Genomic DNA, 57125 nt, shown 5'->3' on the forward strand with positions numbered 1-57125 from the left:
ATCTCGTCGGTCGGTGCCGTCGTGGGACGACCGTCAGGTCCGGGGACGAGCAGCAGTCCGCCGATCGCGAGGCCGGAGCTGAAAGCCGAGAGCACCGCAGCGAGAGCAATTGCCTGCCAGAGAACCAAAGCGGCGCGCGGTGACCGGTACGGCCAGCTCGCGCGAGCGAGCACTGCCGGAACCGGCCCAGCCAGGATCAGCGCGAGTACTGCGAATACCAGCGCAGTCGTCGAGTTCATGTCCTCACCTACTGCCGCGAGCGTCAGTCCGTCGGACGGCGATCTCCAGCCGAAGGGGACTTCGATGTCGATTGTGCCACTTCCAACGCGGCAAGCGCCTCACGGAGGGCGTCGGCTTCGTCGGCCCCCACCTGACCGACGAAGTGCACGAGTGCCGCTGCGCGTCCACCCGACGCCGGTGCCTGCGACAGCGCATCGACCATAAGGCTTGCGACCAGCTCGTCGCGACCGTGCAACGGTGCGTAGCGGTGCGCTCTGTCGTCGCGTTGCTGGACGACCAACTTCTTCTTGGCCAGCCGCTGCAGCACCGTCATCACCGTCGTGTACGCGAGTTCGCGATGCGTCGCAAGTGCCTCGTGGACCTGTCGAACGGTCTGGGGATCGGACGACTCCCACAGATGGTCCATCACTGCGCGCTCTAGTTCACCAAGACCAGCCATTCGTCCGAGTCTACGGCTACTCCGACGTGGATGCGTACTACTCGTGGTAGTACCGACCGTTCAACTGATGTGGGATCGGTCATAGTCGCAGTCGCGACGAATCGGCGGGTCTCGACCGCAGGACTCCCGGGGCGAATAATCTGTGCTGTGATCGTGCCGCCTTTCGGCCCGACTTTCGAGAAGTGAGCGGAGACGAAAGCGTGGAGTGGTTCGATTCCCTGTCGTTGATCGATGGTCCGGTACCGGTGATCGTGTCCGTCCTCGGTGCCCTCGGTGGTCTGTGGCTGCTCGTCTCGAGGTCGCGGCGATACGCCACACGTGCAGTGCCGATCGTCGTCACGGCAGCGATCGTCGTCACGGCGATCGGCTACGTGGTGGTCGAGAAGGTGTGGCGACCGTTCCCGGATCCGATAGAGACCTCGATCTACGTGTGGATCGGAGTGGGCCTCGCTGCGCTGTTCGCGGTGATTCCCAGGGCGGTGACCGCCCGAGGGGTGCTGGGCACGCTGGCGTCGGTGCTGGCGATGGTGTTCGTGGTGGCGGCGTCGGCCCTGCACGTCAATCTCGAGTTCGACGCGTATCCCACCGTGGGCAATGCTCTCGGCGCCGAGTCGGCGGCGCGCATTCAGTTCTCGGATGTGCCCGCTGCGGTGGAACAGACCGTTACGGGAACACCTCTGGACTCGGTGTGGACAGCACCGGCAGATCTGGCAACCGCCGGAAAGATCACCTCGGCATCCATTCCGGCCACCGCGTCGAACTTCACCGCACGAGATGCGGAGATCTACCTGCCGCCCGCCTACTTCGCCGATCCTCGCCCGCTCCTTCCGGTTCTCGTGCTGCTCGCCGGCCAGCCGGGAGCACCCGAGGACTGGCTCAACGGCGGAAAACTCGCCGAGACGATGGACGATTTCGCTCGCGATCATGCCGGTCTCGCGCCGGTTGTCGTCGTCGCGGACGGAACCGGGTCGTCGATGGCGAATCCGCTCTGTGTCGACTCGCCGCTGGGCAACGTGGACACGTATCTCTCCCGCGACGTTCCCGACTGGATCGACTCGGCGCTGCAGGTGGACCGCAATCGCGCACACTGGGCGATCGGCGGATTGTCCTACGGCGGTACGTGCTCGATTCAGATGGCGACCAATCACCCCGATGTCTATCCCACGTTCCTCGACCTCTCCGGCCAGCGCGAGCCGACTCTCGGCGATCGAGACCGCACGGTGCAGCAGGCCTTCGGAGGAAACTCCGCGGCGTTCACCGCCATCAACCCACTCGACCTGCTGAAATCACGTCAGTACCCCGACTCCGCCGGTATTTTCGTCGTGGGGTCCGACGACAACGACTACAAACCGGGCCAACAGGAGATGTACGACGTGGCGAAGGCCGCCGGAATGGATGTGCAGTACGTGGAAGTACCGGGCGGACACAGCTTCGCGGTGTGGTCGGAAGGCCTCCGGCGCGAGCTGCCATGGTTGGCAACGAGAACAGGGTTGATTTCGTGAACGTGACCGATCCGGAACGACCGTCCGCGGCGGACTCCGAAGTATCGACACCCGCCGAACCGTCGTGGATGTCCGCGCGCACCGAATCCCTGAGGTCCGGTGCGTCTGCAGTGATGCGCCAGCTTCGGCGGGTGTGGGCGCTCATCGTGTTCGGTGCCGTGGGAGCACCGGTCAGTTTCACTTTGCTCGCCGTCGTCTGGGTGATGGGCATCGTCGCCGCGGTCGTGGACAACCGCGGCGAGATGGACAAGTACTTCGCCGTGGGCATCATGCCGTTCGAGCACTGGCACCTGTGGACCCCGCTCACCTCGGGTCTGGCGGCACCCAACATCGCCGGTTGTGTGGTGGCCACGGTCGGGGTGCTGCTGGCCGCCGCACCGATCGAGCGCCGTATCGGATCCCGTCGCTTCGCCGTCGCGGCGTTCGTGACGCAGGTGGCCGGTTCGTTGTTCGGCCTCGGTCTCGCGGTTCTGGCCAAGACCTTCGACGCGGACTGGGGATTCCGGTTGCACGTCGGAACAGCTGTGGGCCCGACGACCTGGATCTTCGGTGTGGTCCTGGTCGCGACCTCGCGAATGGATACGTTGTGGCGCAGGCGAATCCGCGTCGGCGTGCTGGCCTTGCTGGTGACGTTGGCATTGTTCGGCGGACACCTGCAGGACGTCGTTCGGCTCGCCGCGGCGGTGATCGGCCTGGTCGTGGGCCCGTGGATCGTCGGTCGATCGGCACGTGGCCCTCGATTGGCGGGTACCCGACGCGAAGGCCGGGTGCTGGTTGCGCTGATCGTCGCTGCGAGCGCCCTCGGCCCGGTACTGGCGGCCCTGAGCCCCAACGCTGTCGGGCCGTTCGCGGTACTTCGTGATGTGGTGCGGGGGGTTCCGTACACGGCGGCGGAGGTGCGCGAAATCTGCGCCGACGCGACCACCGACCCGGTCGAATGCCGTCGTGGTCTGCTCGATCTCAGACTCGGGGGGGTCGGTCCGACGATCCTGAGCATCATGCCGTCGTTGTTCCTGCTGGTGGTCAGTGACGGCCTGCGTCGAGGCAGGCGTTTCGCGTGGGCCATGGCGGTGGTCTCGCAGGGAATTCTGCTCGCACTGTCGGTGGCCAACTTCGCGATTCGATTCCTCGAGTCCGGTGACGACCAGTCCCTGTTCTACGGCTTGGAATCGCCGACGGCGTACCGCACTGCGGTGCCGTTCCTGCTGCCCCTGATCGTGTTGCTCGTTCTGATCGTCACGCGCAAGTTCTTCGACGTGTCGGCGCCTTCGGGTACCTACCGTCGATGGGCGGCCTCGGTGGTCGGGGTGGCGGCAGGACTCGCCCTGATCTACTCGCTCGGTGGGTATCTGGCCCGCGGTGGCTTCGCCGATTCGCCGTCCTTCGGCGGACTGCTGGTGGACTTCCCGCAACGATTGGTTCCCCCGGTCTACCTGCAATGGCTCGAACCTGCCCTGCTCCCGCAGAGCACGCCGACGACCCTGCTCTTCGAGTGGACCGGGGTGGTGTTCTGGGTGGTGGTCTGCGTGCTCGCTGCGAGTACTTTCCTCACCCCGGTGTACGGCACCGAGACCGACGCCGCCGAACGGGCGCGCGGATTGCTGATGTCGAGCAGCGGATCCGCTCTGTCGTGGATGACGACCTGGCGCGGCAACAAGTACTGGTTCGGTTCCGACGGTCGCAGCTACGTCGCCTACCGGGTCATCTCCGGCGTGGCACTGACCACCGGGGATCCCGTCGGTCCGCGGGAGTCCCTGCGGGACAACGTCGTCGAGTTCGCCGAGTTCGCGTCCGAGAACGGGTGGATCCCGTGCTTCTACTCCGTCACTCCCGACGTCCGCCGCATCACCGACTCCCTCGGTTGGGGAGGAATCCAGGTCGGTGAGGAAACGGTTCTGGACCTCGACGGCATTGCGTTCACCGGCAAGCGATTCCAGGACGTGCGGACTGCGCTGAACAGAGCGAAGAAAGCCGGCGTCGTCGCCGAGTGGATCCGCTTTCCTTCTGCCCCGCTGGCGATCACGGACCAGATCACTGCGATCTCGGAGGAATGGGTCGCGGACAAGGGTATGCCCGAGATGGGCTTCACCCTCGGCGGTCTCGAGGAGGTCGACGACGAGAACGTGCGGTGCCTGATCGCCGTCGACGAGAACCGGACCGTGCACGGCGTGACCTCGTGGATGCCGGTGTACGAGGACGGCGTCATCGTCGGATGGACGCTCGACTTCATGAGACGCCGGTCCGAGGGCTTTCGGCCCACGATGGAATTCCTCATCGCATCGGCGGCCCTGCTGCTCGAACAGGAAGGTGCCCGATTCCTCAGCCTCTCGGGCGCACCCCTGGCCAAGGTCGACGAGAAGCAACCCGAACACGTCTCCAGTGCCGAGCAGTCCACGCTGTCTGGGCTGCTCGAGCGATTGCTCGACGTCCTCGGACGCACCCTCGAACCCGTCTACGGATTCCGTTCCCTACTGGCGTTCAAGTCGAAGTTCCAGCCTCGCTACGAACCGATGCACATGACCTTCGCGGATCCGGCCGCACTGCCCAGCATCGGAAATGCGATCGGCCGGGCATATCTGCCCGACGTGTCGATCGGCCAGGGCGTCAAGCTGGTACGCACGATGATCGAGCGGTGAGACCCCGCGCTACCGCTCGGTGGAAGCACCTGCGGCGGCGTGACTCTCGGACCGGACGGGTCCACCGACCGACCCGTACACGTGGCGGGTGCCGATCGGAACGATGAGCGGACGGTCGGACATCGGATCGTCTATCACGGCGGCTTCGAGGCCGAACACGTCGAGCAGCAGCTGCTCGGAGATGACGTCCTGTGGCCTGCCCGAGGTGACGATCCGGCCCTGCTTCATCACGATCAACCGGTCGCTGTACCTGATTGCCAGGTTCAGATCGTGCAGGACCATGACGATGGTGCGGCCGAGTTCGTCGTGCAGGCGGTCGACGAGATCCAGGACCTCGATGGAGTGCGCCAGATCGAGATAGGTGGTCGGCTCGTCGAGCAGCAGGATATCGGTGCCCTGGGCCAGTGCCATCGAGATCCAGGCGCGTTGCCGTTGGCCACCTGACAATTCGTCGACGGGTCTGTCGGCGAGGTCGCTGATTCCGGTCAGTTCGAGTGCGTTCGCGACCTCTGCCTCGTCGTCCGAGCTCCACTGCCGGATCCACGATTGGTGGGGGTGACGACCGCGTGACACGAGATCTGCGACGGTCAGTCCTTCGGGAGCAGTGGGCGCCTGAGGCAGCATCCCGAGGGTGCGGGCCACCTCTTTGGTCTTCATCGACGAGATCGCCCGACCGTCGAGCATCACGCTGCCGGCCTTGGGCTTGAGCAGGCGGCCGAGCGAACGCAGCAGCGTCGACTTTCCGCAGCCGTTGGGTCCGATGACCGTGGTGATGACACCGGTGTGAATCTCGAGATCGAGGTGTTCGACGATGGTGCGGTCGCCGTACCCGAGGCTCAGATCGTTCGCGATCAGACGCGAGGTGTGGCTGGTGGTCATACGGAGGCCTTTCGGTTACTGCGAACGAGTAGGTAGAGCAGGAACGGTCCACCGAGGGCCGAGGTGACGATGCCGACCGGGAGTTCCACCGGCAGAATCGTGCGCGCGATCAGATCGCTTGCCACGACCAGCAATCCACCGAGAAGTGCCGACGCGATGATCGGCGGGCCGGGCGTTCGCAGCACCCTCAGCGCTATTTGGGGAGCGGCGAGCGCCACGAATCCGATGGGTCCCGCGGCGGCGGTGGCGATCGCGGCGAGTGCGACGGCCGCGAGCAGCATCATGGCCTGACTGTGTTGCAGACGGACCCCGAGCGATCGTGCGTTGTCGTCGCCGAGTCGCAGGGCACCCAGAGTGAACGTCGCGACGACTGTGCCGCCACCGACGAGGACGACCGCGATGGCGACCGGCCAGACCGCGGACCAGTCCGCTCCGTTGAGTGACCCGTTGAGCCAGACCTGAGCGCGGGAGACGTCGTTGATGTCGGCGCTGATCAGCAGCCAGCCGATCACCGCGGTGAGCATGGCGTTGACGGCGATGCCGACCAGAATGAGCCGGAATCCGTCGACGCCCTTGCGCCAGGCGAGGGTATAGATCGCGATGGCGGTGAGCAGGCCGCCGATCAAGGCCGCCAGAGGAAGGCCGAGGGTGGCGAGCAGCCCGCTGAAGCTGCTGCCACCGCCGAGCACGATCAACGCGACGGCCGCGGCACTGGAACCGGCCGTGATGCCCAGTATGTCGGGGCTGGCGAGGGCGTTGCGGGAGATCGACTGCGTGATCGCGCCGGATATACCGAGGGCGGCCCCGACCAGGAGCCCGGTCAGTGATCGGGGCAGCCGCAGGTCCATCACGATGAATCGTTCGATCCTCGAACCGCCGCCGAGCAGCACGTCGAGGACCTGCACGATCGACAGCGGGAAGTCGCCTCGGCCGATGTTCACACACATGACCAGCACCAGCGCCGCAGCCAGTAGGACGGTCGTCAGTACCATCAGTGGCCGTCGGACCATCGAGATCGGACCGAGGCGGAACGCAGGCCGGGTGCGAACGCCGCCGTGGCCGGGCGTCGGTGTGGGGGACTGCAGGTCGGCGGTCACAGGCCGACCAACTTCCGGCGTCGGACGAGAGCGATGAAGAACGGCGCTCCGATCAGTGCCAGAACGATGCCCACCTGAAGCTCGCCCGGGCGCACCACGACTCGGCCGATGACGTCGGCGATCATGAGCATCACTCCGCCCATGAGGCCTGCATACGGGACGAGCCAGCGGTAGTCGGGTCCGGTCACCGCGCGGGCGATGTGCGGGACGACGAGGCCGACGAACGCGATAGGCCCGCATGCTGCGGTCGCTGCACCGGTGAGCAGCGTGATGGCGAGGATGCCGACGGTTCGGGTGATCGCGATGTTGGTCCCGAGGGATCGTGCGACGTCCTCGCCGAGGCTCATGACGTTCAGGCCGGGGGTGCTCGCCAGTGCGATGAGGACGCCGATCACCAGGAACGGCAGGACCTGCCACAGTACGTCGAGGCCGCGTCCGGCAACGGATCCGACCACCCAGAAGCGGTAGCCGTCCAAGCTGGTCTGATCGAGCAACACAACGGCGTTGGTCATCGCCGAGAGAAAGAATGCGACGCCGGCTCCGGCCAGGGCGAGATTGACCGGACTCGATCTGCCCGACCCGATCGACGACAGTCCGAAGACGACGATGCTCGCCACCGCCGAACCGGCGAACGCGAACCACAGGTACTGACTCGGCGAGGTGAACCGAAACAGATAGATGGCCATGACGACGAAGAACGCCGCCCCGGAATTGAGGCCGAGCAGGCTGGCGTCTGCCAACGGGTTACGGGTGTGCCCCTGGATGAGAGCGCCTGCGATGCCGAGTGCGATGCCGACGACCAGTGCGAGCACCGTGCGTGGGATCCGCAACGTGCGCACGATGATGTCGGTGTCGGTGCCCGTCGAATTCAGCAGCGCATGGGCAATTTCGGCGAACGTCAGTGGCCGCGCGCCGATGGCGATACTGGCGAGGATGCCCGCCACGAGCGCGACGACCAAGACTGCCAGGCCGAGCAACCTGCGCTTTCGGATCGCCGCGACCGAGCCGTCCTTGGGAATGGGCTCGAATCCGTCTGCTGCCGCGGTCTTGTCGCGGACCACTTCCGACGACGACGTGTCGATCCGGAACTGACGACGCAGAGCCCGGCGTGCGCCGAGGGGGCCATGGGTCGAGGTGTCTCGCAGCGTGAGCCCCAGCCAGCGCTTGCCGGTGCTCTGGCCCTCGTTGCCGTCGCGGTATCCGCGGTTCCAGACGAACAGAGCCGCCGTGACGCACACCGCGATGGTGCCGAACACGAATCGGTCCGCTTGGCCGCCACCGTTGTCGTCACGAAGCGCGTCGACGATCGACCAGCCGACGAACAGGGGGATCAGCACGATCAGTGCGTCGATCGCGGCTGCAGCGAGGCGAGAGCTACGCGGCGGCGGCCCGGTGGGCACGTCCTCGGTCCCGTACGGCTCGTCGGAAGACCGGCGTGCGCCGTGGGGGCCGAGTAGCGGAGCTGTTGTCACAGTGCTCGTGACTCCTCGCTGTTTCGAAGGGACACGGTTTAGGTTACGGAACCCTTCCTCGGCGCGTGAGGTGAGGTAAGGGTAGCGGTGCCTGACCGCTTTACGATCTGGTTAGGCTAACCTACATTAAGTGGGTAGGGGTGCGACGCGTGCACCCGCCGGGAAACTGAGGAGCGATCAGGTGTCAGTTGCAGCAGCGTCGTATACGGGTTGGGCCGATGTGCATCGATTCTCGAGTCGATCCGGCGGGGCGGCGCTGTTGGCCGACTCGTGTGCGACCCTGCGTGCACTCAACTCCGATTACCCGCGGATGTACGCGGTGGCAGCGATGGCGAACGAGGGCAAGCGCCGTTGGTGGCAGTTGGCGGTGGGTCTCGACGACGGTCGCGTCGAGCAGATGTACCGGCGATCGCTCGAGGATCTCGACGTTCCCGAAGCTGCGGCAGTGCAGGTCGCTACGGCTCTGATCCATGCCGTCGTCGGGCGCGTGGCCGCGCTGCTGGTGTTGGAGGCACGAGCTTGGGATCCGGGCATCGAGAATCTGTGGATCCACATGGACAGTGATGGCGGGATCGATTGGGCGGGAGTGACATCGCCGATCCTGCGCGTGCTACCCGAGGATCCCGCTGCGGGTGAGCCCGGCACCGTCACACTTCCGTGCGAACAGGCTCTGTTGGTCTGGACTGCACACCGATGCACGACGTCGCTCGGCGCGGTGTTCCGCGCGATCGCCGAGCGCGCACCGCTGGATGCCCGGGTCTTCTGGGCTCTGGTCGGCGACGCCATCCTGGGGGCCTCGACGTATGTACCGATTCTGGCTGGGGCGAGCGCATCGGCAGGTGCGCGCCGGGGTCAGATGCTGCTCGACGCCATGGTCGCGGCCGGGGCACCCGTGCGGTCACGCGTCGGCGTTCCTGGCCGCGCGAGACTGCGGGCATCATGAAGGCCTTGCGCCGGAACTAAGGTTTGCCTATGCTGACTTCGTACCAACGGACCGCGCCGGAGTCCTGAGGGCTGCAGTGACTCCCGGTCCTTGCCACGGTGGGCCTCTCGTTCTTCGCGAACGAGAGGCCCACCGATTTTTGTGGGTCCATCGTCGTGTATCTCTGAACGGGAGCCGACTGCCGAGTCGGCCACCCTCTCGACGCAACCGGAAGGCACAGCAATGACGGACTCGAACGGCACCACGGGGGAGACCTCCTTCGACACCATGACGCCGGAACAGCTCACCGAATTGTGTGCACGGGGATTCGACGGGGTCGTGGGCCTGCGGTACCTCGAGGTGTCCGGCGACGAGGTGCGCGCGGAATGGACCGTCACTCCGCAGCTCCATCAGCCGGCCGGAATCATGCACGGTGGGGTTTTGTGCTCGGTGGTCGAGTCGGTGGCGAGTATCGGCGGATCGGCCTGGTTCGGCTCCCGGGGGCACGTGGTCGGAACCAACAACAACACCGACTTCCTGCGCGCGACTCGATCGGGAACCTTGGCCGCGCACGGACATCCGATTCATCGGGGCCGCACCCAGCAGCTCTGGCAGGTCGACATGACGGACGAGAGTGGACGCCTGGTTGCTCAGGGCAAGGTCCGGCTGGCGAATATCGAAAACACGGCGCATCTGGGACAGTGATGCCCATGACGGGACACAGCGACAGCGCCGACTCTTCCATCCGGCCGGGCGCAACTTCACTGACTGCCGACGCCTTCGATCGCCTCGAATCACTGTTCGGTCCCATCGACGACGAACTCGCGCAGCATTATCCGGGTGACCGAGTCGGTGGCCAGCCCTCTCACACCGTCTACGTATCGGCCTCGGATGCGTCGGCGGCTGTGCCCGCCGAATGGGGTGCTGCCGCTCTGGCAATCCTGGACGCCCACCCCGAGGCGTTCGCCGGACTCGACACCCAGAACGCCTTACCTCTCGTACGCGACCGACTCGGAAGTGCGCCCATCCAGGACCTCAGATTCGATTTCGAGGACGGTTACGGATGGCGATCCGACGCCGCCGAGGACCGCCACGCGACCGCAGTCGGGGCAGCACTGTCCACTTTGGCCGAAGATCCGGCCGGACCGACGTGGCTCGGGATCCGTGCCAAAGGGCTTGCCGCACATGAGCGTCGGCGTGGGATTCGAACCCTGGAGCTGGTCCTGGACGGAGCCGGGGGAGTGCCCGACGGCTTCGTGTTCACCGTACCCAAGCTCCGCGCCGTCGAGCAGGTAGCCGCCGTGGTCGCCCTGTGCGAGGAACTCGAACGTGCGCACGGCCTGACCGAGCGCGCCCTTCGCTTCGAGCTGCAGATCGAGAGCCCACAGGCGGTGATCGGTGCCGACGGAACGGCGACCCTCGCGAGGGCGATCACCAGGGCGGACGGCCGCTGCACCGCCCTGCACTACGGGACCTACGACTACAGCGCCGCCTGCGGAATCACCTCTGCACAGCAGTCACTGGCCCATCCGGTGGCGGACCATGCGAAGAACGTCATGCTGGCGGCAGCGGCGCAAACCGGGGTATGGGTGTGCGACGGTTCGACTCAGGTGGTGCCGACGGGCGATTCCGCGCAGGTGGCTGCGTCCGCGCGTCGACATTTCGAGCTGGTGACCAGATCCCTCGAGCGTGGTTTTTATCAGGGTTGGGACATGCATCCCGGCCACCTGGTGACGCGGTGGTCGGCGACATTCGGCTTCTTCCGTCAGGCCATGCCGGTCGCTGCTGCTCGGCTGGGCAGCTACCTCGATCGCCAGGGTGGTGAAGTGATGGACGAGCCGGCGACAGCGCAGGCGTTGGCAGGCGTTCTGGTGCGTGGCCTGGATTCGGGTGCGTTCGGCATCGCCGAGTTGCAGAACGTGGCTGCCGGCATCGACCGAAACGTGCTGCGGGGACTGCTCGATCGATCGGTGACCGTGCCGCTCGGATGAGGTGCGTCGGCGCGCTCCGCTGCCGGCGGGTCGTAAGCGTGTCAGAATTGCCGGGCACCATCACCGATCGGGACGGAGAACTCCAATGCGGTTGTCTCCGCACGAGCAGGACCGACTGCTCGTCAGCTACGCGGCCGAGCTCGCTCGGCGTCGCCAGGCACGCGGCCTCAAACTCAATCACCCCGAGGCGATCGCGGTCATCACCGATCATCTCCTCGAGGGTGCCCGCGACGGCCGGTCGGTCGCAGACCTGATGTCCTCGGGTCGCGAGATTCTCGGGGCCGACGACGTCATCGACGGCGTGCCCGAGTTGCTCCCCGAGGTGATGGTCGAAGCGACCTTCCCGGACGGCACGAAACTGATCACGGTGCACGAGCCGATCTCGCCGAAGCGGGGTGACGGTCACCTGATTCCGGGCGAGATCATCACCGTCGCAGGCGACATCGAGATCAACGACGGCGCCGAGGTGATCTCTATGGCCGTCGTCAACGCGGGAGATCGACCGGTACAGGTGGGTAGCCACGTGCATTTCCCGCAGTCGAACGCAGCTCTGCAGTTCGACCGCGAACGGGCGCACGGCTGCCGCCTCGACATCCCCGCGGGCACGGCGGTGCGTTTCGAGCCCGGCATAGAACAGACGATTCGGCTCGTGCCCCTCGGCGGCACGCGCGAGGTACACGGATTGAGCATGACACCTCCCGGAAAGTTGGACAGCTGATGGCGCGTATGAGTCGCAGTCGATACGCCCAGTTGTTCGGTCCCACCACGGGTGATCGAATCCGCTTGGCAGACACCGATCTTCTGATCGAGGTCACCGAGGACCGCAGTGGTGGCCCCGGCAACGCCGGTGAGGAGGCCGTGTTCGGCGGTGGCAAGGTGATCCGTGAATCGATGGGTCAGTCCAGGGCAACCCGCGCCGACGGCGCTCCCGATACGGTCATCACCGGGGTTGTCGTCGTCGACTACTGGGGAATCATCAAGGCCGATCTCGGTATTCGCGACGGACGCATCGTGGCGCTGGGCAAGGCGGGCAATCCCGACACCATGACCGGGGTGCATCCCGATCTCGTCATCGGCCCGTCCACCGAGATCATCGCGGGCAACGGAAAGATCGTCACCGCAGGCGGTATCGACTGCCACGTCCACCTGATCTGCCCGCAGATCAAGGAGGAGGCTCTCGGTGGCGGCATCACCACGGTGATCGCAGGCGGTACCGGTCCCGCCGAAGGGAGCAAGGCCACCACAGTCACCCCGGGCGCATGGCACCTGTCTCGGATGCTCGAGTCGCTGGACGACTGGCCGATGAACATCGTGCTCCTCGGCAAGGGCAACACGGTCAATCCCGACTCGATGTGGGAGCAATTGCGCGCAGGCGCATCGGGTTTCAAACTGCACGAGGACTGGGGATCGACCCCGGCCGCGATCGACGCGTGCCTGCGAGTGTGCGAGGACGCAGGCGTTCAGGCAGCGTTGCACTCGGACACTCTCAACGAGGCCGGATTCGTCGAGACCACCCTCGATGCGATCAGGGGACGCGGAATCCACGCGTATCACACCGAGGGTGCGGGCGGCGGGCACGCACCCGACATCATCACCGTGGCGGCGCAGCCGCACGTCCTCCCCAGCTCGACCAACCCGACGCGGCCCCACACCGTCAACACCCTGGACGAGCATCTCGACATGCTGATGGTGTGCCACCACCTCAGTCCATCGATTCCGGAGGATCTGGCCTTCGCCGAGAGCCGAATCCGGCCGTCGACGATCGCAGCCGAGGACCTGTTGCACGACATGGGTGCGATCTCGATGATCGGAAGCGACGCTCAGGCCATGGGCCGCATAGGGGAGGTGGTTCTGCGCACCTGGCAGACGGCCCACGTGATGAAGTCTCGTCGAGGCTTCCTGGCCGGCGACAACGGAGCCGACAACAACCGAGTGATGCGCTACGTCGCGAAATACACCATCTGCCCGGCCGTCGCACACGGCCTGGACGACGAGATCGGTTCGATCGAACCGGGGAAGCTCGCTGACCTCGTGCTGTGGGATCCGGCGTTCTTCGGCGTACGTCCCCACATGGTGATCAAAGGCGGCATGATCGCCTGGGCTGCCATGGGCGATGCCAACGCGTCCATCCCGACCCCGCAGCCCGAACTGCCGCGTCCGATGTTCGGGGCATCGCCGAAGGCGGCCGCTGCGACCTCACTGCATTTCGTTGCCCCACAGGCGATCGAGGACGGACTCGCTGGACGTCTGAACTGTGATCGACGGCTGGTTCCGGTCAAGAACGTGCGCGGTGTCAGGAAGTCGGACATGGCGCTCAACGACGCTCTGCCCGATATCCGAGTGGATCCCGACACCTTCACCGTGCGGATCGACGGTGACGTGTGGACGGAGCAGCCGGCAACCGAACTGCCGATGGCGCAGCGATACTTTCTGTTCTGATGCCCGATTCCCGATTGCAGGTGACGACGCTTCTCTCGCTTGCCGATTCCCGCCTGCCCACTGGTGGCCACGTGCACTCCGGCGGAGTGGAGGAAGCTATCGCCTCGGGCTTCGTTCGAGACATCACGACGCTCGAGGCCTTTCTACGACGACGCATCCGAACCTCCGGGGCCACAACGGCGTCCATTGCCGCATCGCTGGTGTACGGGTCGTCGAGCACGGACGAGGCAGATGCCGAATCCGACGCACGAACACCGTCCCCGGCCGCGAGGTCCGCTTCCCGTGCTCAGGGCCGCGGACTGCTTCGGCTGGCCAAATCTGCTTGGCCGCATCATGATTGGGCGGCCATCGGCCGCAAGCCGCATCTGGCCGTTGCCGCCGGACACGTCGGACTCGCGGCGGGCCTGTCGGTTACCGACACGGCCGCCGTGCAGGTGTACATCACCATGACCGGGTCGGCGATTGCCGCCCAGCGTCTGCTCGCGCTCGATCCGGCCGAGGTCGCGGCGTGCACCATCCGGTTGGGCGACTTCTGCGACGACGTGACCGCGGCGGTGTGCGAGTGCCTGCCCGAGCTGATGGAGTTGTCGGATCCGTTGCTGGACATGTTCGCCGAAGCCCACGCCGTCCGCGATCGGCCGTTGTTCGTATCCTGAGTACGGATCCATTTTTTCTCTAGCGACAAGGAGTTCGACATGCCCCCGCACCTGATCGACGGTGAGCCCCACGACCACGGTTTGGATCGGCCCAAGCGCGCACGGGTGGCAGGTGACGCGCTGCGCGTCGGCATCGGTGGACCCGTCGGTTCCGGGAAGACGGCGTTGGTTGCTGCACTGTGCCGCGAACTGCGCGACGAACTTTCGCTCGCCGTACTCACCAACGACATCTACACCACCGAGGATGCGGACTTCCTGCGTCGGCACGCCGTGTTGCCCGACGAGCGCATCACGGCGGTCCAGACCGGTGGATGCCCACACACCGCGATCCGAGACGACATCACGGCCAATCTCGACGCCATCGACGATCTGATCGAGAACAACCCGCCCCTGGATCTGATTCTCGTGGAATCCGGTGGCGACAATCTGACGGCGACGTTCTCGTCCGGTCTGATCGACGTGCAGATATTCGTCGTCGACGTTGCCGGGGGAGACAAGGTGCCGCGTAAGGGCGGTCCCGGTGTGACTTTCTCCGACCTGTTGGTCGTCAACAAGACCGACCTCGCTCCGTACGTCGGAGCTGATCTCGGTGTCATGGAACGGGACGCGGCTCAGGTACGCGAGGGGCGCCCGACTGCGCTGATCTCCCTCACCGACGATCCGGCGGCGACCATGGTGCTCGAGTGGGTGCGGGAGCAGCTGAAGGTGATCGCCGACGCCGACGCGCACGCCCACACACACTGAGCGTCGATGCACACAGAGCTCTGCATCGACGCGAGCCGCAGCCGCAGCCCACGCATCACCTCGGTGGGCGGACTCGCCGGCCGACAGACCGGACCGGACACGGTTCACCTGATCGGAACGGCGGCAACTCCTCTCGGCGGCGACACCATCGTGGTCAGAATCTCGGTGGCGGCCGGCGCGCACCTGGAGGTGCGTAGCGTCGCAGCCTCGTTGGCGATGCCCGGTGGGCTGCATCGTCACTCCTCCGCGCAGTGGCACTTCGAGGTCGGTGCAGGTGCGTCGCTGGTCTTCGACCCGGAACCGATGGTCGTCGTCTCCGACGCCTCGCACTCGGTGATCAACACCGTTGTGCTGGAACAGGATTCGACGTTGTGGTTGCGAGAGCGAACGCAGATCGGCCGCTTCGAGGAAGCGTCGGGACAGTGGAGCAGTGCGATGCGATGCGACGTCGGAGGCAGCCCGCTGCTGCGTCATCGAGTGGAACTGGGCGCGGGATCGGTTGCGTACGACGCATTGTCGACACCGCTGTCGATGTCCAGCACGCTGAGGTATCCCGATACCCGGGCGTCCGAGGTCGATCTCGCCGACGGGAGCGTCCGGCTGTCGCTGGCCGGAGGCGGTTCGCTGAGTACGTCGGTGGGGCGTCGTCTACAGCCCGTCGATTCGCTCGGCTGAGACAGAGCCCCGACAAACGAACGACGCACGGGCCGACGGTATGTCGTCGGCCCGTGCGTCGTAGTCGTAGCGACGGGTCAGCTGCTGATCAGCCTGCGGCCTTCTCGCGTTCCTGTTCCTGATCGGCTGCGTCCGTCTTGACGGCACCCGCACGTTCGAGAGAGTTGAGTTGCTCGATGGCCAATCGCGCGAACACCTGCTGTTCGGTCGACGCCATCTGCGCGCGGCCCTTGCCGAGGAACGTCACGAACCACGAGATGACAGTCGTGATGCGGCTGCGGTAGCCCACGAGGTAGTACAGGTGCAGAGCGAGCCACATGAGCCAGGCGATGAATCCACCGAACTCGAGCTTGCCGACCTTGGCGACGGCGTTGAATCGCGACACCGTCGCCATCGAACCCTTGTCGAAGTACTTGAACGGGGCCCGCTGCGCGGGATCGTCCTGGCCCTTGACCGATGCCTTGATCAGCTTGGCAGCGTAGGTCGCTCCCTGAATGGCACCCTGCGCCATGCCCGGAACGTCCTTGACCGACATCAGGTCGCCGACCACGAACACGTTCGGGTGACCCTTGACGGTGAGGTCCGGTTCGACCAGCACGCGTCCGGCGCGATCGGTCTCGGATCCGGACTGGTCGGCGAGCTGCTTGCCGAGTGGGCTGCCCTGCACGCCTGCGGACCAGACCTTGCACTGCGCCTCGATGCGACGCGTCGTGCCGTCCTTCTCCTTGACGGTCAGGCCGTCGTTGTCGACGTCGGTGACCATCGCGTTGAGCTGGATTTCCACGCCGAGCTTCTCGAGCCGCTCGGCGGCCTTGCGGCCGAGCTTCTCACCCATCGGCGGCAGCACGGCCGGCGCGGCGTCGAGCAGGATGACGCGGGCGTCACGCGGATCGATGTTGCGGAAAGCTCCGTCGAGGGTGCGATCGGCGAGCTCGGCGATCTGCCCGGCGAGCTCGACACCGGTGGGACCCGCGCCGACGACCACGAAGGTCATGAGGCGGTCCTTCTCCTCTTGATCGTCGGAGAGTTCGGCCTGCTCGAACGCTCCGAGGATGCGTCCGCGCAGTTCGAGTGCATCGTCGATGGTCTTCATGCCGGGCGCGAACTCGGCGAAGTGATCGTTGCCGAAGTAGGACTGCTGTGCGCCTGCCGCGACGATGAGGCTGTCGAACGGAGTGACGGTGATGCGTTCGAGGAGCTTGGACGTCACCGTCTTGGCCTCGAGATCGATGTTCAGCACGTCTCCGAGCAGCACCTCGGCGTTCTTCTGCTTGCGCAGGATGACGCGGGTGGTGGGAGCGATCTCGCCGACGGACAGGATGCCTGTCGCGACCTGATAGAGGAGAGGCTGGAAAAGGTGGTGTGTCGTCTTGGCGACGAGGGTGATGTCGACGTCGGCTTTCTTGAGCGCCTTGACGCCGAACAGACCTCCGAACCCGGAACCGATGACGACGACGCGGTGACGCTTCGATTCGAGCGGTTGGATGCTCATTACCTGCTCCCTAACGATTGCGGTGTGAGGTCAACGGTAGTCGCCATCGATCGCGACGTCTCGACAAGGTCGTCGTGTCTGTGGTGGCAGCGCGCACCTATCGGCCGGCTGCTGCGCGCTTCGCCAGTTCCACGGTCGCGGCTCGCAGTTCGGCAGCCGAGCCGATCGGAGTCGCATAACCGACCCTGGTGTACGCGATTCCGCGCGGCGTGTGCACCTTCAGATCCAGTCCGTAGCGGTCCGCTGCCGTGCACTCCGCGGACGTCGCATCGGGAAAGCCGCCCAGTTCGCGGGCCATCGCAGTCAGCGACGTCGAGTGGTCGGCGTTGAGGTGCTCGACCGCGTACGCGGAGGTCGGCGACACCGGATCGGGCGCGGCCTGGGAATACGCTTCGGCAGTTGCCGAATCCATCCGGCCGTATCCGCCGACCCACCGGACCCGATGCACGCGCATGACCCAGAGCGTGAAGTCGCTGTAGTCGAGGTAGTACTTCGCCGCCGGTACGCCGTCGAGGTGCGCCGCGCGTGCTGCGGCCAGCTCGTCGCCCTCCGGCCGCTCGACCACACCTGCCAGCGTGATTCGGCCCGACGCCAGCGGATCGGTCTGCGATTGCGGTGCCACGATCGACAGGCTCATCCGTTGATCGCCGGTGAGGTTGCGTCCATGTTCGGCCATTCGCGAGACACACAGAACGGGAGCGCCGTCGAGCAATCCGTACGTGACGAACGAAGCCCAGGGATCGCCGTCCGCGGTCAGGCTCGCAAGAGTTGCGGTGTTGGTGGACGCAGCGATCGTGCGTGCTTCCTCGGCCGCGGACGGCCGGCGGTCCTCGACGACGGGGGCCAGGGGAGGGGGAACGGACGGGGCGTCACCGGGATCGCCATGATCGAGTGCCATGCGCAGAAGCTTACGGCGACGACCTACAGGAGGTCTCGGGCATGAACGAGCGCGTCGGCGACGAGTGCGACACCGAGTACGACGAAGATGACGCGCACCGTCGGCGGGCCGTACCGCGTCAGAGCCCGCACGGTCGCGGTGAACGCCCGCCTGGAACGTCGACTCTTTCTCGAAGCCAGTATCAGAACGAGGATGGGCGGTAGCAGCCCGATCAGGCAGTACACGACGACGATGGCCGGCCACCACGGCGGACGGGGATCGTAGGTCGAGAGCATCGTCAACCCGGCGAGATACGGCACTGCCGTCGGGCCCTGCACCAGACCGATCGTCAGTCCGGTCAGGGCAACGACGGGAATGCTCGAGCCGGCTCGGGCTGCCCACGCCGGCGGGCGACGTTCGGTGGTGCGCAGTGCACCGAGACCGATCAGCACCAGCCCCACAACCAGTTCCGTGCGATACCGGAGCGTGGCAGTGATGGTGATGTCGAACAGATCGGTGAAGAAGTCGATGCCGAGAACGGTGAGGATGCCGAACGTGGTCGTGGCCGTGAACACTCCGCCGACGAACGCCAGCCCGGCTCGGAAAGGAGACCGGCGGGTGGTTCTCGAATGCACAGCGATGGCAGCGGTCACGCCGATCAGCAGCACGTCGAGTGAATCGAGTAGTGCAAATCCGACAAGCGCAAGCAGCAAGGTCACCATGGAGGGTCCAGGATATCGGTCAGTCGAAGGTGACCTTCTCGGTGACGACGGCCTCGGCGGTCCGGCCGGGAATCGGTTGCACGTCAGCTCCCCACGTACGCGGCCAAGTGCTTGCCCGTCAGGGTCGAACCGTCCGCCACCAGATCGGACGGCGTGCCCTCGAACACGACCAGTCCGCCGTCGTGTCCGGCACCGGGACCGAGATCGATGATCCAATCGGCGTGGGCCATGACGGCCTGATGATGCTCGATGACGATCACCGACTTGCCCGAGTCGACCAACCTGTCCAACAGCCCCAGGAGCTTGTCGACATCGGCGAGGTGCAGCCCGGTGGTGGGTTCGTCCAGCACGTAAATCCCGCCTTTGTCGGCCATGTGCGTCGCCAGCTTGAGGCGTTGGCGTTCTCCACCCGACAGCGTGGTCAACGGCTGGCCGATCTTCAGGTAGCCCAATCCGACGTCGTTCAAGCGTTGCAGAATCCTGTGTGCCGGGAGCAGTTTCGCCGGCCCGTCGGAGAAGAACTCCTCGGCCTCGGCGACCGACATCGACAGCACCTCGTCGATGTTGCGCCCGCCGTAGTGGTACTCGAGTACCGATGCCTGGAATCGCTTGCCCTCGCACTCCTCGCATACCGTGGCCACCCCGGCCATCATCGCGAGGTCGCTGTAGAGGACGCCAGCGCCGTTGCACGTCGGGCACGCGCCTTCGGAGTTCGAGCTGAACAACGCGGGTTTGACGGCGTTCTCCTTGGCGAACGCCTTGCGTATCGGTTCGAGCAACCCGGTGTACGTCGCGGGGTTGCTTCGCCGCGAGCCACGGATCGCCCCCTGATCGACCGACACCACATCGTCTGTCCCGGAAAGCGATCCGTGAATGAGCGAACTCTTGCCCGAGCCTGCGACGCCGGTGACGACGACCAGTACTCCGAGTGGAACGTCGACGTCCACGTCGCGCAGATTGTGGGAGTCCGCGCCGCGGATTTCGAGTACCTCGGAGAACTCGCGCACCGATTCCTTCAGTGATGCCCGATCGTCGAAATGCCGACCGGTGACGGTGTCGCTCTCTCGCAATCCGTCGACGGTGCCCTCGAAACAGACGTGCCCGCCCGCGCTTCCCGCACCGGGGCCCAGATCGACGACGTGGTCTGCGATGGAGATCGTCTCGGGCTTGTGCTCGACCACGAGTACGGTGTTTCCCTTGTCGCGCAACTGAAGCAGCAGGTTGTTCATCCGCTCGATGTCGTGGGGATGCAGACCGGTGGTCGGCTCGTCGAACACGTACGTCACGTCGGTCAACGAGGATCCGAGGTGGCGAATCATTTTGGTGCGCTGGGCCTCTCCACCGGACAACGTTCCCGACGGACGATCCAGGCTCAGGTAGCCGAGCCCGATCTCGACGAACGAGTCGAGGGTCTCGCCCAGTGTGGTCAGCAGCGGTGCCACCGACGGTTCCTTCAGGCCGCTCACCCACTTCGCCAGGTCGCTGATCTGCATCGAACATGCGTCGGCGATGTTGATGCCCTTGATCTTCGACGACCGAGCACCTTCGTTGAGCCTGGTTCCGAGGCAGTCCGGGCAGGTGGTGAAAGTGATCGCGCGTTCGACGAAGGCGCGGATGTGGGGCTGCATGGCGTCGACGTCCTTGGACAGGAACGACTTCTGAATCTGCGGCACGAGCCCCGAGTAGGTCAGATTGATTCCGTCGACCTTGATCTTCGTCGGTTCGCGATAGAGCAGGTCGTCGAGTTCCTTCCTGGTGTACTTCGCGATGGGCTTGTCCGGGTCGAAATACCCGCAGCCGCGAAATATTCGGCCGTACCAGCCCTCCATGCTGTAGCCGGGGATCGTGATCGCGCTCTCGTTGAGCGACTTGCTCGCGTCGTAGAGAGCGGTGAGATCGAAGTCGCTGACGGAGCCTCTGCCCTCACAGCGTGGGCACATGCCACCGGTCACGGTGAAGGACTTCTTCTCTGTGGTCTGCCTGCCGCCCTTGTCCACCTTGTACGCGCCTGCGCCGGACACCGATGCGACGTTGAACGAAAAGGCCTGTGCGGAGCCGATGTACGGCTTTCCGATTCGGCTGAACAGAATCCGCAGCATGGCGTTGGCATCGGTTGCGGTGCCGACGGTGGAGTGAGGATTGGTGCCCATGCGCTGTTGATCGACAATGATGGCCGTTGTGAGTCCGTCCATGACGTCGACATCCGGGCGGCCGAGCGTGGGCATGAATCCTTGTACGAAGGCACTGTAGGTCTCGTTGATCATGCGTTGTGATTCGGCCGCAATCGTACTGAAGACCAGCGAGCTCTTTCCTGACCCGGAGACCCCGGTGAACACGGTCAGTCGCCGCTTGGGTAGCTCCACATCGATGTCCTGGAGATTGTTCTGCCGCGCCCCCTGAACACGAATCGAATCGTGACTGTCGGCAGCATGCCGTGCCGAGCCCTCCGAGACCTTCTTCGTCGCCATGAGCAGTCACGCTAGTCGTACCGAAACGTGCTCGCTTCTCGATTCCTGATCGAATCCGGTGGCCGACAGGGCCGCGTCGAGTCGGCTCAGGTCGGCCGCCGAGGATGCGAGAAGTGGGCGTCGCACGGTCGCGTCGGAGATGACGCCGATCCTGGCGAGCGCGGCCTTGGCCATGATGGCCCCCTGCGTCGTGCGCATGACGGCGTCGGTCAACGGCAGGAGCGATCGCTGTACTGCGTTCGCTCGGTCCAGGTCGCCGACGCGGATTGCCGCGATCAGCTCGGCGTAGCGGTCTGCCACGACGTTTCCGGTGACGCTGACCAATCCTGTTGCACCGGAGGCGAGGTAGGGCAGTGCGAGTTCGTCGATTCCGCAGTAGTAGGCGAGATCCGTCGAGGACATGACGGTCATGGCCTCGTACAGATCACCCTTGGCGTCCTTGACGGCAGCGATGAGGGAGTGGTGAGAGAGCTCGACGAGCGTCGACGCCTCGATCGCCACACCTGTGCGCGCCGGGACGTCATACACCATGACCGGTAGCCCACCTGCCTCGGCGATGGCGACGATGTGTTCCGCAATGCCGGCCTGGGTGGGGCGCGAATAGTAGGGAGCGGTGATCAGCAGGGCGTCGGCACCGGCTGCCGCTGCGGACCGAGCCATCTCCATCCCCGTGGAGGTGTCGTTGGTGCCTATTCCAGCGATCACGCGAAGAGCGTGATCGCGATGCCTGCAGGCGCGAGCGATCAGCTGCGAGATCTCGTGGCCCGTCAAGGTCGGTGCTTCACCGGTTGTTCCGGCGATCACGACGCCATCGCATCGCCTGGCCGACAGGTGCGTGAGAAGGGCATCGACGCCGGCTCGGTCGAGTGAACCATCGGGGTGCATAGGGGTCGCCATGGCGACGAGGTTCGTACCGAAGATCGTCGAGGCCGGCGACCGATTGGTGTTCATGGTCCGAGTGTGAACCGCCCGATACCTGAGGTCCAGCGATGCATTTTCGGCATTACTGCGTACTGTTCCTTCATGATCGATACCAGCGCCCTGCACGCACTGCGCGCTGTGGCTGCACTCGGCACTCTTGCGCGGGCCGCCGACGAGCTCGGATACACCTCCTCGGCGATCTCCCAGCAGATCAAACGACTCGAACGGCAGATCGGCACCCCGGTACTGGCGCCGGCCGGCAGAGGTGTGGTGCTCACCCCCGCAGGTCGGGCGGTGGTCGAGTCAGCGGGGGAGGTGTTCGACGCTCTGGAACGTTGCGTCGAGGCCGCTCGATCCGCCGACGGGGGCGTCGCTCGTGGGGTCGTTCGGTTGGTCGGCTTCTCGACCGCGGTGCGTGGATTGGTGGCTCCCGCGCTGATCGAGCTGGATCGACGGTATCCCGATCTGACGGTGCACATCAGCGAGGAGGATCCGGATCGTGCACTGCACAGCGTCCATGCCGGGACCGCAGATTTGGCGCTGGTGCACGATGCAGACGGGGTATCGGCACCCGCTCCTCCCTCGGTCGTTCGCCAACCGATTCACCTGGACTTCGGCGACGTGATCATGAAGCGAACCCACCCTCTCGCCCGACGCGAGACCGCGTTGACCCATGCCGAACTCGCTCGGTACCCGTGGGTGACGAGCCCGGCCGGGACGGTCTGTCACCAGTGGTTTCGGCGGCTGTTCGCCGAGTCATCCGCCGAGATCGATGTTCGCCATCTCGTCGACGATTTCTCCACGCAACTCGCGCTGGTCGACGCGGACGACGTGCTCGCTCTCGTGCCTCGCCTCGCGCGTCCGGTGCTCGGTGCCGGTCTCGTCGCGGTTCCGCTCGAGCGCGCTCCCGCTCGTGAGGTGCAGGCCGCGTGGCGGCGCAGCGCCGATGCCAGCCCGGCGATTCATGCCGTGCTGGGCGTCCTCGGTGCGGCCTCGCGCTGAGCGGTCAGAACGACCAGCTGGCCGGTCGCTCGCGTCATGGCCACGTACCTGTCGACGGCACCGGCGATTCCTGATCCGAACGAATCCGGGTCGATGAGCACGACCAGATCGAATTCGAGGCCCTTCGACGACTGCGGTGTCAGCGAGCGGATGCGCTCCGACGGGACAAACGTGGGATCGCCGATGATGCAGGCGATTCCGTCGATGTTCGATTGCAGCCAGCGATCGAGGATCGACGCCAGCTGTGCCGCGTCTCCGTACTCGACGGGCACTCCGGTACTGCGGATGGAGACCGGGACGTTCGCGTCCGGCAGCGCTGCACGGATCACCGGCTCGGCTTCGGCCATGACTTCCTGCGGGGTGCGGTAATTGACACCGAGGGTTGCGATCCTGACCCTGTCGAGACCGACCCGTCCAAGTCGTTCGCGCCAGGACTCGGCGAATCCCAGACGCGCTTGCGCGCGGTCTCCGACGATGGTGATGCTGCCCGACGGGCACCGGCGCAGGACCATGTGCCATTGCGCGTCGGTCAATTCTTGCGCCTCGTCGACGACGGTGTGTGCGAACGGCCCCGCGAAGGGGTCCGACGGGATCTCCTCGAAGCCCGCCGAATCGACGAGCGCATCGCGAATTCCGTCCTGCCGCAACTGCGCAGCCATCATCTCGTCGTCGTCGGCGGCCATGAGTTCATCGACGACGCGGTCCATTCGCGCGCGTTCGTGTACAGCTGCCAGATCCCGACGCCGAGTGCGCCGTGCATGTTCAGGATCTCCCAGCCGCATTCGTGCGGCGTCGAGCAGCGGGAGATCGGCCACCGTCCATCGCGTCGGATCGGGTCGTTGTAGTGCGTGGACGTCCTCGGGGGCGAGCCAGGGTGCGCACGAGCGAAGGTACGCCGACACGCTCCACAGGTCTGCGACGAGGTCGGGAGCATCGATGATCGTCCAGGATCTTTCCAGCTCCGCGCGTAGAGACTCGTTGTTCTGCAGTGACTTTCGTATGTCGGTCGGGGGCCTCGTCGCCGTCGTAGCGGTCCATCAGAATCGTCAGCAGCAATTCCCAAACTTGTTCACGAGCCTCGTTGTGTGGAGTGCCGGGGTCGGGTGCCTCGAAGGCCTCGGCCCAATCGGCCGCAGTCAATGTCAGATCGGCCCATTCGGTCTCCACGATCATGGTCCGAGTCGGTGGCTGCTCGTAGAACGCAACGGCCGCGTCGATCGCCACGCTCATGCTCTCGGTCGCCTTCAATTGCGCCACAGAAGGATTCGTCTCGTCGATCGCGTTCGTTCCTTCGGCGACGAGATCTCGAAGAGTACAGGTCTGCACACCGTCCTCGCCCAGACTCGGTAGGACGTCGGAAACGTAGGCGAGGTACGGCTCGTGTGGGCCGATGAACAGCACGCCGCCGCGGCTGTGTCCCAGACTCGTCTCCGCATACAGCAGATACGCGGTGCGATGCAGTGCGACCACGGTTTTCCCGGTTCCAGGACCACCGTCGACGACCAGCGCGCCGCGGGCGTCCGCTCGAATGATCGCGTCTTGATCTGCCTGAACGGTGCTCAGCACGTCACGCATTCGCGGTGAACGTGCCGTACCCAGACTGGCGATGAAGGCGGACTGATCGTCCAGCGCAGCTTCGGTGATCGGTTCGGTCAGATCGAACACCTCGTCCCAGTAGTCGGTGATGGTGCCGTTCGTCCACCTGTATCGACGACGACTTCGCAGCCCCATGGGATTGGCGTGAGTGGCGCCGAAGAAGGGTTCGGCTGCGGGGGAGCGCCAGTCGACGAGGAGTTGCTCGCCTGCAGTTCCCAGCAGTCCGAGTCGTCCGATGTATACCGGCTCCTCCGCGTCGGTGGTCACGACGCGACCCAGGCACAGATCGACTCCGTACCGACGCAGTGAACGGAGACGGCCGCCCAAGCGGTGTATCTCGAAGTCGCGTTCCATCACTTCTCGGCCCATACGGCCCGACGACTTCTGCGCTGCCTCCAACCGTGCCGACGTGTCGAGACGAGACTTCTCGATACTCGAGCGAATAGCTGAAAAGTGTTGCTCGTCTTGGCCGATCAATGCCGAGTCACGCTTGCGCGCGAGATTGTCGGGTAGGTCGAAAACACTCGGGTACGCATGTTTCACGGGACTCCGATCGATTGCTACGTGGCTGCAGCGTGCAATTCTGAGCCCTGTACGGGGTCTTGCCGCAAGCCCCTGGGTGCGCTATACATTGAAAGGGGAAAAGAAGTAACAGTCGCTCTCGATCCCGTCCCCAGACTCCAATGCCGACGAAACCGGCTGTGCATCAAATGATTCGAAGTCAGGATCAGGCCACAGGTGCGCGGCCGGCGAACTGCCCGTCGCGGTCGGGGTTCATCGATCGCCGAGAAGCAGATCGGCGATTGCTCCGGCACCGACCGGCCGACCCAAGAGGTATCCCTGCGCGAAGTCGCAGCCGGTGGCGGCCAGTGCGTCGAGTTGCTCCTCGGTTTCGACACCCTCGCCGACGACGGTGACGTCGAACGCGCGGGCGAGCGAGACGATTGCCGAGACGATCGCACGTGCCCGAGGGGCCGGCAGCCGGGCTATGTACGACTTGTCGATCTTGAAGCACTCGAACATGGGGTAGCGGTCGAGATACGACATGGAGCTGTGGCCTTTGCCCATGTCGTCGAGTAGGAGAGCCACCCCCATGGCGTGCAGTGCGGAGACGGTGTCGGCGACCCGTTCGGTGTCGGCGACCCACACGGTTTCGGTCACCTCGAGGCCGAGAGCGAAGGCGGGCAGTCCCGTCTCTTTCAGTACCGAGGCGACCTCGGTGGGAAAATCGGGATCGCGGAGTTGAAGCGCGCTGACGTTGACGCGGACCACGATGTCGGAGAACGTTCGCCACCGCGCCGCGGCCGTGCATGCGGTACGCAGCGCCCACGCGCCCAAAGGAGTTGCAAGACCAGTTCTTTCGGCGACTCCGACGAACTCGCTGGGGTCGATGGGCCCGAGTTCGCGGTGATCCCAGCGGGCGAGCGCCTCCACGGCAACGATCTTCCGTGTGGCGATGTCCACCAACGGTTGGTAGGCGAGAGTGAGTTCATCGGCGAGCAGGGCCGCTCGGAGATCGATCGACAGTGACCTGATGCGATCCGCGTCGTAGAGATCGGTGGGATCGAACACTGCATGCCCACCGGTACCACTGTCCTTTGCGCGGTACATGGCCAAGTCAGCGCGGTGGATCAGCTCGTGCCGACTCGAATTCGGTTCGGACACCGCGATACCGATGCTGGCGCTCAAGGGGATGGGCACGTCTTCGGCGGAGAAGGGAACGGCGATGGAACTCGAGATGTGTCGAGCGAGTTCCTCCGCGTGAGCAACGCTGTCGACGCCTTCGCAGACGATCAAGAATTCGTCTCCGCCCAGGCGCGCGATGGTGTCGGCGTCTCTGATGGCCGAGGCGAGCCGTTCGACGAACTTGACCAACGCTCTGTCCCCGGCGTCGTGTCCCAGGCTGTCGTTGATGATCTTGAAGTCGTCGATGTCGAGGAGAAGCAGTGCTACGGTGCCTGCCTGTTGTCTGGCGCGGTCCAATGCCGAATCTATGACCTCGTACGCGAGGGTGCGGTTCGGCAGGCCGGTCAGGGCGTCGTGCGTGCTACGTCGTCGCAGTTGGAGTTCGAGGTCGATGCGTCGTATCGCCGCGGATACGATGCCGGCCACCGAACTGAGAAACGACACTTCTTCGTCACGATAGAGGCGGGCCTCGGCGCTGTGGATGGAGAGAACTCCCCATGCTTTTCCGGCGGCGGTGAAGATGGGGACTCCGACGCCGCTGCGGAGGCCGAGAGAGATCATCGTGTCGGTACGGAAACGCTTCTCGGCGTGACTGTCGTTGCACACGACAGGCTCCGAGAGCGTCAGGACGAATCCCACCAACGAACCGTTCCCGGACGGAACGTTCTGACGCACTCCGAGTGCACCGCTGGCCGCGTCCATGGTCAAGTACGGATCGCTCGGGTGCTCGAGATGGGCGATGGCGGAGTTGCCCACGCCGATCAAGGTGGCGGCGGTGTCGGTTGCTGCGGTGAGCAACCTGGGTAGCTCGGCGATGACGGCGAATCGGCTCAGATCGGCGAGAGCCTTCTGCTCCAGCGCGTGACGACCGGCGATCACCGCGTCGGCCGCCATCCTGGCACTGCGTTGTTCCACCGTGTGTCGGTGCCTGATGGTGGATGCGACCACGTCGGGGCCACCGTCGTCACGACTAATCACGTAGGAAGACACCACGACCGGCATGCCGGTACCGGTCACGTGGTGGCGCAGCTCGCAGTAGCCCTCCCACTTGCCTTCGGCGAGTAGACCGGCGGCGATGTCGTCGGTGAGATCGAGTCCGTCGGAAGTCAGCAGATCCAAGGCCGACAGTTGGCCGATATCGGCCACGTCCGTGACCCCGATCAGCTCCGAACCCGCAGGATTGATGTACAGAATCTTCCCCGTGAAATCGGACAGCGCAACGAAATCAGGGGAGCGTTCCAGAAAGGATCGAAGACTCACCGGATCGCCCGGGAGATCGAACATCGGCCCTCCGATCCGTGTCGCCCGGGATACGTGCGGCTCCGGGTCCATGTTATTCGTCGTTCGTGGCCAGTGTGCCCGAACAGCCCGTGCCGGGTATCAGTCTGTCCATTGTCGTGCCTCGATGGGATGTCGAGCGGCGAAGAGCGCCATATTTCCCACCATCGTGACCTCTACCTGCTCGAATCTGTCGGCCAGGACTTCTCGTTAGCCAGGCAGGTCGTCGCGCCGTTCACCGCACGCCTTGTACGTCTGTTCGACGCCGATCGCTGGCGATCCGAACAACCCGGGCACCGCACAACCGTCTGCAGTCCGGCACCAACGCTGTCCGGCACGAACGCGACCGACGAATGGATGCGACGTCGTCCTCGAAAATGGTTGTCGCCGTTGATGATTACGGTCATCTGATGGACGTGAGCGCAGAGTGCAGGGGAGTGGGGTCGATTCGTCGTTGTGCGGCCGACCCCAGCTGATGGCTGTGTCGGTCGGACAACGGGCAGTCTGTTGTCGCCGATGGCGGTGATCGGATTCAGGCTCGGCGTCGCCGGTACAGCGGCGGTTCGTTCGGATGCTGGGTGGTGGAAATTGCACCCGATGACATGCAGTTCAGCCTAATTCGGGTGTGGCACCGAAGGTCGGACTCCACGTCATGAGGGGTGGTCGCGACGGCGATGGTTCCGGGTGGCCGTGGGCGATGACATTGAGTTCGGCGATATGGGAATCGAACGCTTCCCGTCCGGCACCTGTCAGCTTCACCCACGTCACTCTCCTCGAGTCCGAACGTGACAGCGATGCAGTCTTGTTCATCGAGACGTAGCCCGCGTCGGAGAGCGCTTTGAGATGTTTCGACAGCGACGCGTCGCTGATCTCGAGTGTGTCGCGTATGACCGCGAAGTCGATTTCGTCGATTCGCCGCAGAATTCCGCAGACGCGCAAGCGGATTGGAGCATGGATGACGGAATCGAATTTCGGCCCGAAACCGGGATCTTCGGTCACGATCAGTTACTCCTGGACCGGCGGCCGGTGAGCTGCCGGACGCCTCCAGCGTGCAGATGGGTTCGGTACACGCCGTCGAACAGACGACCGCCGAACAGCACGACGACGAAGCACGCGGCCTGCGGCAGAAGTACCCACCACGCAGACAGTGACGCCACCACACCGTAGGACACGCTCAACAGGCCGAGCACGCTCACCAGGAGCCCGATGAGTACACCCCATCCCACCATGCCTACTGCCGCCGGTCGCACCCCGGATATGCGGGGGTAGAGCAGAGCCAATGTCGCGGCTGCCGCTACCGGGAGGGCGGCGAGTGCGGCACCCACGTTGCTGTCCGGCAATACCGGCGTTCCTACGTGCAGAGCGGTCACGGTGGCGAAGACCGGGTAGAACCAGGACGGTGCAGCGAGACGATCTGCGAGGGAGACGCGATCGGCGTGGAGCGCACCCAGAAGATCGCGCACGTCGTCCGGCGACTGATTGCTTTCCATGTTGGCAACTCTAACACTTTCCGTCTAGGCAAGTGTTACGTTGAATCCTGAAAGTACACCGCGCACATCCATGGAGGGTCATGAAGAAGCATCCGGTCGTCACTCGTTCACTCGTCCTCGCCAGCGCGCTCACAGCCGTGATCGGTACCAGCGCCGCGCAAGCCGGTGCCCAGGAGAGATACTTCTCGCCGCAACAACGGATTTACACGCTCGCCGAGGTTCCCCAATGTCTCGGCGGTACCGTCGATGTGAATGTCCAGAGCGGTTACGCGCCCAACGAGATTCGTGCGAATTTCACCACCCACCTGTACAGCCCGGCATGGGCCGGATCAGCCGACTACGAGTGTTATCTGAGCATCTATGCGGATTGGCGTAACCACGACACAGGACTCAGCGGAACCGCCGAGCAGCGGGTGGCGAGCTGGCGGTTCCAGGGCCCCAATGTGGCAAACCCTTACGTGGACATCGAGACAGGGGAGGGGCCGCTTACGGTCACCTTCAGAACGAGTGCCGCGCATACACCGAGCCCCACCTTCGAGGTGCCGGCCCGCTGAACAGCGCCGAACCGGCTTCCGGCGGGCGAGAGCCGTGACGTCTTCATGTCGACTCGAAAGAGAAAAGAGGAAACGTGACAATTGCTCGGAAGTCAGTTGTTCTGGTCGCGACTGTGTGCGGATTGGCCCTAGGTGGTTGTGCGAGTGGCGATTCGGACACCAGTGCCGCGCCGGACACGACACGTGTGCCCGCTGGGACGACGACGTCGCCCGCGGGGACGAGCACCGAGTCGTCGGTTGTGGCCGAGCCGCCGACTCGGCTCGAGGCCGAATCCCCACAGAAATCTGCAGTCGCTCCGTCGACGCGAACGCCGGAGGAAGCAGCGGACCTGGTGCCGGGTGGTGGTGGTGCGATCTTGCAGCCGTCGGGAGACGAAGCAGGCAACGTCGATCCCGTGACGTTCCGGACGGGGAGTGACAAATACAACTTCACGTCGCCTACGGGCAACATTCACTGCGGCATCTGGGACGCCGACGGGCCCGAGGGGCGAGTGGGATGTCAGGCCGTGGACGGCAGAAATCCTTTCGACGGACCGCAATGCTCGAACGCCGAGAACGACAAGGTCGCTGTTCGCGTAACCGCGGCGGGCTCGGAAAGCATGTGCACGACACAGGGCATCTACGTGGATGCGAACGCCCCAATACTCGAGTTCGGCCAGGTGCTGTCGGTCGAGGACGTGGTGTGCCGGTCCGGGCCCGACGACATAATCGGGTGTACCGCACCCACGGGCGGATTCACGTTCTCCCGAGGTATCAACTACACCTACTGATTCGGACGTTGCGGGGTGTGAGTCGACAGTCCACACTTGGACCCACCATGACGAACTACGATCTGCGCGCCAACCCACGGAAATTGCGGCCGCGGCCAGCGGTCCCGCGCGAGGTGGCGGTCGAGCTGACGTCCAGCGGGGTGCCTGTTGCCGAGCGTGACTTCTTCGTCGAGGAGTTCCGCGGGGTCACGATCGTGATCGCCCTTCCCATGGTGAGCGTCGCGGCTCTGGAAGCAGTGGAACGGACGGTCGGTGAGTTCGGCACTGGCGACACGCGATTCATATTCGTGGTTCCGGCCGACCATGCTCCGGAAGTCACCGCTGCAGTCGGTGGTGTGGCCATGGCCGGTGCGACTGTCTGGAACGACGAGTCCGTCGCCCGTCTGTGGCTCGCAATCGCGGACTCGGAATGCGTCGTGATCGGGGCGGAGGCGGCCGCTGTCGCGCGCACTGCCGGCACCGTGTCTGCGAGCGTGCGGGCATCGAAAATGGTCCTGACCGATCCGGGCGGGGGTTGGGGTAATCCTCCTCGTAGCTTCGCCGACATCGACCTGCACCGCGAGCGCCTGGTCGCCCACCTGGCCGAACGGGGGCTCGACGATTTCCCCCCAGCCGCCGAGGCAGCACTTGCCGGTGGTGCATACAGCGTAAACCTCTGTCGTGCTGAGGATCTCGAATTCGAGCTGTTCACATTCGACGGCCGAGGGACCGTCCTGACCCAAGGCCGCTACCTGCACTTGGCCTCGCTACAGGTGGACGACTTCCCGGCGATAGAGGCTTTGGTGGCACAGGGAGTGCGAGAAGGGGTTCTCAAGCAGCGCAGTCGGATCGAGATTGCCAGGATGGCTGTCGGTGGGCTCGGTGCTCGGGTACTGCGCACGGGGCACCTCGCCGGCATCGTCGGACTCGAGGTGGACCGTTACGCCGGAACCGGATTCGGCGAAGTGTCCGGCTTGATCACCGTTGCCGAGTTCTCCGGACTGGGAGCAGGCGGCTTGTTGATGGACGGATTGTTGGAGGTCTGCCGCACGAAAGGCATCTCGACCCTGTTCGCGGTCACGGTCAGCGGTGAGGCCGCGGAGTTCTTCGCCAAACGCAGTTTCGTCGAGGTCGGGCATCAGGATGTGCCTGCAGCGAAGTGGGAGGACTACGACGCCGATCGGCTCGAGTCTGCTCGCTGTTTTCTACGATCCGTCTGAATATTTGCGAGGAGTGTTTTACCCGGGTGGACCTGGTGTTGACACTCCCCTTGGGGGAGGCATCACCGTGGGGTCATGACCACACAATGGGATGGACTCCCGGACAACGTGAAGAAGTTCATGACCGCACTCGACTCCAAGCAAGGCGCTCGCGGGCTCTCCGTATTCACCGCGGATGCCGTGGTAACCGATGAGGGCCACGACTACTCGGGCCGAGACGAGATCGAGGCCTGGCTGATCGCCTCGGTCAGTGAGAGTGAGTACACCTACACGAGCAAGTTCACCGGAGCGACCACGTCCGGCACAACTGTCGACGTCGAGCAGCATCTGGAAGGCAACTTCCCCGGGGGAGTCGTCGACCTGCACTACCGCTTCACGCTCGACGGCGCGCTGATTCAGCGGCTGGTGATCGAGCCATGAGCAAGCGATGGTTCATCACCGGTGGCACACCCGGCGGTTTCGGCATGGCGTACGCCGAGGTGGCGCTGGAGGCGGGGGACCGCGTGGTACTCACCGCCCGGCGTCCGGAGGAATTGGTGTCGTGGGCCGATCGTTACGGTGACCGCGTTCTCGTCGTGCCCATGGATGTCACCGACGCGGCGCAGGTGCTCCGCGCGGTACACACGGCCGAGGAGCATTTCGGCGGTATCGACGTGCTGGTCAACAACGCCGGTCGCGGCTGGTACGGATCGATCGAGGGAATGAACGAGTCCTCGATACGGGCGATGTTCGAGCTGAACTTCTTCGCCGTGCTGTCCGTCACGCGCGCAGTGCTACCAGGCATGCGCACTCGTGGAAGCGGGTGGATCGTCAACGTGTCCTCGGTGGCCGGGCTTCTGGCGGCGGTCGGGTTCGGCTACTACAGCGCCACGAAATACGCGATCGAGGCCGTCACCGACGCGCTGCGCCAGGAAGTCGCCGAGCACGGCATCTCCGTGTTGGCAGTCGAACCGGGCGCTTTCCGCACGAACGCTTACGCCGGATTCGCCGACGAGCCCATCGCGGAGGCCATTCCGGAATACCGCGAGATGCTGGAACAGGTGCGGGCCGACTTCGTCGACATGAACGGGGTGCAACCGGGAGACCCGCATCGCGGTGCCCGTGCAGTGGTCGCAGCGATGGCCCAGAACCCACCGCCACACCGGCTGATCCTGGGCAACAGCGGATACGACGCCGTGATCGACGCGCTGGAACAAAATCTGAGCGACATCCGGTCAAACGAAACACTGTCTCGCAGCGTGGATTTCCCCGCCTAGCCAGGCCCGCTGAAACAGAGAGGTATTGCGCTGCAACTGACGTAGAGCCGGGGGTTCCGACTAGTTGACATAATGTTGATTATCGGCAAAACGGAGCCGCAGTTCAGGGGGTGTCGATGGACGCTGCGGCGGTTCGGTTCCTGTAGTCGACGCATTGACGGCGCTTCAGCGTCGAACGCTGTGTGCACGTCCCACTCGAACGCAGCGGCGGACACTCGACGCTGTTGTCCAACGGGCAGCTCCTCGCGGCTGTTGACTGAAATGTGTGGATCCGGATGAAATGTGCGATTCCGATCGAGCTTGCGCCACTCTCTTGCATTCCCCTCGCCCAGCTCCACCCTTCCGAATCGTCACTGTGACGATTCGGAAGGGTGGAGCTGGGACGAGCAGGCCGCGGTCCAGTCGCCGATTCGGTGTCTCTCCCATGGCCCTCGAATATCCCACGCGAATCGGTCAGGGATGCTCGTCGAGCGGTACCGGTTTCGTGGTCGGCCGAGGGATCTTTTCGGACTGTGAGGTACCGAGGTCGGAGTCGCTTTCGTTGCCGACGGGATCGGGCGATGTCGTGGCGACCTGATCCGCCAATTCCAACCCCGCACCTGCATAGACATTGAACGCGATGTCCACGCCGTGCTCCTTGGCCCACTGCACTTCGTCGTCGTAGCGGGCCACTGCCGCAACTGTTCCACTGAATCCGGATTCGCGCAGACAGGCGAGTGCTGTGACATTGGCACCGTGACGCGGCATCGCGAGCACGGCAATGCGTACCGACTCGGAATGCCGTAGTTGATGCCAGAAATCGAGATCGGTTGCGTCCCCTTCGATGACTCGTAGTCCCTGATCGGCCAGGCGACGAATGCGAGGCCCGTCGTAGTCGACTCCTACGGCATCGAGGCCGTAGTGATCGGTGAGCCGCTGATATGCCGCGAACCCGACACGCCCCATTCCGATCACGACCACCTCGGCGTCGCCGGCATCGCCGGAGCGTTCCTCGGGATGCAGGCTCGACTCGTCCTGCTCGGGTAGACGTGTCGCGATCTTCTCGACCATCAGGTGGCCACGGCCGTTCACCAGAGCCGACGCGACGAAACTCAAAGCCACGGCGATCGACATCTCGACCAGCCAGGCCGGTGCGAGTAGGCCGGTCGTCACTCCTACCGACACGACGATCAAGCCGAATTCGGAGTAGTTCATCAGGCTCAGTCCGGCCAGGAGCGCGGTCCGATACCGCAACTTCATCAGGGCGAACAGCGCCAGGTACAGGACGGATTTGAGTGGCAGCAGAAGCACCATGAGGAGGGCGACACCGAGACTGGGTAGGTCCGGCAGCCCGGACAAACCGATCGAGACGAAAAAGCCCACCAGGAGCAGTTCCTTGATGTGGAACAGCGATCGTGACAGTTCGGACGAGGCCGGATGCGATGCCAGCAACACGCCGATGACCAGTGCACCCAGATCCCCCTTGAGCCCCAGGGCGGAGAACAAGGCGTAACCCGGGACCAGCGCCATCACGATGCCGAAAAGTGACTGCATCTCGCCGTGGCCGAGTCCGCTCCAGATCCTCCGAAGGATCCGCGTCACCGGCCACAGCAGTACGAGCGTCACCGCCCATGGGCTCGGCAGCGAACCGCTGGTTATGGTGAGGAAAACCACGGCAACGATGTCCTGCATGACCAGGACGCCGATTGCCACCCGTCCGTAGAGGGCGTGCGACTCCCCTCGCTCTTCCAGAACCTTGACCACGAACACTGTGCTCGAGAACGACATCGCGAAGGCGAGCAACGCTATCGTCGTCAGGCTCTGGCCTGACAGCATGGCCAACCCGGCGACGGCGGCGAGCCACAGCAAGGTGGTACCGACCACGATGCTCGCCACCAGATGCACCGATGTCGTCAGCCACACTTCCCGGCGCAGAAGAATACGAACGTCGAGCTTGAGACCGATAGCGAACAACAGCAGTGTCACGCCCAGGTCGGCGATCAGCTCGAGCTGGGGCACCTCACCGACATCGAGCGCATTGATGACGAAACCGGCAGCGAGAAACCCGACCAAGGGAGGTAGCCGTACCACCATGGCAAGTCCGCCCAGACCGAAGGCGATGACGAGGTAGATCGCGGCAACTGTCATGCACGGTCCCTTTGCTGGTGGGCTGCAACCGGATCTCCAACGGATCGTTCGACGTCGGCACACGCCGTCGGAGTGCCCCTAGTATCCCGGCATTCGCCACATTTCACAGCGGACGACTGCCGACGAGAACGGCGATCGACGAAGTCGCCTGATGACTTCGTCGATCGCCGTCAGCACGATCGACTACCGCGGTCCTTCCGTACGGAAGGACTCAGAGCTCGAACTCGGCCGGATCGATTCCGACTGCGAAGCACGCATTGCGCACGGCAGCCTTCTCGTGATCGTCGAAGTGGCCGTCCGCGCCGCCGATGATGATGCCGATCTGGATGACGGCCCGTGCCTGGTCGGGCTTCGACTTCAGCTTGCCGATCGTGGCTGTCGCCTCGACCTTCCCGAAGTCGAAGTCTCCCTGCAGCTTGTCGCAGTACCAGTCGAACTTCTGCCGAAGCTCGTCGGGCTCGAACACTCTCAAAGCCTCGTTACCGGCGATCAGAGATGCCGTCTTCTGGCGCTCGGCAGGATCGATGGCGCCGTCCGCCGCCGCGATCAGGGCACACATGGCCATGCTGCCGTTGGCGAATTCCTTGTTCTTGAACTGGCTGGTCTTGGTCTGCAGCTGGCCGTTCAATTCCTGTGCCTTGGATTTGAGTTGATCCCAGAACGCCATGGAGCTCCTCACTAGGTCGTACCGCCTGCGCAGTCACGCGGGCGGTACGACCATTGTCCATGGAGTCGGTGAACGAGTAAGGAACCGCAGTTCAGCGCAGTCGCTCTGCGTCGTGAGCTTTGGCCAACAGCTCGGCGCACAGTCGGTGCAGTTCCGCAGCGTCGGCACCTTCCGCCACCGCCGTCCTGACGTCCTCGGCGGCACACCGAACCTCGAACGCTCTGTCTGCTACGGCCGACACTTCCTCCGCTGTCAGCACGACGGCGTCGTCGGGAATCGACGTCCCTTTCGTCGCGCTGCGCTGCTCGTAGGCTCGCTGACGGCACGATTGACGGCAGTACCGCCGCTTACGGCCGGTTCCTGTATCGGCGACCGGGCGCCCGCACCAGGCGCATGTCTGGTCGCGGCGGGTTCTGGCGGACATGGTCGTTCAGCCTACTGCGGCCGCGAGGTAAGATCGCCCGATAAGCTGCGCCGATGGGATCGCACCGGGACTCATCGGCCCGGGAACGAACCGACGCGCGGCGACGTTGTAGATCAGTGGGTAGACGGTGTAGTTCGATGTCGACGAATGGCTTCGACGCACGTACCTACTATCGATGGAGAGGACTTCACCATGGCAGATCGTGTACTTCGAGGTAGCCGACTGGGAGCGGTCAGCTACGAGACCGACCGTGATCACGACCTGGCACCCCGCCGCGTTGCGCGCTACCGGTGCGACAACGGCGAGGAGTTCGACGTACCGTTCGCCGACGATGCCGAGATTCCCGGAACCTGGGCTTGCCGCAACGGTCTGGAAGGGTCGCTGATCGAGGGAACCGCGCCGGAGGCCAAGAAAGTCAAGCCTCCCCGTACCCACTGGGACATGCTGCTCGAGCGTCGTTCGGTCGACGAGCTCGAAGAACTTCTCAAAGAGCGTTTGGACCTGCTGAAGGTCAAGCGCCGCGGCGCATGATGGTCGCCGTTCACTGCACCGCCTGATTGGAAACAATCCGGCGGTGCAGTTTTTTTATGTATATCGAACTTGTCGGATGTTTTCGCGGACCTTTGTTGCATTCATTGTCGCTTGACCAGGTATTCCAATACGATCGAGTGGCGAGGTGGCTGTCCGAGGTGCCATCATCGAGTATCGGTTGTCACACAAGTGGACGATTCGTGAACGGTCGCCGTAACAGTTGTCGGAGAATACCGATAAACAGCGGCATCGCACTCGAAAAATCAGGGGGCAATAACTCGTGAGCCAGGATTCTGATCAGCGCTCGACCGACGCTTTGCGCACGGCGGCCTCCGAAGCGGAATCGGAAGGTCATCGCGCAGTCGGCGAGCAGAAGCTTGCGGAGTTGAGGCGCGAGTTGGACGGAATCGACGAAGTTCTGCGCGCTGCAATTCGAGACCGCATCGATGTGTGTGTACGTGTTGCACACGTAAAACGAGAACACGCCATTCCGATGATGCAACCAGGCCGTGTCGGATTGGTGACAGAGCGAGCGAGAGAATTCGCGTCGGCGAATGGGATGTCCCCCGACTTTCTCGAAGATCTGTACCGAACGATGATCGCAGAGGCATGTCGCGTCGAGGATTCGATCATCGATTCTCCGACGCCCGGGCCGGGCCTCGACAGGAAACGGTAGAAGCACGCCGATGACGATTCATACGCTCCTGGTGGACAATTACGACTCGTTCACCTACAACCTGTACAGCCTTCTCACCGAGGTGAACGGACGGCCGCCGACGGTGGTCAAGAACGACGTCGAGTGGACGTCCTTGGATTTCGAGGCCTTCGACAACGTCGTGATCTCACCCGGTCCAGGGCGGCCCGATGTGGAGCAGGACTTCGGGATCAGTTCTCGCGTGATACTCGAGTCCGGTCTACCGATACTCGGCGTGTGCCTCGGGCATCAGGGTCTGTGCCATCTGTTCGGTGGCAGTGTCGATCTGGCGCCCGCGCCGATGCACGGCAGGATCACCGACATCACTCATTCCGGCGTTGACCTGTTCGCCGGAATCCCCTCGCCCTACTCGGTGGTGCGGTATCACTCGCTCGTGGTGACCCGCACCCCTGCCGACTTCGAGGAAGTCGCATGGACGCCCGACGGTCTCGTCATGGCCGTGCGGCACCGGAGCAAGCCCATGTGGGGCGTTCAGTTCCATCCCGAGTCGATCAGTACCGAATACGGCCGCGAACTACTCGCCAACTTCCGCGATCTGACACTGGCTCAATCGGCCGCATCGAGCGCCGCACGGACTCAGGATTCGATCTTCACCATCGAAACACGTTCGCTCGACGAGGCTTTCGACTCCGAGCAGGTATTCGAGGCTCTTTTCGCGGACGGCTCGAAGAGTTTCTGGCTTGACGGCAGCGCGGCTCTCGAACCGGACTGCAGATTCACCGTCATGGGCGACTGCTCGGGTCCCCACGCGGAGTACGTGACCTACTCGGTTGCCGAGACCACGGTGACCGTGCAAGGTGCCGACGGTACGACCGAGCGCATCCACTCGACATTCTTCGACTACATAGACGAGCGATTGCGAGAGCGGTCCACTCCCCCTCGACACGACCTACCGTTTGCTTTCGGACTCGGCTACGTGGGGTATCTGGGATACGAACTCAAGGCCGATACCGGTGGCCAACTGGTTCACACGGCCTCGACTCCCGACGCGTCGATGGTCTTCGCAGATCGCGCGCTGGTGTTCGACCACGAAGCCGGCACCCTGTATCTGATGGGGTTGGCCACCACCCCCGGGGATCCTGTGTTGGCGCAGTGGTTCGACTCTGTCACCGAGACCCTGCGTGGCTTGTCGCGAAAGGCCGTCCCGAACGACCGTGCGGGTGCGCCAGCATCGGGCACTCCCCTGCTCGGAGCCGATCGATCGCTCGAGCCCCGTCTACGCCACGACCGTGCCCACTACCTCGATCTGATCTCCCAGTGCCTCGCCGAGATTCGCTCCGGTGAGACGTACGAGGTCTGTTTGACCAACACGGCGACCGTAGCCGGTTCCATCGACGCGACCGCCACCTACTCGTACATGCGTGAAATCAACCCCACTCCGTACAGTGCGCTGCTGAAGTTTCCCGAGCTGTCGGTGTTGAGTGCGTCTCCGGAACGCTTCTTGCGCATCGACGCCGACCGCGTAGTCGAGTCCAAGCCGATCAAGGGGACGCGTCCCCGCGGAGCCACTGCGGAAGAAGACAACGCGCTCAAGGCCGATCTCGTCGCGAACGAGAAGGACAAGGCCGAGAATCTGATGATCGTGGATCTGGTGCGCAACGACCTCGCCCAGGTCTGCGTGCCGGGGTCGGTTCACGTACCGAAGCTGTTCGATGTCGAAACCTACGCTCCTGTGCACCAATTGGTCTCGACCGTTCGTGGCCGCCTGCGCGAAGACGCATCCGCGGCGGACTGTATCCGTGCCGCGTTTCCCGGTGGTTCGATGACAGGAGCCCCGAAGATCCGCACGATGGCGATCATCGACAAGCTCGAAGACGGACCGCGCGGGGTGTACTCGGGTGCCATCGGTTACTTCTCGATCACCGGCACCGCAGACTTCTCGATCGTCATTCGCACGATCGTGGCCACCGAGCACGAAGTGACGTACGGAGTGGGTGGTGCAATCGTGGCACTGTCGGATCCCGACGAGGAGTTCGAGGAGACGATGGTCAAGGCTGTGTCGATGCGCCGGGCGTTGACCGGGCGAACAGCGAACAGCGGGTAGAGCGCACGCGCTCCACCCGCTGTTCGGACCTCCGTCGGCTCGAGGCCGTTCTGCCTTACGGAGTGGTGAAGTACTCGAACACGGCAGGCTGAGCCTGCGGGTTTCCGTTGGACGTACCGATGACCGCGCCGGCAACCGTACCGATGACGGTTCCGATGATGCACCCGGAGATGAAGTTCGGGAAGATCGACACACAGCCGATGGCGAAACCGAGGCCTGCGCCGATCGCCGTGCCGACACCGCCACCGTTGTTCCAGCCGATTGCGAGCTGGTTGACCATGTTGTCGAATGCCTGCTGCTTGGTCCGCGGACCTGCGACCTCGGCGACGGGAACCGTCTGCGGAGTCAACGTCAGTTCGCGACCTTCGGCACCGATCAGCGGTGCGATCGAGTAGACGGTGCCGTTGATGGTGTATTCCAGCGGAACAGTTGCGAGCGTGGCACCGGCCTGGTCGATGACGGACACGTTCTCGCTCGTGGCGTCGACCCGGAACAGCCCGGCATCGAGGATGGTGGTGACCGTGCCGTCCGGGTTGACCGAAGTCTCGTAGTTCACCGGGTCCGACGACGGGTCTGCCACAGCATGGCCTGCTCCGGTGGCCACCGCAGCGGTCAACGCCACCGCTACCGTTGCTGTTCTGATCAGTTTCACTTCTGTCCCCTGATGGTAGTGATTCGTATTCGACGGCATTCGTCTCGAGTGCCGATGGTATTCGTAGATGTGCCCTGCGATGTGAAGAACACATCAATTGTTATTCAGGTGTATTCCCGAGATGAGAATCGACGACCGGGCCGATCACAGTGGCTGCATCTGCATTGGTCATCTCGTTGTGGAAAACGTCGACATCGTGGATGACGATATCTCCTGTCACATACGGCCGCCATTCCTGCGGGGATCGAACAATTCCATCGCTCGCACCCTTCGTTGCGGAGAAGAACAAAACATCTCCGTCGAACACGTCCGGGATGAACTCGGCCATTATTCGAGTCGAGTTCTCGAATCCCGCATTGATACGTCGCAGATGATCGGCGGAAACGCCGGTCGTCTGTCCCAACGACTCGTCGAGTAGTTCGACGCCCCGTTCGTAGGTCAACGGCTCGGTCGAGTGCTGAGCCGTCAGATCGAGCCCCAATCCCGCAAGCAGGTTCTCGACGCTCAACGCTCCCTCGACCGCTTCGCCGTCGTGGCCGTCGACGTAGCTGTCCAACAGTGCGAGGGTGCGAACATCGCTGCCGGTGCTGCGCAGTTCCACCGCTATCGCATGAGCGAGCGAGCCGCCGAGCGACCACCCGAGCAGGTGGTACGGACCCACCGGCTGGACAGCGCGAATCTCGTCGGCGTAGCGGTGCGCGAGATCACGAATGGACCCGAACGTCGACCCTTCGACGATGCTCGGCAGCTGCAGGCCGTACACGGGACGGTCGTCGCTCAGATGCGAGACGAGACCGGCGTAGCCCCACGACAACCCGATTCCCGGGTGAACGCAGAACAACGGTGCCTTGGACCCGCTGCCGCGCAGCGGAATCACGACCCCGAACACCGAATCGAGATCCGCGCCCCCGGTTTCGGCATCCGCGGCGACCCGCGCTGCCAACCCTGCCGGTGTCGGATCGACGAACAGCGCTTGCAGCGGGACCCGCACTCCGATGGCGTTCTCGATGGCAGGCACGATCTTCGTGGCCACCAGCGACGTCCCGCCCAGCTCGAAGAAGTTGTCGTCCATGCCGACCCGATCGACTCCGAGAACCTGCGCGAACGCATCGGCGATCGCAGCTTCCACGTCGGTGGCCGGTGCCCGGTACGGAGTTGTCGACGTCGTCAGCTCCGGAACCGGCAGGGCCCGCCGATCGAGCTTGCCCACAGGCGTCAGCGGAATGTCGTCCAGCTCGATGATCGCCGACGGAACCATATGGCGCGGAAGCACTTTGGCGACTCGGTCTCGAAGTGCTTCGGTGTCGACCGATTCGCCGTCGGCCGCGAGAACGTAGGACACGAGGACGGTGTCACCCGACGCCGCCGTGTGCCCGATCGTGGCGGCGAATCCGACCTGGTCGTTCTCGGTGAGGGCGGAGTCGATCTCACCGAGTTCGATGCGGAAACCGCGCACCTTGACCTGGAAGTCACTGCGTCCGACGAACTCGACGGCCCCGGCACTTCCCCATCGCACGACGTCACCGGTTCGATACATCCGGTCGCCAGGAGTGCCGAACGGATCGGCGACGAAACGCTCGGATGTCAGCCCGAAACGACCGAGGTATCCACGGGCGGTACCGGGACCGGCGATGTAGAGCTCGCCCGACACTCCGGCCGGAACCGGCCGCAGTCGTGCGTCGAGCACCTGGAACCGGAATCCGGTTCCAGGCCTGCCGACGTCCACTGTGCCACCGGGCACCAACGGTCCACCGACACTCGCCTGGATGGTGGTCTCGGTCGGACCGTAGCCGTTGAACATCTGGCGGCCCGGTGCCCATTTCGCCACCAACTCCGGAGTACAGGCCTCACCTCCGACGGCGAGGACCCGAACGTTGCCCAGACGTGTCTCGTCGATCGACGACAGCGCCGCGGGCGTCAGGAATGCATGCGTGACGTGTTCGGATTCGAGCAGGTCGGCCAAGTCGCCGCCGCCGAAGACTCCCGGCGGCACGATCACGACGGTGGCACCGACGCCGAACGCCATCGTCAGCTCGTAGATGGATGCGTCGAAACTCGGTGATGCGATGTGCGAAACACGCGAATCCCGAGTGGGGCGGAATCGCTCGAGCACCTCGGCCTGGAGGTTGGCCAAGCCACGGTGCCGCACTGCAACGCCCTTCGGGCGACCGGTCGAACCCGAGGTGTAGATCAGGTAGGCGGGGTGGTCGATGTGCAGGGTCGCCGTACGTTCGACATCGGTCACCGCGTCTGCCGGGTAGCGAGACAACTCCGCGGAAATTTCCGGATCGTCCAGAACCAGCCACGGGACGGTGTCGGGCAGCGATCCCCTGCTGTCGATGTCGGTCAGACCCATTGCGGCATGGGAATCTTCGAGCATGTGCGCGATTCGGTCTGCCGGGTAGTTCGGATCGACGGGCAGGAATGCGGCACCGGTCTTGGCCACGGCCCACACCGACAGCACCGACTCGATGGATCGAGGCAGAGCCAAGGCGACGAACGTCTCGGGCCCGACGCCGTAGTCGATCAGCATTCGAGCGATTCGGTTGGACCAGCTGTCCAGATCGGCGTAGGAAAGGCTGATGCCTCGGTAGGTGACGGCCACTGCGTACGGGTCGAGCGCGACCGCCGCCGCGAGCAACTCCGGCCATGTCCGGACTGCTGCGTCCGGGTTTCCTCGCGCCGGCACCAACGCGCGCTGCTCGTCGGCGCCCAGAATTTCGATGTCTCCGACCACCGCGTGCCGGTCGCGTCCGACGGCATCGAGAACTCGAATCAGTCGCGCCGCGATGGCCTCGACGCTGGCCGCGTCGAACAGCGAGGTGGCGTAGTCGAATGCGGCTTCGAAGCCGGACGGACGTCCCTGATCGTCGAAGGTCTCGGACAGCAGCAACTGAAGATCCTGCTTGGCTACCGGAACGTCGAAGTCGAAGCCTTCGACGCGGAGGTCCGGGAGCTCGAGCGAGGCCTTCTCGTTGTTCTGGAACGACAGCGCGACCTGTGACAGCGGAGCGTATGCCGTCGAACGGGTGGGATTGAGAACCTCGACGATTCTCTCGAAGGGCATCTCGGTGTGATCGAACGCGTCGAGATCGTGTGCCTTGACCTGGTTCAGTAGATCGTCGAACGTCGCGGACTCGTCGACTCGGCTGCGCAGCACGAGCGTGTTGACGAACATACCCACGAGGTCGTCGAGCGCCGCGTCCCCGCGCCCGGCCACCGGAGTGGTGATCGCGATGTCGTCGGTGCCGCTCAAACGAGCCAGAACGACCGCGTACGCCGCGTGCAGCACCATGAACATGCTGACGTTCTGTTCGCGAGTGATGTCGACGAGCGTCCGATGGATGTCGGCATCGACCGTGAAGCGAACTCGGCCACCGCGGAAGTCCTGAGTGGTCGGCCTCGGTCGGTCCGTCGGCAACGGCAACAGGTCGGGAAGACCCGCGAGCGCGGTGGACCAGTGCTCGAGCTGAGCCGCTGCCACGCTCGACGGGTCCTGCTCGTCTCCGAGCAGCGAACGCTGCCACATCGTGTAGTCGGCGTACTGGACGGGCAGCGGCTGCCAATTCGGTGCCTTGCCTGCACTGCGCGCCGAGTACGCGAGCACGACGTCGCGAGCGAGAGGTGCCATCGACGCGCCGTCGGCGGCGATGTGGTGCACCACCATGGCGAGTACGAAGACGGGATCCTCGGACGCGTCGACGCCGGCATCGAGCACCTCGAAAAGCTCGACGTGCACCGGGATCTCGGTGGTGACGTCGAATCCTCGACCGGCCAACAGGGCGACGCGATCGGTCAGAACTGCGGCATCGATCCGTTCGGATTCGACCGCAGGTGCGACCTCGGCAGCCGGGTGCACGAGCTGCACCGGGAATTCCGGGCCGTCGGGGAAGGTCGTGCGCAGAGACTCGTGACGTCCCAGAACATCGACCACCGCGGCGGCCAGAGCAGCGGTGTCGAGCCGCCCGGTCAGCTTGACGACCAACGGCACGTTGTATGCGGCCGACGAGGTGTCGAACTGGTTGATGAACCACATCCGCTGCTGAGCGAGCGAGAGCGGAATGTGCTCGGGACGCGCCGCCGCAACGAGAGCGGGGCGCTGCTCGCGAGTGTCGGCAGTGCCGACTGCGCTCGCCAGTCCCGACACCGTCGGGGTCTCGAAGATCGTGCGGACACCGATGGAGGTACCGAACTCGGCGTTGACGCGAGCGATCACCCGCGTTGCGCTGAGCGAGTCACCACCGAGCTCGAAGAATCCGTCGTCGGCACCGACTCGATCCACCTCGAGGATCTCGGCGAAGACCGCCGCGACCGTCAGCTCGGCAGGCGTGCTCGGCTCCCGGTACGAGGTGGCCGAGCCGAACTCCGGTACGGGCAGTGCGGCGCGATCGAGCTTGCCCACCGGAGTGAGCGGAATCGACTCGAGTACGACGATGGCGCTGGGCACCATGTGCGACGGCAGCGCGGCGGCGAGATGGTCACACAGAACCGCCGTGTCGAAGCTGTCGACCGCGTGTGCCGGGTCGTCCCCCGTCAGGCGCACGTACGCCACGAGAACAGTGGCACCGGACGGCCCGGGAGTTCCGAAGGTGGCTGCGAAATCCACCGCGGGATGTGCCGAGAGCGCGGCGTCGATCTCGCCGAGTTCGATGCGGAAGCCGCGGACCTTGACCTGCGAGTCGCTGCGACCGACATATTCGATGGTCAGATCCGGCGACCAGCGCACCACATCTCCGGTGCGGTACATGCGGGCACCGGGAGCACCGAACGGGTCGGCGACGAATCGTTCGGCCGTCAGCCCCATCCGATCGTGGTAGCCGCGAGCCAGGCCGACGCCTGCGAGATAGAGCTCACCCGCGACCCCGACGGGAACCGGCTGCAGTCGCGAGTCGAGAACCACCTCGTACACACCCCGCACCGGCCCACCGATCGACACCGGCTCGCCGGCGACCATCGGTGCACTGATGTTGGACATGATCGTGGCCTCGGTCGGTCCGTACCCGTTGAACAGGTTGCGACCGGGAGCCCACTTGGTGACCAACTCGGACGGAACGGCCTCGCCGCCGACCACGACATCGGCGAAGGTGTCGAGACCGGCCGGATCGACCGAGGCGAGGGCGGACGGGGTGATGAAGCCGTGAGTGACCGATTCCTCGGCCAGCAACGACGCCAGCTCGGCTCCGCCGTACACCGTGGGTGGAACGATGACCATCGTTGCACCGACGCCGAACGCGAGCAGGTACTCGAGTACGGACGCGTCGAAGCTGGGTGATGAAACATGAAGCGTGCGTGAGTCCTTCGTGACTCGATAGCGCTCGCGCTGCTCGGTCGCGAAGTTGTCGAGGCCGGAGTGGGTGACCACGACCCCCTTCGGTACACCCGTCGAACCCGACGTGTAGATCGTGTACGCCGCACTCGCGAGGGTGACGCGACCATGGCGTTCGTCGTCGGCGACGGGCTCGTCGCTCACCGCGCTCGGACCGTCGGTGGCGAGGTCGTCCAGGACGATCCACGGCACGGTCGACGGCAGGTCGTCGAGGTGAGAGCGGGTGGTGACACCGAAGGTTGCTCCGGAGTCGGCCAGCATGTGCTCGATGCGATCGGCCGGGTAGTTCGGATCGACCGGTACGAAGGCGGCACCGGACTTCGCGACGGCCCAGACGGTCAGCACCGACTCGACGGATCGTGCGATCCCGAGTGCGACGAACGTCTCGGTGCGGACACCGCGGCCGATCAGAATGCGAGCGAGCCGGTTCGACTGTCGATCCAGCTCTCGGTACGTCAACTCGCCGTCGACGCTGCGCACTGCGATGGCGTCCGGGTCGACGGCAGCTGCGTCGGAGAAGATCTCCGGTAGCAATCGAGTCGATCGGCCTTCGAGGCCGAATACCGGAGCCAGAGAAGCGAATTCGGTGTCGGCCAGCAATCGCAGCCGAGCCAGTGGCTGCTGCTCGTCGGCCAGCACTGCGTCGAGCACCCGCTCGACCCGATCGACGATGGCGTGCACGTCTTCGAGCTCGAAGAGTTCGGGCAGGTACTTGGCCTTGAGGTTCAGGCGCTCGTCGACCGACGACACCAGTGTCAGCGGATAGTGCGCCGCGTCGGTGCCGAGGATGTCCGTCACCTGCATACCTGCGAAATCCGTTGCAGCAGAGGCTCCGGCGCGATCGACCGGGTAGGACTCGAACACCGTCAGCGTGTCGAACGCGACGCCGGCTCCGGCCGCGCGCTGGATGTCGGTCAGACCGAGGTAATGGTGATCGAGCAGCGCTGCCTGTTCGGCCTGCACGCGATCGACCAGAGCGCCGAGTGTCTCGGCCCGATCCAGCGTGACCCGAACGGGAAGCGTGTTGATGAAGAGCCCGATCATGCCTTCGATGCCCGGAACCTCGGGTGGACGACCCGACACCGTGGCACCGAAGACGACGTCCTCGCGACCGGTCAGAGTGGCGAGCACGATGCCCCACGCGGTCTGAACGAGGGTGTTCAGAGTGGACCCGCGGCGCGCCGCGAAATCGCGCAACGCCGCTGTGGTCTCGATCGACAACGACCGCTCGGTCTCGCTCGAGACAGTGGACAACTGACGACCCCGGTCACCGGTGACGAGCAGTGTCGGCTCCTCGACGCCGGCCATCGCACTGACCCACTGCGCGGTGGAGATGGCGACGTCGCGTTGCCGCATCCACGCGAGGTAGTCCCGATACGCGGGAACTCGCGGCAGCATCGAATCGTCGGACTCGGTGACGTAGAGGGTGATCAGTTCCTTGACCACCAGCGGCGTCGACCAGCCGTCGAGCAGGATGTGGTGGTTGGTCAGCAACAGTCGCCAGTGATCGTCGGCGAGGGTGATCAGCGTGAACCGCAGCAGCGGTGCCGAGTCCATCTCGAATCGCACGCCGCGATCGGCCGCGAGGACCGCTTCCAGGGCCGCATCGACATCGGCCTCGCCGCGGAGATCGACCTCGGACCACGGAACCGTGACCGAACTCTGCACGATCTGCAGAGATTCGCCGGTGCTGTTGTGCACGAACGCTGCTCGCAAGTTCGGATGACGAGAGACGAGCTTGTTCACGGCGGAATGCATCCGCTCGGCATCGACGACGCCGCGCAGCTCGAGACCGAGCTGCACCATGTAGGCGTCGACTCCCGCACTGTCGCTGCCGACCTCGCCTGCGAGACGGGCGTGGAAGAGCAGTCCGGCCTGCAGCGGCGACATCGACCACACATCGTCGAGATCGGGGAACTTCTTCTCGAGCACCTCGATGGAACGCTGATCGATGTCCACCAGCTCGAGGTCGGACGGGGTGAAGCCGCCCGCGCCCTCGGTCGAGGCGTGCTCGGTGATCGCGGTCAGTGCCTGCGTCCACAGTTCGATCAACCGATCGACCTCGTCCGCATCCAGGATGCCGGCCGGGAACGCGAAGGTGGCGTCGAGCTGGGGCCCGTCGGGTGTCGAGGTGGTGACGGCGTTGATGTCCAGCGCGGCCGGTACCGGCATGTCCGGGTTCTGTGCGTCGCCCAGTTCGGCGTCGGCCACAGGAATCCAGCCCACGTCTTCCATGCCCTCGGACGATCCGGTCGAGAAGCGCCCGAGGTAGTTGAAGCTGACCTGCGGAGCGGCGTAACCGGACAGTGCCTCGGTCCCGTCGGAGTCCAGGTACCGCAGCATGCCGTAGCCGATTCCGTGATCGGGGATCTCGAGCAGCTGTTCCTTGACGGCCTTGATCAAGGCTCCAGCGGAGTCGCCACCGGACAACGCGTCGGCGATGTCCAGGGAGCCGAGATCGAGTCGAACCGGGAAGATCGTGGTGAACCAGCCGACGGTTCTGCCGAGATCGGCTCCGGGCACCACGGCGTCTTCACGGCCATGGCCTTCGAGTGTGATCAACGCACTGCGAACCGAGGCTCCCCGTTCGCGACGCCACGCCGTCAGTGCCAATGCCAGCCCGGCCAGGAGACCGTCGTTGACGCTGCCGCGGAAGGCATTCGGCACCGCTGTCAGCAGTCGCTCGGTCACCTGGACCGGGAGCGATGTGCGGAGGCGCTGGACGGTCGCGTCGACATCGACGCGCTTGTCCAGTGGTCGCGAACCGATCGTCGGATCGTCACCGTTCAGAATGCGCTGCCACAGGCCGATTTCGTCGGCGCGGCCCGCGGTGACCTCGGTCAAACCGGTGGACCACCGTCGCATCGATGTGCCGATCGGTGCCAGCGCAGGCGTGTCGCCCGCGACGATCTGGCTCCAGGCCGTCGCCAGATCCGGGACGAGGATGCGCCACGACACGCCGTCGATCACGAGGTGATGTGCGACGACGAGCAGTCGGCCGGACCCGTTCGGGGCCTGGAACCACACCATCTGCACCATGACCCCGTCGGCGGGGACCAGTCGATCTGCTGCAGCGTCGAGTTCCGTTGCGGCACGGGAGGAGAATTCGGGACCGTCCACGGAATCGACCGAGACCGCGTGGATCACCGACGCGGCGGACACAGTGCCGATCGGAGTTACTTCCTCGTGCCAGATTCCGTCCGTGTCCTGGAACAGTCGCGATCGCAGCATGTCGTGACGATCGAGCACGGCCTGCACGGTGCGCTCGAGCGTGACGCTCTCGATACCGACCGGGAGCTGAAGCAGTGCCGTCTGGGTGTAGCGCCCGAAGTCGGTGCTGCGCTCCAACATCCAACGCACGACCGGAGTGAGGGGCAGCGGGCCGACTCCCCCACCGTCGAGTTCTTCCAGTACGACGACGTCGCCTCCGAGGACCACGACCTCGGCCAATGCCGCGACGGTCTTGCGCTCGAAGATGTCGCGCGGAGCCAGGACCAGACCGGCCGCCTTGGCGCGTGAGACAAGCTGGATGGACATGATGCTGTCGCCGCCGAGCGCGAAGAACGAGTCGTCGACGCCGACGGTGTCGAGGCCGAGGACGTCGGCGAACAATCCGGCGAGAATGGACTCGACTTCGGTTGCCGGCAAACGGCTCTCGGTGACATTGGCGGAGAAGTCCGGAGCCGGCAATGCCCGGCGGTCGAGCTTTCCGTTGGCGGTGAGCGGCAGCTCGTCCAGCACGATCAAAGCGGCCGGAACCATGTACGACGTCAGTGAGTGTCCGACGAATTCGAGAACGGCGGAGTGGTCGAGTGTTCGGCCCGCCTCGGCGACGACGTATCCGATCAGTCGATCACCGAATCCGTCGTCTCGAACCGAGACCACGGACGCCGCGACACCGTCGAACGCCAACAGCGCGCTTTCGATCTCGCCGAGTTCGATACGGAAGCCGTGCAGCTGCACCTGCATGTCGCTGCGGCCCAGGTACTCGAGCGCGCCGTCACGATTCCACCGTGCGGTGTCACCGGTGCGGTACATCCGGGCACCGGCTTCTCCGGCCGGATCTGCCACGAAACGGGTGGCCGACAGGCCGGCCCGGCCCAGGTATCCGCGAGAGAGCTGTGCCCCGGAGACGTACATTTCACCGGTGACGCCGGGTGGTACCGGATTGAGACGCGTGTCGAGAACGGCGACGCGCAGTGCGGGGATGGCCTGACCGATGACGCTGGCCGAGGCCGATGCCGCGAACTGCTCGGTCAAGGCCAGGTGGCTCACGTGGACTGTCGTCTCGGTGATGCCGTACATGTTGACCAGAGTCGGGGCGGACTCGTCGTGCCGGGCGTACCAGCGAGCCAACTGCCCGAGATCGAGTGCCTCGCCGCCGAAGATCACGTAGCGCAGCGAGAGATCGGAGTCCGTGGTGCCGGCGAGGTTTCCGGTGGCCACACGATCGGCTTCCGCGAACTGGTAGAACGCCGTCGGTGTCTGGTTGAGCACCGTGACCCGCTCGCGAACCAGCAACTCGCGGAACAGCTCCGGAGAGCGTGCCGTGTAGTAGTCGACGACCACGAGTGTTCCACCGTGCAGCAGCGGTCCCCACAGCTCCCACACCGAGAAATCGAACGCGTACGAGTGGAACATCGTCCAGACGTCACGATCGTCGAAATCGAAGAGATCAGCGGTGTTCGCGAACAGCGTCGCCACGTTGCGGTGCGCGATCTGCACGCCCTTGGGGCGACCGGTGCTGCCCGAGGTGTAGATCACGTACGCGATGGAATCGGCGCTGGTTCCACCCGAACGGTCCGCGTCGGTCAGCGGGGCACCCGACATGCCGGCCAGCTCCGCGATCAGCTCGGGCGAATCGATCTCGAGGACATCGAGATCCGAGGCGGGCACCGCCGCACTGTCGGCAACAGTGGAGATCACACAGACGGGCGAGGCGTCTTCGAGCATGAACGCCAGCCGGTCCGCTGGGTAGGACACGTCGATCGGAAGGTAGCCGCCACCGGACTTGATCACCGCGAGCAGCGCGACGATCAGCTCCTCGTTGCGAGGCATCGCGACCGCTACCAGCGATTCCGACGTCACACCGCGCTGTACGAGAAGCCGTGCGAGGCGGCTGGAGCGGTCGTCGAGCTCGGCGTAGGTCAGCGTGTGATCTCCGAAGACGACGGCGCGCGAATCGGGGAATCGCGCAGCGGCAGCAGCGAAGCGATCGGCCAGCGTCGCATCGGATGCCACCCGGCCAGCGTGGTTCCAGTCATGCGTCATGGCGTCGAGCTCACCCGGCAGGAGCAGATCGATATCGCCGACTGCGCGCTCGGGATCGCTCGTCACGGAGGCGAGCACGGCACCGAATCGTGCCGAGAACTCCTCGACGGACGATTCCTCGAACAAGTCGGTCGCGTAGGTGATCGCGGCGGTCATCCCGGCCGGTGCACCGGCCTCGTCGAACTCCTCGGCGACGGTCAGTTGCAGGTCGAACTTCGCAATGTGAGCATCGATGTCGACGGCTTCGACCGTGAGGTCCGGCAGTTCGAGCGTCGCGGACGTGTTGTTCTGGAACTCGAGAAGCACCTGGAACAACGGCGAGCGGTCGGTCGAACGAGCGGGGTCGAGAACGTCGACCAACCGCTCGAACGGCACATCGGTGTTCTCGAACGCCGCGAGATCGGCTGTACGCGTGGCCCGAAGCAGATCGGTGAACGAAAGCTGCGGTGCCACCTCCGTGCGCAGAACCAGGGTGCCGACGAACATGCCGACCAGATCGTCGAGTGCAGCGTCACCTCGTCCGGCGATCGGCGTTCCGACAGCGATGTCCTCGGTGCCGCTGATGCGCGCCATCAGGATCGACCACGCCGCGTGGACGGCCATGAAGACGGTCGCCTCGTTGGCACGCGCGAGGTCGACCAGCCCGGCATGAGTGGTGCGGTCGATCTCGAACCGAACACTGTTGCCGCGCATGGACTGCCGAGCGGGCCGCGGGTGATCGAGCGGTAGCGGCAGAACATCGGGAAGATCCGCCAGGGCGGTCTTCCAGAAGTCCAACTGCTGCGCGGCGAGGGACGCGGGATCGGACTCGTCGCCGAGCACGGTGCGTTGCCAGAGTGCGAAGTCCGCGTACTGAACGTCGAGCGGTGTCCACATCGGCGCGCCGGCAGCCGCGCGAGAGCCGTAGGCGACCATGACATCTCGCGCCAGGGGTGCCATGGATGCGCCGTCGGCAGCAATGTGATGCACGACGATCGAGAGCACGAACTCGTCCGGTGCGATCCGGTACAGGACCGCGCGGAACGGTAGATCGGTCGAGACATCGAATCCTGTTGCAGCAGCGGCCGAGATGGCCGCAACGACCTCGGTGGCGTCCAGATCGACGACGACGAGTTCGGTTCTCGCCGCCTGCACGTCGAGGATCTTCTGCTCAGGACGATCCCCGCGGGTGGGGAACACCGTCCGCAGCGACTCGTGGCGTTCCAGGACGTCCCCGACGGCCGCGCTCATCGCGGCGATGTCGAGTCGACCCGTCAGTCTCACCGCAAGCGGGATGTTGTACGCCGCCGAGGTCACGTCGAACTGATTGATGAACCACATTCGTTGCTGCGCAAGCGACAACGGAATCGAATCCGGTCGCGGCTTCGCCACGAGTGCGGGACGGCGAAGGGTGCCGACCGGGTTGCTGAGCACTCGCACCGCAAGTGACTCGACGGTGGGAGCCTCGAACAATGCGCGGACGCTGATCGTGGTGCCGAGGGCGGAGTTGACGCGCGCAGTGAGTCTGGTGGCACTGAGCGAGTCGCCACCCAGATCGAAGAAGCTCGAATCGATTCCGACGCTGTCGATCCCCAGTACCTCGCCGAAGATATCGGCGATGACCTGCTCGGTGTCGTTCCGCGGTGCACGCGAGTCGCCCCCGAGATGGAGGTCGGGTGCAGGTAGGGCATTGCGGTCCAACTTGCCTGCCGGTGTCAGCGGAATCGACTCCAGTGCGACGAAGGCCGTCGGGATCATGTGGGTCGGTAGCGAACTCGAGACATGAGTGCGCAGAGCTGCTGCATCGACCTGCTCGCCGGACCTCGGGAGGACGTAGGCGACCAGAATGGTGTTGCCCGTCGGACCGTCGACACCCACGGTGGTGGCGAACTCGACCATCGGATGGTCGGTCAGGACGGCGTCGATCTCGCCCAGTTCGATGCGGAAGCCGCGCACCTTGACCTGGAAATCGCTGCGTCCGACGTACTCGAGCGTTCCCGACTCGGTCCACCGCACCACGTCGCCGGTGCGGTACATCCTGGCACCGCTCTCGCCGAATGGATTCGCGACGAAACGGTCTGCGGTCAGACCGAATCGGCAATGGTAGCCACGAGCCAGTGCCGGCCCGGCGAGATAGAGCTCACCCACGACCCCGACCGGAACGGGATGCAGTCGTGCGTCGAGGACCACCTCGCTGAAACCGATTGTCGGAGAACCGATGTCGATGGCGGAGTCGACGTCGAGTCGATCGCTGATGGACGAGAAGATCGTCGCCTCGGTGGGACCGTACGCGTTGAACATCCGACGGCCCGGTGCCCAGCGAGCCACGAGCTCGGGCGGACACACGTCGCCACCGGTGGCCACCACGGCCAACTCGGTCAGGCCGTCCGGATCCACCGATGCCAGCGCGGCGGGCGTGACGAACGCATGCGTGACGTGCTGTGCTGCAAGCAGTTCGGCCAACTCGGTGCCGCCGTAGACGGAGGTCGGCGCGATGACCATGGTCGCGGCACCGGAGAACACCATCAGCAGTTCCAGGATGGAGGCATCGAAGCTCGGGGACGCGAACGCGAGAACCCGAGCGCCCGGGGTCACCTCGAAACGAGTCCGCTCCTCCTCGGCCAGATTCGCCAGCCCGCGGTGGGTGACGGTGACGCCCTTGGGAACACCCGTCGAGCCCGAGGTGTAGATCAGGTACGCGAGCTGATCGATGTGCATCGGGCGAATTCGGTCGCCGTCGCGAACCGGGGCGGTCGAGTGACCGGCGAGTTCGGTGCGCGTGTCGTCGTGGTCGAGCACGGTCCACCGAGCAGAGCCGAGACCGGAGACCGCGGCCTCGTGCTCGGACAGGGTCAGACCGATCGACGCGTTCGAGTCGACGAGCATGTGTTCGACGCGATCGCGCGGGTAGCTCGGATCGATCGGCAGGAATGCCGCCCCGGTCTTGGCGACTGCCCAGATGCCGAGGACGGATTCGACGGACCGTGGCAGAGCCAGTGCAACGACAGTTTCCGGGCCGGCACCGCGAGCGATCAAAGTTCTTGCGAGAGCAGACGATTGCGCGTCCAGTTCGGCATAGTCCACGGTGCGGCCGTCGCTCCACAGAGCGGTGCCCTGCGGGTCGACTGCGGCAGCGTCGGTGAAGATATCGGGAAGCAGTCGAGCATCCGACGATGCCGGTCCACGAACCGGTGCCACCCGGCGCAATTCGTCCTCGGACAGCAACGAGAGCGATCCGACGCGTCGACCGGTGTCGGTTGCGATGGCCTCGAGAACACGCACGATTCTGTCGACCGTCGCCGCAACGACGCTGTGCTCGAACAACTCCGGCAGGTACTTCGCCTCGATGTGCAGCCGGTCGTCGACCATGGCGACCAAGGTCAGAGGATACTGCGCCGTGTCGCTTCCGTCGTGTACGTCGTGCACCCGCATTCCGGCGAGGTCGGTTTCCGCCGACAACCCCGCGCGGTCCATCGGGTACGACTCGAACACCGTCAGGGTGTCGAAGGAGACGGCCGGTCCGACTGCTCGCTGAATGTCGGTGAGGCCGAGGTAGTGGTGATCGAGTAGCGCGGCCTGTTCGGACTGCACCCGTTCGAGGTACTCACCGAGTGTCTCCGACGGATCGAGCACGATCCGGACCGGCAGAGTGTTGATGAACAACCCGACCATCGACTCGATGTCGGAGACCTCCGGCGGGCGTCCGGACACGGTGGCACCGAACACGACGTCGGAGCGTCCGGTCAGAGTGCCGAGAACCAGCGCCCAGGACGCCTGGACCATGGAGTTGATCGTCACGCCACGGGCGCGAGCGACGCTGCGCAAGCGGTTCGTCTGCTCCACATCGAGTGAGACCAACGAGCGGCCCGCCAACGTCGATTCCTGGCGTCGGCTCTCGACCGGCGTCAACAGCGTCGGCTCGGACAAACCGGCGAGAGCGTTCGTCCACGCTTCGAGAGCCGACGAGCGATCACGCTTGGCCAGCCACGACAGGTAGTCGCGGTAGGCCGGAACTCGTGGGAGCACGGTCTCGTCACCGTCGACCACGTAGAGCGTCAGCAGGTCCTTGAGCAACAGCGGCGTTGACCAGCCGTCGAGCAGGATGTGGTGGTTGGTCATCACCAGGCGCCACTCGCCCGGTGCCACGGTGATGAGCATGAAGCGCAACAGAGGTGCCTGTGCCATGTTGAATCGAGTGGCACGGTCCTCGTGTTCGATGCGATCGAGCTCGAGGGCTCGATCCTCCGGATCCAGTCCGGTCAGGTCGATCGACGACCAGGGGGCATCCACGTCGTGGTGGACGATCTGAATCGACTCGCCGTCGCTGTTGTGCACGAAAGCGGTCCGCAGGTTCGCGTGTCGACGCAGCAGCCCCCGAGCAGCACGCCGGAACCGCGCCTCGTCGACGCTTCCGCGCAACTCCAGCACCAGTTGGACGATGTAGGCGTCGACGGACTGATCCGACAGCTCGGCGTGGAAGAGCAATCCGGCCTGCAGCGGCGTCATGGACCAGATGTCGTCCAGCGTGGGATAGACCCGTTCGAGGTCGTCGATGGAACTCTGATCGAGCCGCACCAGATCGAGGTCGGAGGGCGTGAAGCCACCGGCCCCCGGTCGCTGGGCCAGCTGCGTCAGCGAGGTCAGGGCCTGACGCCACAGCTCCGCCAGCTCGGTGACCTCGTCCGCGTCGAGCACACCGGTGGGGAAAGCGAACGTCGCCTCGAGCCGCGGGCCGGTCGGCGTTGCGGTGGTGACGGCATTGATGTCGAGAACGGCTGCGACCGGCAGATCCTCGTCCTGCGAATCGCCGACACCGGAGTCGTCGACCGGAAGCCAGCCGTGTCCGCGAAGCTCGTCGGGAACATCGGTGCTGTAGCGCCCGAGATAATTGAAACTGATCTGGGGAGCCGGGAAGTCACGCAGTGCAGCGGCACCGTCCTCGTCCAGGTAGCGGAGCATGCCGTAGCCGATACCGTGGTCCGGAACGGCCAGCAGCTGCTCCTTGACCGACTTGATCAGACGCGCTGCGTCGACGCCGCCTGCGAGTGCGTCGTCCAGATCCAGATCGGCGAGGGTCAGCCTGAGCGGGTAGATCGTGGTGAACCAACCGACGGTCCGGCCGAGATCTGCACCGGGCACCACGTGGTCCTCGCGGCCGTGACCCTCGAGCGAGATGAGAGCGTCGTCGACGACCACTCCCCGACCACGTCGCCACACCGCCGTAGCGAGGGCGAGAGCCGCGAGCAGGCCGTCGTTGACGCTGCCGTGGAACGCGTCGGGCAGTGCCCTCAGTAGCCCCTCGGTGACGTCGGTGGACAGCGTCAACTCGACCTTGGCCACTGTTCGGTACACGTCGATCTCGCGATCGAGTGCTCGCGATCCGATGAGTGGATCCGGTTGTGCCAGAACGTCGCGCCAGATCGCCAGTTCGTCCCCGCGGGTGGCGGTGACCTCACGCAAACCGTGCGACCAACGACGCATGGAGGTGCCGACCGGAGCCAGCTCGGGAGTGCTTCCGCCGATGATCTGGGCCCACGCCGACGCGAGGTCGGGAACCAGGATTCTCCAGGACACGCCGTCGACGACCAGGTGGTGGGCGACGACGAGCAGACGGCTCCCCTCGGAGCCGGCGTCGAACCACACCATCTGGATCATGACACCGGCATCGGGTGCCAGCCGGCCGACTGCTGCTTCTGCCTCGGCGTTTGCCTGCTCCGAGAACTCCTGCCCCCGAACGGTTGTCGAGGTCACGCGGTGCACGACCGAGTTCGCCGAGACCGATCCGACGGGAAGAACCTCCATCGCGGGGTGCTCACCCCGGTGCAGGACACCGCGAAGCATGTCGTGGTGATCGAGGACCGTCTGGACGGTGGCTTCGAGCACATCGAGTTCGATGTCGACCGGAAGTGTGAGAACCGCCGTCTGCGTGTGCTTGTCGAGAACGTCCGTCCGATCGAGCATCCACGCCACGATCGGAGTCAGAGGTACATCGCCCACGCCGCCGCCGGGCAACTCTTCCAGTACGAGAGGTGCGGTGCCGTCCGAGGACGCGACCACCTCGGCGAGCGCCGCAACCGTCTTGTGCTCGAAGACATCTCGTGGCGACAGAGACAGTCCGGCCGCCTTGGCGCGCGAGACCAACTGAATCGACATGATGCTGTCGCCGCCGAGAGCGAAGAACGAATCGTCGACGCCGACACGGTCGAGTCGAAGCACCTCGGCGAACAGTCCGGCCAACGTCTTCTCGACCGCATTGTCCGCGTCGCGACCGGACGTGACCTGAGCGGACCAATCGGGTTCGGGGAGTGTGGTGCGGTCGAGTTTGCCTGCCGGAGTCAGAGGAATGGACTCCAACATCACGAACGCAGAGGGCACCATGTGCGCAG

38 protein-coding genes and 1 pseudogene (1 of these 39 cut by a window edge) are annotated in these 57125 nt (G+C 64.8%); 20 read left to right on the plus strand and 19 right to left on the minus strand.

All coding sequences use genetic code 11. The annotated features are described in order from the left end of the window. Both R3P95_RS22920 and R3P95_RS22925 read right to left on the minus strand, forming a co-directional pair. A protein-coding gene (locus tag R3P95_RS22920) for a M56 family metallopeptidase (protein WP_094641731.1) crosses the window boundary here: on the minus strand, nt 1–239 show its beginning. Its footprint begins 718 nt before the window's first position; only the first 239 of its 957 coding nucleotides appear in the window; it begins with the start codon at nt 237–239; its stop codon lies beyond the left edge, outside the window. Nucleotides 240–262: 23 nt separating this feature from the next. Continuing rightward, nucleotides 263–679 carry a BlaI/MecI/CopY family transcriptional regulator gene (locus tag R3P95_RS22925; RefSeq protein ID WP_094641733.1) on the minus strand — a complete coding sequence of 139 codons (417 nt, stop codon included), beginning with the start codon at nt 677–679 and terminating at the stop codon, nt 263–265. Nucleotides 680–879: 200 nt separating this feature from the next. On the opposite strand from R3P95_RS22925, the gene R3P95_RS22930 reads away from it, so the two are divergent. Further along, on the plus strand, nt 880–2181 hold the full coding sequence (locus R3P95_RS22930) for an alpha/beta hydrolase (protein ID WP_317549629.1): 1302 nt from the start codon (nt 880–882) through the stop codon (nt 2179–2181). Nucleotides 2182–2249: 68 nt separating this feature from the next. Continuing rightward, nucleotides 2250–4817: a bifunctional lysylphosphatidylglycerol flippase/synthetase MprF gene (locus tag R3P95_RS22935; RefSeq protein WP_394855461.1), complete on the plus strand. Its 2568-nt coding sequence runs from the start codon at nt 2250–2252 to the stop codon at nt 4815–4817. 9 nt (nt 4818–4826) lie between these two features. On the opposite strand, the gene R3P95_RS22940 is transcribed toward R3P95_RS22935, so the two are convergent. From R3P95_RS22940 to R3P95_RS22950, 3 genes are all read right to left on the minus strand, one after another. Beyond that, nucleotides 4827–5696, minus strand: coding sequence for an ABC transporter ATP-binding protein (locus R3P95_RS22940; protein WP_269594070.1), 870 nt, complete (start codon nt 5694–5696; stop codon nt 4827–4829). Further along, on the minus strand, nt 5693–6706 hold the full coding sequence (locus tag R3P95_RS22945) for a FecCD family ABC transporter permease (protein ID WP_231893713.1): 1014 nt from the start codon (nt 6704–6706) through the stop codon (nt 5693–5695). The genes R3P95_RS22940 and R3P95_RS22945 overlap by 4 nt, the downstream gene beginning before the upstream one ends. 83 nt (nt 6707–6789) lie before the next feature. Then, nucleotides 6790–8265 carry a FecCD family ABC transporter permease gene (locus R3P95_RS22950; protein WP_317549614.1) on the minus strand — a complete coding sequence of 492 codons (1476 nt, stop codon included), beginning with the start codon at nt 8263–8265 and terminating at the stop codon, nt 6790–6792. Nucleotides 8266–8446: 181 nt separating this feature from the next. On the opposite strand from R3P95_RS22950, the gene R3P95_RS22955 reads away from it, so the two are divergent. The 8 genes from R3P95_RS22955 to R3P95_RS22990 all read left to right on the plus strand — a co-directional run bounded on the left by R3P95_RS22955 (nt 8447) and on the right by R3P95_RS22990 (nt 15692). After that, complete coding sequence (locus tag R3P95_RS22955) at nt 8447–9208, plus strand: hypothetical protein (protein ID WP_394855460.1); 762 nt, start codon at nt 8447–8449, stop codon at nt 9206–9208. 267 nt (nt 9209–9475) lie between these two features. Next, nucleotides 9476–9892, plus strand: a complete 417-nt coding sequence (locus R3P95_RS22960; RefSeq protein WP_255183164.1) for a PaaI family thioesterase — start codon at nt 9476–9478, stop codon at nt 9890–9892. Nucleotides 9893–9897: 5 nt separating this feature from the next. After that, nucleotides 9898–11178: a DUF6986 family protein gene (locus tag R3P95_RS22965; protein WP_317549615.1), complete on the plus strand. Its 1281-nt coding sequence runs from the start codon at nt 9898–9900 to the stop codon at nt 11176–11178. An 85-nt stretch (nt 11179–11263) separates the two neighbouring features. Further along, nucleotides 11264–11896: an urease subunit gamma gene (locus R3P95_RS22970; RefSeq protein WP_094670151.1), complete on the plus strand. Its 633-nt coding sequence runs from the start codon at nt 11264–11266 to the stop codon at nt 11894–11896. Continuing rightward, entirely contained in the window at nt 11896–13617 is a 1722-nt protein-coding gene (locus tag R3P95_RS22975; RefSeq protein WP_094641743.1) for an urease subunit alpha, read from the plus strand. Before R3P95_RS22970 ends, R3P95_RS22975 begins: the two co-directional genes overlap by 1 nt. Beyond that, nucleotides 13617–14273: an urease accessory protein UreF gene (locus R3P95_RS22980; protein ID WP_149405740.1), complete on the plus strand. Its 657-nt coding sequence runs from the start codon at nt 13617–13619 to the stop codon at nt 14271–14273. The genes R3P95_RS22975 and R3P95_RS22980 overlap by 1 nt, the downstream gene beginning before the upstream one ends. Nucleotides 14274–14312: 39 nt before the next feature. Then, nucleotides 14313–15017, plus strand: a complete 705-nt coding sequence (gene ureG / locus R3P95_RS22985; RefSeq protein ID WP_094641747.1) for an urease accessory protein UreG — start codon at nt 14313–14315, stop codon at nt 15015–15017. Nucleotides 15018–15023: 6 nt separating this feature from the next. Beyond that, the gene (locus R3P95_RS22990; protein WP_317549616.1) at nt 15024–15692 is read left to right on the plus strand and encodes an urease accessory protein UreD; all 669 of its coding nucleotides are present in this window, start codon (nt 15024–15026) and stop codon (nt 15690–15692) included. Between the two features lie 88 nt (nt 15693–15780). On the opposite strand, the gene R3P95_RS22995 is transcribed toward R3P95_RS22990, so the two are convergent. The 5 genes from R3P95_RS22995 to dapA all read right to left on the minus strand — a co-directional run bounded on the left by R3P95_RS22995 (nt 15781) and on the right by dapA (nt 22202). Continuing rightward, nucleotides 15781–17184, minus strand: a complete 1404-nt coding sequence (locus R3P95_RS22995) for an NAD(P)/FAD-dependent oxidoreductase (protein WP_269594078.1) — start codon at nt 17182–17184, stop codon at nt 15781–15783. 97 nt (nt 17185–17281) lie between these two features. Then, complete coding sequence (locus R3P95_RS23000) at nt 17282–18082, minus strand: HugZ family pyridoxamine 5'-phosphate oxidase (RefSeq protein ID WP_269594079.1); 801 nt, start codon at nt 18080–18082, stop codon at nt 17282–17284. A 23-nt stretch (nt 18083–18105) separates the two neighbouring features. After that, the gene (locus tag R3P95_RS23005) at nt 18106–18783 is read right to left on the minus strand and encodes a GAP family protein (protein WP_094641753.1); all 678 of its coding nucleotides are present in this window, start codon (nt 18781–18783) and stop codon (nt 18106–18108) included. 83 nt (nt 18784–18866) lie between these two features. Beyond that, nucleotides 18867–21251 carry an excinuclease ABC subunit UvrA gene (locus tag R3P95_RS23010; RefSeq protein WP_317549617.1) on the minus strand — a complete coding sequence of 795 codons (2385 nt, stop codon included), beginning with the start codon at nt 21249–21251 and terminating at the stop codon, nt 18867–18869. Nucleotides 21252–21257: 6 nt separating this feature from the next. Then, nucleotides 21258–22202 (minus strand): 4-hydroxy-tetrahydrodipicolinate synthase, encoded by a 945-nt coding sequence (dapA, locus tag R3P95_RS23015; RefSeq protein ID WP_317533963.1) that lies wholly within the window; start codon nt 22200–22202, stop codon nt 21258–21260. Between the two features lie 72 nt (nt 22203–22274). Between dapA and R3P95_RS23020 the strand changes: the two genes are divergently transcribed. Further along, the gene (locus tag R3P95_RS23020; RefSeq protein WP_317549618.1) at nt 22275–23174 is read left to right on the plus strand and encodes a LysR family transcriptional regulator; all 900 of its coding nucleotides are present in this window, start codon (nt 22275–22277) and stop codon (nt 23172–23174) included. On the opposite strand, the pseudogene helR reads toward R3P95_RS23020, so the two are convergent. After that, nucleotides 23135–25313: pseudogene (gene helR / locus R3P95_RS23025) on the minus strand (RNA polymerase recycling motor ATPase HelR). The gene R3P95_RS23020 and the pseudogene helR overlap by 40 nt on opposite strands. A gap of 231 nt (nt 25314–25544) precedes the next feature. Continuing rightward, a complete protein-coding gene (locus R3P95_RS23030) occupies nt 25545–27740 on the minus strand; it encodes a sensor domain-containing protein (RefSeq protein WP_317549619.1) in 2196 nt (731 codons plus the stop codon). A gap of 126 nt (nt 27741–27866) precedes the next feature. On the opposite strand from R3P95_RS23030, the gene R3P95_RS23035 reads away from it, so the two are divergent. Beyond that, nucleotides 27867–28145 carry a hypothetical protein gene (locus tag R3P95_RS23035; RefSeq protein ID WP_317549620.1) on the plus strand — a complete coding sequence of 93 codons (279 nt, stop codon included), beginning with the start codon at nt 27867–27869 and terminating at the stop codon, nt 28143–28145. Between the two features lie 198 nt (nt 28146–28343). Here R3P95_RS23035 and R3P95_RS23040 read toward each other — a convergent pair whose 3' ends face one another. Continuing rightward, nucleotides 28344–28733: a transcriptional regulator gene (locus R3P95_RS23040; protein WP_317533958.1), complete on the minus strand. Its 390-nt coding sequence runs from the start codon at nt 28731–28733 to the stop codon at nt 28344–28346. Between the two features lie 2 nt (nt 28734–28735). Next, nucleotides 28736–29224: a hypothetical protein gene (locus R3P95_RS23045; protein ID WP_317549621.1), complete on the minus strand. Its 489-nt coding sequence runs from the start codon at nt 29222–29224 to the stop codon at nt 28736–28738. 80 nt (nt 29225–29304) lie between these two features. Between R3P95_RS23045 and R3P95_RS23050 the strand changes: the two genes are divergently transcribed. The 5 genes from R3P95_RS23050 to R3P95_RS23070 all read left to right on the plus strand — a co-directional run bounded on the left by R3P95_RS23050 (nt 29305) and on the right by R3P95_RS23070 (nt 33003). Beyond that, entirely contained in the window at nt 29305–29778 is a 474-nt protein-coding gene (locus R3P95_RS23050; RefSeq protein ID WP_068047269.1) for a hypothetical protein, read from the plus strand. A 239-nt stretch (nt 29779–30017) separates the two neighbouring features. Then, complete coding sequence (locus tag R3P95_RS23055) at nt 30018–30548, plus strand: hypothetical protein (RefSeq protein WP_269594087.1); 531 nt, start codon at nt 30018–30020, stop codon at nt 30546–30548. 47 nt (nt 30549–30595) lie between these two features. Further along, complete coding sequence (locus tag R3P95_RS23060) at nt 30596–31747, plus strand: GNAT family N-acetyltransferase (protein ID WP_317549622.1); 1152 nt, start codon at nt 30596–30598, stop codon at nt 31745–31747. 75 nt (nt 31748–31822) lie between these two features. After that, nucleotides 31823–32167 carry a nuclear transport factor 2 family protein gene (locus R3P95_RS23065; RefSeq protein WP_317549623.1) on the plus strand — a complete coding sequence of 115 codons (345 nt, stop codon included), beginning with the start codon at nt 31823–31825 and terminating at the stop codon, nt 32165–32167. Next, the gene (locus R3P95_RS23070; protein WP_317549624.1) at nt 32164–33003 is read left to right on the plus strand and encodes an SDR family NAD(P)-dependent oxidoreductase; all 840 of its coding nucleotides are present in this window, start codon (nt 32164–32166) and stop codon (nt 33001–33003) included. Before R3P95_RS23065 ends, R3P95_RS23070 begins: the two co-directional genes overlap by 4 nt. A 453-nt stretch (nt 33004–33456) precedes the next feature. Here R3P95_RS23070 and R3P95_RS23075 read toward each other — a convergent pair whose 3' ends face one another. The 3 genes from R3P95_RS23075 to R3P95_RS23085 form a co-directional block, all read right to left on the minus strand. Further along, nucleotides 33457–35130, minus strand: a complete 1674-nt coding sequence (locus R3P95_RS23075; RefSeq protein WP_317549625.1) for a cation:proton antiporter family protein — start codon at nt 35128–35130, stop codon at nt 33457–33459. A gap of 211 nt (nt 35131–35341) precedes the next feature. Then, on the minus strand, nt 35342–35797 hold the full coding sequence (locus R3P95_RS23080) for a tellurite resistance TerB family protein (RefSeq protein WP_317549626.1): 456 nt from the start codon (nt 35795–35797) through the stop codon (nt 35342–35344). Between the two features lie 91 nt (nt 35798–35888). Next, nucleotides 35889–36221 carry a hypothetical protein gene (locus R3P95_RS23085; protein ID WP_317549627.1) on the minus strand — a complete coding sequence of 111 codons (333 nt, stop codon included), beginning with the start codon at nt 36219–36221 and terminating at the stop codon, nt 35889–35891. Nucleotides 36222–36413: 192 nt separating this feature from the next. Between R3P95_RS23085 and R3P95_RS23090 the strand changes: the two genes are divergently transcribed. From R3P95_RS23090 to pabB, 3 genes are all read left to right on the plus strand, one after another. Continuing rightward, entirely contained in the window at nt 36414–36752 is a 339-nt protein-coding gene (locus R3P95_RS23090) for an RNA polymerase-binding protein RbpA (RefSeq protein WP_027497120.1), read from the plus strand. Between the two features lie 280 nt (nt 36753–37032). Further along, nucleotides 37033–37428, plus strand: coding sequence for a chorismate mutase family protein (locus R3P95_RS23095; protein ID WP_082898863.1), 396 nt, complete (start codon nt 37033–37035; stop codon nt 37426–37428). Nucleotides 37429–37438: 10 nt separating this feature from the next. Further along, nucleotides 37439–39511: an aminodeoxychorismate synthase component I gene (gene pabB / locus R3P95_RS23100; protein WP_149405758.1), complete on the plus strand. Its 2073-nt coding sequence runs from the start codon at nt 37439–37441 to the stop codon at nt 39509–39511. A gap of 55 nt (nt 39512–39566) precedes the next feature. On the opposite strand, the gene R3P95_RS23105 is transcribed toward pabB, so the two are convergent. After that, entirely contained in the window at nt 39567–40163 is a 597-nt protein-coding gene (locus tag R3P95_RS23105) for a hypothetical protein (RefSeq protein WP_094641778.1), read from the minus strand. Between the two features lie 100 nt (nt 40164–40263). Beyond that, on the minus strand, nt 40264–57125 hold a 16862-nt coding region (locus tag R3P95_RS23110; protein ID WP_449619236.1), incomplete at its 5' end, for an amino acid adenylation domain-containing protein.

Origin of the sequence: Rhodococcus cercidiphylli (assembly GCF_033042225.1) — a bacterium.
Classification (GTDB): domain Bacteria; phylum Actinomycetota; class Actinomycetes; order Mycobacteriales; family Mycobacteriaceae; genus Rhodococcoides.

Coding starts and splice junctions, on each gene's coding strand:
- R3P95_RS22925 (WP_094641733.1), bottom strand. CDS start 679: ATGGCTGGTCTTGGTGAACTAGAGCGCGCAGTGATGGACCATCTGTGG.
- R3P95_RS22935 (WP_394855461.1), top strand. CDS start 2,250: ATGTCCGCGCGCACCGAATCCCTGAGGTCCGGTGCGTCTGCAGTGATG.
- R3P95_RS22940 (WP_269594070.1), bottom strand. CDS start 5,696: ATGACCACCAGCCACACCTCGCGTCTGATCGCGAACGATCTGAGCCTC.
- R3P95_RS22945 (WP_231893713.1), bottom strand. CDS start 6,706: ATGGTCCGACGGCCACTGATGGTACTGACGACCGTCCTACTGGCTGCG.
- R3P95_RS22960 (WP_255183164.1), top strand. CDS start 9,476: ATGACGCCGGAACAGCTCACCGAATTGTGTGCACGGGGATTCGACGGG.
- R3P95_RS22965 (WP_317549615.1), top strand. CDS start 9,898: ATGACGGGACACAGCGACAGCGCCGACTCTTCCATCCGGCCGGGCGCA.
- R3P95_RS22970 (WP_094670151.1), top strand. CDS start 11,264: ATGCGGTTGTCTCCGCACGAGCAGGACCGACTGCTCGTCAGCTACGCG.
- R3P95_RS22975 (WP_094641743.1), top strand. CDS start 11,896: ATGGCGCGTATGAGTCGCAGTCGATACGCCCAGTTGTTCGGTCCCACC.
- R3P95_RS22980 (WP_149405740.1), top strand. CDS start 13,617: ATGCCCGATTCCCGATTGCAGGTGACGACGCTTCTCTCGCTTGCCGAT.
- ureG (WP_094641747.1), top strand. CDS start 14,313: ATGCCCCCGCACCTGATCGACGGTGAGCCCCACGACCACGGTTTGGAT.
- R3P95_RS22990 (WP_317549616.1), top strand. CDS start 15,024: ATGCACACAGAGCTCTGCATCGACGCGAGCCGCAGCCGCAGCCCACGC.
- R3P95_RS22995 (WP_269594078.1), bottom strand. CDS start 17,184: ATGAGCATCCAACCGCTCGAATCGAAGCGTCACCGCGTCGTCGTCATC.
- R3P95_RS23000 (WP_269594079.1), bottom strand. CDS start 18,082: ATGGCACTCGATCATGGCGATCCCGGTGACGCCCCGTCCGTTCCCCCT.
- R3P95_RS23005 (WP_094641753.1), bottom strand. CDS start 18,783: ATGGTGACCTTGCTGCTTGCGCTTGTCGGATTTGCACTACTCGATTCA.
- R3P95_RS23010 (WP_317549617.1), bottom strand. CDS start 21,251: ATGGCGACGAAGAAGGTCTCGGAGGGCTCGGCACGGCATGCTGCCGAC.
- dapA (WP_317533963.1), bottom strand. CDS start 22,202: ATGAACACCAATCGGTCGCCGGCCTCGACGATCTTCGGTACGAACCTC.
- R3P95_RS23020 (WP_317549618.1), top strand. CDS start 22,275: ATGATCGATACCAGCGCCCTGCACGCACTGCGCGCTGTGGCTGCACTC.
- R3P95_RS23030 (WP_317549619.1), bottom strand. CDS start 27,740: ATGTTCGATCTCCCGGGCGATCCGGTGAGTCTTCGATCCTTTCTGGAA.
- R3P95_RS23035 (WP_317549620.1), top strand. CDS start 27,867: ATGTCGAGCGGCGAAGAGCGCCATATTTCCCACCATCGTGACCTCTAC.
- R3P95_RS23045 (WP_317549621.1), bottom strand. CDS start 29,224: ATGGAAAGCAATCAGTCGCCGGACGACGTGCGCGATCTTCTGGGTGCG.
- R3P95_RS23050 (WP_068047269.1), top strand. CDS start 29,305: ATGAAGAAGCATCCGGTCGTCACTCGTTCACTCGTCCTCGCCAGCGCG.
- R3P95_RS23060 (WP_317549622.1), top strand. CDS start 30,596: ATGACGAACTACGATCTGCGCGCCAACCCACGGAAATTGCGGCCGCGG.
- R3P95_RS23065 (WP_317549623.1), top strand. CDS start 31,823: ATGACCACACAATGGGATGGACTCCCGGACAACGTGAAGAAGTTCATG.
- R3P95_RS23070 (WP_317549624.1), top strand. CDS start 32,164: ATGAGCAAGCGATGGTTCATCACCGGTGGCACACCCGGCGGTTTCGGC.
- R3P95_RS23075 (WP_317549625.1), bottom strand. CDS start 35,130: ATGACAGTTGCCGCGATCTACCTCGTCATCGCCTTCGGTCTGGGCGGA.
- R3P95_RS23080 (WP_317549626.1), bottom strand. CDS start 35,797: ATGGCGTTCTGGGATCAACTCAAATCCAAGGCACAGGAATTGAACGGC.
- R3P95_RS23085 (WP_317549627.1), bottom strand. CDS start 36,221: ATGTCCGCCAGAACCCGCCGCGACCAGACATGCGCCTGGTGCGGGCGC.
- R3P95_RS23090 (WP_027497120.1), top strand. CDS start 36,414: ATGGCAGATCGTGTACTTCGAGGTAGCCGACTGGGAGCGGTCAGCTAC.
- pabB (WP_149405758.1), top strand. CDS start 37,439: ATGACGATTCATACGCTCCTGGTGGACAATTACGACTCGTTCACCTAC.